Source organism: Psychrobacter proteolyticus, from assembly GCF_039762275.1.
Taxonomy (GTDB): Bacteria; Pseudomonadota; Gammaproteobacteria; order Pseudomonadales; family Moraxellaceae; genus Psychrobacter; species Psychrobacter proteolyticus_C.
The window spans coordinates 115344-157137 of record NZ_JBDLOB010000008.1 but is presented as its reverse complement, the minus strand read 5'-3'; the positions used below and the strand labels follow the sequence as shown (position 1 = coordinate 157137).

Here is a 41794-nt window from a genome sequence, read left to right as displayed (position 1 = left end):
CAGCGTCAGCATCAGCGTCAGCATCAGCGTCAGCGTCAGCATCGGCATCGGCGTCGGCATCGGCATCGGCGTCAGCATCGGCATCAGCATCAGCATCAGCATCAGCATCAGCATCGGCGTCTGCATCAGCATCGGCATCAGCATCGGCATCGGCGTCTGCATCGGCGTCTGCATCAGCATCGGCATCGGCGTCGGCGTCGGCATCGGCGTCAGCATCGGCATCGGCATCAGCGTCTGCATCGGCATCAGCGTCTGCATCAGCGTCTGCATCAGCGTCTGCATCAGCATCGGCATCAGCATCAGCGTCTGCATCGGCGTCTGCATCGGCATCAGCATCGGCATCAGCATCGGCATCAGCATCGGCATCAGCATCGGCATCAGCATCGGCATCAGCATCGGCATCAGCGTCTGCATCGGCATCGGCATCAGCGTCAGCGTCAGCGTCAGCGTCAGCGTCAGCGTCAGCGTCAGCGTCAGCGTCAGCATCGGCATCGGCATCGGCATCGGCGTCAGCATCGGCATCAGCGTCTGCATCAGCGTCTGCATCGGCATCGGCATCAGCATCAGCGTCAGCGTCAGCATCAGCGTCAGCATCAGCGTCAGCGTCAGCATCAGCGTCAGCATCAGCGTCAGCGTCAGCATCGGCATCGGCGTCGGCATCGGCATCGGCGTCAGCATCGGCATCAGCATCAGCATCAGCATCAGCATCAGCATCGGCGTCTGCATCGGCGTCTGCATCGGCATCGGCATCGGCATCGGCATCGGCATCAGCATCGGCGTCTGCATCAGCATCGGCATCGGCATCGGCGTCGGCATCGGCATCGGCGTCAGCATCGGCATCAGCATCGGCATCAGCATCGGCATCAGCATCGGCATCAGCATCGGCATCAGCATCGGCATCGGCGTCTGCATCGGCGTCGGCATCAGCATCGGCATCGGCGTCGGCGTCTGCATCGGCGTCACTATCATCACCACTGCTTGAGAAAGCAGCACCTGCAATACCAGCACCTGCTAGACCCAACAACCATGGTAGAGCTGCAAAACCTTCAGCTTCTGTGGCCCCAACCCACCAAGGACTTATTTGTGGATCTCCGCCTAATGATTGACTTTGTGCCTCACCTATTTGTAGTTCAGTGACATAGTCTGTCACTTCGCCTGTATCAGGAAGATAGTAGTAATAGTTACCATCTTCAGCAATACCTATTAATGCATTATCTGCATTATCATAAAACCCCTCAATAATAAGGTCTGGGCCCTGTCCGTCATTTTCAAAAGAAATATGAAGGCTGTTATCTACTCTTTTAGTAATAACATTATTTGGTGCACGATTAACAGTTGTATCAAGCAGCTCGTAATTAGTCCTATTAACAGCTTTAATTACTGTAGGCGTTTCATTTTTCAAGACCACTGTATGCTCAGCGATTGTCTCAACTTTATTATTGATTTTCACAATTATAGTATTCATAAGACCGTCCTTGATTGACTAATTTTGACTAAATATAAACACAGCTGTTCGATAAGATATTAATATTCCATAAGGCGATAATGAAAATACCTCTAAATCATTTTTCCAAAGAACTTTGGATAACTACACTTATAAAGATATAATTATATGTAAAATTAACTAAATCCTGACTAAACCGCTAGCTTTCTAACAGTACTCTAAAAACCTTTTGTTAAAAAAACTTTACTATATATTTCATTGTTTAAATTAACTTAACAAACTATTTATATCTAACAAAACGAATATAAAAATAAAATATTTTTTTAACTTATGATAGTGACGTAAGAGAAATATCAATCTTTCTTAGCGATGCATTCTATCAACAAATATCCAATTTACAAACAATTTAGAGAACTTTTGTTACTTATTATTAAACTTTGTAAATATTCATTTTTCATTAGAAAATACTTGTATGCGTTTCATAGCAAGCTTCGAATATATTTTGTGCTATTACTTTTATAATAATACGCTAGGTTTATAGGTCAACACAGTTTCTTTATTTAATTGTAAACAATATTCTATTTTACAAATATAATCTTATTTTTACAGAGTACATAATTCTTGAATCAACCTGTATAGGTACGTTTCAGTAGTTAAGGTCATAGATAACGAGTAGGTTCGATAAAGAGAAAATAACCATAATAAATTTTTTATAGATGAATATTTTTTAAGGATTAGATAGTAAACCAATCAATAATAATCACTCTCATTTCTTATAAAAATAAATAGAATTTTTGATGGTAAAAAGACAAGATTAGCCAAAAGCGCTTTTTAGAAGCATTCTGTTTAATTGCTTAGGCTAACTTTCTAGAAGAAACTACTTGGAAGGTTGTTATTTTTTAGAGGTAGATGAAAAAAGATGATACTTGGTATCTTTTTTTGATGAAGTTCACATAAAAATGAGTATTATTTATAATAACATTAAGGTTATGAAGAGATAATTTGGTACGTCATAATTAAGAATTAGAAGTACCAAATTATTTTTATATTTTGTCTATACAACTAATAAATATTATTTAAGTTTCCTCAATGTCTAAACCGATGACATGATTAAGATGGCCAGTTTTTAAGTATATGATTGCACCCTCCATCCCTGCTTTTATTTGTACGCTTTCATCTACCGGTAGGCGTATCCAACTATTTTGCTGATATACCTGTCCACCCTCTATTAGCTCGCCTGCTACAACTAATATTTCTGCACCGCCATGGACTGTCTCAGTGAATAGCAACTCGCCTGCATCGATACGCTGTAGACTAACGTGCTCTACCCCATTGAAAAAAAGCGGGCAGACAGTACGGTTGGCTTGTTGCTGCCAATTAGCATCATTATAAGTGTCGATAGCCACATGCTGCGTTTCGTCAGACGACATTTGCCGTAACTTGACGAGAATAACAGCACCTTCGTCACTATAAGGCCGATGACCTGAAGACGGTGGATTACGCAGATACCAACCTGCTGGATAATGAGTGTCATCTGCAGAAAAAGTACCTGATAGTACTAAAATCTCTTCGCCGCCTGGATGCAGATGATGCGGAAAGTAAGAGTTTGGCGCGTAACGTACAAGACTGGTAGCACGAGCCTTCTCTGCGCCTACACGATCAAGCATGACACGCTCCACACCATTTTGTGGTGACTTAATCCATTGATGTGCTTTAGAGGTCAGTGAAGCACGTTGTGAAAAATCTGCATTAATTAGCATAGAGTATTCCAAAGGTATTAAATGATTAGGGCGTACCCACAATATAAAACCGAGGACACGCCCTAGACGATAAACACAAATATATGACGTTATTACCGCACTAGAATGACCGGCGATAACGTGCTAGCGATAATTTCTGTCGTTGTACTTCCGAGAAACAGTTGCTGCCATTTCGAATGTCCGTACGCACCCACCACCATAATGTCGACATTGTTCTCTACCTGAAACTTTAACAATCCATCTACCGCATCAGAAGCAGATAAGTGATGTGCCTCAACGACAAACCCAGCATCTTCTAACTGTGCGGCGGCCGCGCTCATACTTTGCTTGGCGGCGTCGTTATGATTGCCCACCATCACGATGTGACCTTTTAAACCTTTTAATAGTGGACTTTTTGACACCATTCGTGCCGCTTTAATAGAAGTTTTGCTACCATCGAAGGCAATCATATAGGAGCTTGGCTCTTCAAATTTCTCTGAGCAAATCAATATAGGTATATCTGACCCACGAGCGACCGTCTCAATCTGACTACCAATATTGATCCGACTGTTCTTATGATCTTCTCCGCGGCGGCCCATCACAATCGCACGATTTTCTTCTTTAAAATGCTCAATACTAGGAAGCAACTTGCCGTGGCGTTGATAAACGCGAACATTGACATCAGTGAAACTGCTTTGAATATGGCTTTTTGCATCTTGTACCAGTGCATTACTATAGCTGTTGACGACTTTTGCTCTTTGCTCATCCAATTGGGACAACTCTTCTAATAAAAACTGGCGGCTATTTATGCCTATAGCACCTGATAAATCTCGTCTGGTCGATGCTGGTATGTCACTGACATGCAATAATCCAACAGGTACGTTTAATTTACTGGCATACCACGCTGCATAGTCACAAACCGATTCAGTCACTGCCGAGCCGTCAATACAGGCCAAAATGTGCTGTGATGTTGTCATAATCTGTCCTCAAATTTAATTATTTAATCCTATACAGCTTATTAGTTCTGAACAAGCTATGCTCTTTGGCTTATGTTCTCTGACTTATAATCTTTAGCTTATGCTCTCTGGCTTATGTACTCTGACTGGGGTATGTTTCATTTACTTCATAATAGTTATCTTTCAAAAATTATCTTATCAAGTAAATTTACCCCTTCATTTGATAATAACCAATTTAAACGGCTTCATCCAGCGATGTGTGCGACCCTTTTGCAATAATTGCAATTTGTTACTGACAGCATCGTGCATGGCTCACCGCAGACTGATATCTAGCTATATATAAAGTCTTATCATTGTCTGACCACATGCGCTAGCAAAGTTTGCTACAATGTATTTTTTAGCATTTATGATTTCGGTAACGTTATTTAGGTGATTGGATTATGGCAAAAAATGCCCTACAGGCTCAATTATTAAAGGCTGGCTTGGTTGATAGCAAAAAGGCCAAGAAGATCAGCAAACAAACGCAACATGCCAAGCGTACTGGTGACTCAGAAAGCGTCGAAGCAAAAAAAGCGTTAGCAGAGGCGCAAGCTCAAAAGCTAGAAAAGGATCAAAAGCTTAATCAAGAAAAACAGCGCGTATTGGAAGAAAAAGCATTAAAGGCCAATATCGTCCAAATGATTAAGCAGCATCAGATTACTGAGACAGAAGGTGAGGTCAGCTATCAGTTTGTCGATGAGTCCAAAGTAAAGAAAATCGCTATCACTCAGAAACTGTACGATCAAATCGTGGCTGGTCACGTAGTCATCGCACGCTTGGAAGAAGGCTACGCGCTATTGCCTCGTCCATTGGCGGATCGTATCGATTCAAAAATGGAAGGCTTTATGGTTGTGTCCAACGACACTGCCGAAGAAGCATTGGCAGAAGATGATCCGTATGCCGCTTATGTGATTCCAGATGATTTGATGTGGTAAGGCATTATTCTACTGCTGTTGGCTTTACTATAGTGTTATAAGCATCCCCTCAAAAGCCCTTTATAGAATTTACATTCTATAAAGGGCTTTTTGCATTTATACAGGTTAGGCAAATCTTTATAACGCAAGATAAACATTAAATGTGTCGATAGACTCAATCAAAGGTACACAAATCGGGCTTCTTTAACCTAACATTGCTGGTTTGGTTAAAGAAAGTAACCCAACCCTATAATTGCTAGAATATGGATATAATCAACTTGAACAGTTATTCAATAACTACTACAATGCGTTTTTAGTACATTTTGTGGTAATACTTTGTTTATTTTTGAGTAATCGCTCAACATTGTTCATATTTTACCTATGTTTGTTACCTGATAGTTCGGTGCCATCGTGCCCATTTTATTTGCTTAATTTGTTCCAATTCACTTTTACTTTTTCTCAAAAAGAGATAATTCATGCCAAAACATTTGCCACTCTCACTATTGTTTCTTCGCCTTGGTGTTTTCATCGTATTCTTCTTTTGGACACTCGACAAATTTGTAAATCCTGAGCATGCCGCCAATGTATTTGCTAAATTCTACGCTTTAGAAAACTTGGGCATCACTATTGTTTATCTGATTGGTAGCTTACAAATCATTCTTATTTTCTCGTTTGTCATGGGTCTATTCAAAAAGTGGACATACGGCATCATTTTATTACTACATGCCGCTTCTACTTTTGCATCTTTTGGTCTTTACCTAACACCTTTTGATAACTTGCTGTTCTTTGCTGCATGGCCAATGTTAGCGGCTTGTATAGCGCTGTTCTTAATGAGAGACTATGACACCCTAACATTGGGTAAAAATACGTCTCCAGTATAAATGTCAGCGGCAGTGCTTATTGCTTAAGTAGTATAAATATCAGACAGCAAGACATAATTTATATACTATTAAGACTGCCGACTTAAATTTTTTATCGTAGTTAGGCGATTTAGATGATTCGATTTGATCGCCACGTTACTCAACTATAGTTACTTAGGTATTGTTACTTAAGTTTAGTTATTCAGATGATGAGTATTCTACTGCTTGAGTAACAACTACGATTTTAGCCTTCGCTCCCTTATTTGGCCGGATTTTCCATGATTAAAAGAATATTTTTAATACTATTAATATTGATATTAGCGGCAAGCTTTTTTTATTTTGACCTAAATCAATTATTGACGCTTGATGGCTTAAAAGGGTCGATGGCACAATTTAATGAATACAAAGCGCAGTCACCGCTATTGATTATCGGTGGGTTTTTCTTACTATATGTCGTCGTCACTGCCCTCTCCTTACCAGGCGCTGCGATTTTGACGCTCGCCGCTGGTGCGCTATTTGGTTTGGTTCAGGGCTTACTCGTTGCCTCATTTGCATCGAGTATTGGTGCTACCATTGCCTTCTTGGCATCGCGTTATTTACTGCGTGACACCATCAAACAGCGCTTTCCTGAGCGGTTGGCAGCTATTGATGCAGGCGTCGAAAAAGAAGGTGGGTTTTATTTATTTACCTTACGTCTGGTACCTATATTTCCATTCTTTTTGATTAACCTATTGATGGGTGTAACGTCTATTAAAACATGGACTTACTACTGGGTCAGTCAAATCGGTATGTTGGCTGGGACGTTTGTCTTCGTCAATGCAGGGACACAGCTAGCACAGATAGACAGCTTATCGGGTATTTTATCTTTCAACTTAATTGTCTCGTTTGCATTATTAGGTTTCTTCCCATTAATAGCAAAAGGAGTGTTGAACATGTTTAAAAAACGCCGTGTTTATAAAAACCACACCAAACCTAAAAAGTTCGATCGCAATATGATTGTGATTGGCGCAGGCGCTGGCGGATTGGTCACAAGCTACATCGCTGCTGCCGTCAAAGCAAAAGTCACACTGATTGAAGCAGGTGAGATGGGCGGTGATTGTCTCAATTATGGCTGTGTACCTAGTAAAGCCATCATTAAGAGCGCAAAAATCGCTGACCAAATTCGTCATGGGGAAAACTACGGTCTAGAGAACACCGTACCGCAGTTTTCGTTCAAAAAAGTGATGGCACGCGTGCAGCAAGTAGTGGCTGATATCGCACCACACGATAGCGTTGAGCGTTATACCAATCTGGGCGTCGATGTGGTCAAAGGCTATGCTAAATTAGTTGACCCGTGGACAGTAGAGATTCAACTGAATGACGGCGGCATGCAGACCCTAACGGCGCGGACCATCGTTATCGCCACTGGCGCTCGCCCATTTGTACCGCCTCTGCCAGGTATAGAAGAAACAGGCTATGTAACCAGTGACACGCTATGGACCAAGTTTGCTGAGCTAGAAGAAGCCCCGAAAAAGCTAGTAGTACTAGGCGGTGGTCCAATCGGTAGCGAGCTTGCGCAAAGCTTTGCTCGACTGGGTTCTAATGTGACGCAAATTGAAATGAGCGATCGCATTATGGGTAAAGAAGACCTTGAAGTGTCTACTTTTGCTCACCAGTCGCTTACTGAAAGTGGCGTCAATATTTTGACCTCACATCAAGCGATGCGCTGCGAGATGTGTGATGGCAAAAAATACATTATCGTCAAACACAATGAAACAGAAATCGATATCGAGTATGATGAGCTACTTTGTGCCGTTGGTCGTAGCGCACGCCTTGAAGGTTATGGTTTAGAAGCGCTAGGTATCGAAACCAATCGTACGATTGTGACCAATGAATATTTAGAGACGTTATATCCTAATATTTTTGCTGCCGGTGATATTGTCGGTCCATACCAGTTTACTCATGTCGCCGCTCATCAGGGTTGGTACGCCGCAGTGAATGGTTTATTTGGTAATCTGAAGAAGTTTAAAGTAGATTATCGTGTGATTCCGTGGGTTACGTTTATCGACCCAGAAGTCGCTCGTGTCGGTATCAACGAGCAAGAAGCTATTGATAAGGGCATCGATTACGAAATCACTCGTTTTGAATTTGAAGAGCTAGATCGCGCTATCACAGATGGTGCGGCTAAAGGCTTTATCAAAGTCATCACGCCAAAAGGTAAAGACAAAATATTAGGTGTGACGGTAGTGTCTGAACATGCAGGCGACCTAATCGCTGAGTTTGTACTGGCAATGAAACATAGTCTGGGTCTCAATAAAATATTGGGCACCATTCACAGCTACCCTACTTGGGCTGAAGGCAACAAATACGCCGCTGGCGAGTGGAAACGTGCACACGCCCCTGAGACTGTATTAAGCTGGTTAGAGAAATACCATACTTGGCGTCGCGGTTAATTAATGACAGTTTGCTGATCAGCGTTATCAAATAACGCAAGCAGCAAAGTTCTAAAAGACTCCAATAAAGCTGGTTTAGATGTCGTAGTATCTGTTTGGTTTGACATGGCAGACTATGAAATCTTTACCAGCTTTACTAACATTTAAATCATAACGGAAACTTGAATGCGCGTTATTACCGCTTTACCGATGCTCAAACGTCTTACGCGATATAGCACCTACGCTATGGTGATGAGCATTTGTATTGGTATATCAGCAAGCACAGCATCGCCAACTACTGCCAATATTAACCAAGTCTTATCACCTTGGCAGCAGATAGAAGCCCAAGGTAGCAATCAGGACATTTACTTTTATGCATGGGGCGGTGACCCACAGATTAACGCCTATCTACAATGGGTCGCCGATCAAGTCGATGATAAATATAATATCAACTTAGTCCATGTCAAATTAAGTGACACCAGTGAAGCAGTCAGTCGGGTACTCGCAGAAAAATCTGCCCATAATGACGATCAAGGCAGTGTTGATTTGGTTTGGATTAATGGTGCTAACTTTGCCACCATGAGTGAGAACTCATTGCTACTTAAGCAATGGGCAAACAAACTGCCCAATTTTGCGTTGACTGATCCGGACAATAATCCAACCGTAAATTTCGACTTTGGTGTGCCGACCAACGGTATGGAAGCACCGTGGGGACAAGCCTCTCTGACGTTTTATTATGACAGCTTATCAACCAGTAAACCGCCAACAACGCTAACTGAACTGACTACTTGGACAGCACAAAACCCTGGCCGTTTTAGCTACCCAAAGCCACCTGATTTTTTGGGTATGAGTTTCTTAAAATACGTCTTAGTCATGCTGCATGAACAACAAGACGCTCAAACGGGTGAAAACATTAGCGCACAGCTCAACTTGCCTGCCACTGAAGAAAACACCGCGCTCGTATTAGATCCGCTATGGGCATTTTTGGATGACTTTCATCCAACCTTATGGCGTAATGGCGAGCAGTTCGTGCAGACAGGTGCGCAGATGCGGCGCTTGGTCGATGATACTGAGCTGAGTCTCGCGTTTACCTTTTCAGCACCAGAAGTTCCTGCAGCCGTACAGCGTTATGACTTACCCCAGAGCATTCGCAGCTATGCGATGAATGACGGCAGCTTAAGCAATACTCATTTTGTCGCTATCCCTTATAACGCTAGCCACCCTCAGGCCGCGCAATTAGTAGCCAACTTTTTGATGAGTCCAGCAGCACAAGCAAAAAAACAAACCCCTTCGGTATGGGGTGATAAAACCGTACTGGTCCAATCTACACTTAGCCCTGCACAACAAGCATTATTCAAAGCCAAGCAGCCTCATCCAAGCGCCCTGCCCTTTGACAGTGTCAAACGCACGGTAAGCGAGCCGCATCCAAGTTGGGTAGAGGCCATCCAGCAAGGCTGGCAAGCACGTTATGGGGTGAATCCATGAGCCAAGGTTTTGATAAAATAACGAAAAAAGGTGATAGCCCTAGACCTATTACGCTTGAGAAAAAAGACCTGTTTACGCGTATCGTGTCTTTTAGTCCCAAACTCTTAATTCTCATATTAATATTACCCGTACTCTGTGGTCTCATCTGTGTTCTGTTGCCTGCTCTGAGCTGGGTTCCTGCCCTAGAAAAAACAACCTTGAATCTGCAAGGGTTTATAGACCTGTGGCAAACGCCTGGCATCACGCAGATGGCTGCGTTAAGTCTCGCTACAGGACTTATCAGCACCTTACTTGCTTTTGTCATTGCCCTGATGATATTGGCCGCATTTTTTAACAGTGTTTGGTTGCAGCGTATTGAGCACTTACTAAGCCCTATCTTGGTCATTCCTCATGCAGCTGCAGCCATTGCCGTTGGGTTTTTGATTGCGCCGTCAGGCATGTTTGCACGGCTCATCTCTCCTTGGCTAACTGGTTGGGAGATGGCACCCGATGGTATGTTTCCACATGATCCATACGGTATCAGTATCATCTTGGGTTTAACCTTAAAAGAGCTGCCGTTTTTATTATTAATGGCACTGGGCGCACTTGCTCAGCCCGAGCTTGGCAAAAAATTGCGTCAACAATATACCGTTGCGCTCAATTTAGGTTATTACCCAATTACTGCTTTTTTTAAGGCGGTCTTGCCACTGTTATATCCTTTTCTACGTTTACCGATTTTGGCCGTATTGGCGTATGCTAGCGCGAGTGTCGAGATGCCATTGATATTGGGTCCTAACACACCGCCGACGCTTGCTGTCTCTATCATACAATGGTTCAACGATGTTGACCTGACATTGCGTATCAAGGCATCAGCAGGCGCATTATTACAACTCGTACTGACAGCTGGTTTAGTCGTCTTTTGGCTGGGCGGCGAAAAAACTATCAAAGCCATGTTTAATGTTTCGTCAGTTAATGGCAAACGTCATTATACAGATACTATTTGGCAAAAAGTCACCGCTATACTTACCGTAGGCGTGATTGGTTTTATGCTACTGTCACTTGCCGGCCTTGTATTATGGGCATTTGCAGGGTTTTGGCGGTTTCCGGCGATGCTACCAGAACAATTTGTGCTATTACATTTTCAAAGTGCCTTTACCCAAATGAGCACACCATTGGTCAATACGCTTAGCATTGGGGCCGTTAGTACTGCCTTTGCTGTTTTTCTGACTTTGCTATGCTTGGAAGCTGAGCAATTGAGTGCTAAACCACTGTCACACTTCACCAGTTTTATTATTTACTTACCGCTCTTGGTGCCAAGTATTGCGTTTCTATTCGGCTTAGTATGGTTACAGCAGTTGGCCAATCATCAATCAGAATTTTTTAACGTGGCATTCGCCCATCTTTTATTCGTGCTACCGTACGTGTTTTTATCATTGGCCAGTAGCTATCGGCGCTTAGATCCTCGTTTCGCTCATGTGGCCGCCAGCCTTGGTGCTGCACCAATTAAAGTATTTTTCCAGATAAAACTGCCGCAGCTATTTGCCCCTATTTTGATTGCCATTGCGCTCGGTCTAGCGATCAGCTTTGGTCAGTATTTGCCAACTCTATTGGCGGGTGGCGGACGTATTGCCACTATCACGACAGAAGCGGTGACACTGGCAAATGGTGCCAGTCGGCGTACCAGTGCTGTTTATGCGATTATGCAAATGGCGCTACCGCTTATCGGTTTTATATTAGCTTGGATGCTACCCAAGTACTTTTTTAGAAGTGGTGCTCGGTAGCAGGCTGACAACGAATAAGAACAATTATGAAAAGCATCAGCTATCGAAAACAGCTGTTATGAAAAAACTAGCCACTAAAAATACTCAATATTAAAATAATTAGTCGTGAAAAATGTAAATAAAGGGTTCCTGATGCCATCATCTCTACAGATAAAAGACTTACAACTATTTCGTCAAAACGAGCAGTTATTGAGTATCAATGAGCACATCGCTGGTGGCGATATCCTAACCGTGATGGGCCCTTCTGGTAGTGGCAAGTCCAGCTTACTAAACTGGCTAACAGGCACTTTGGCGAGCGATTTTACTGCGTCTGGTACGGTTTGGTTAAACGATGAAAACGTGACGCACCTGCCTGCGCATTTGCGACGTATTGGTGTGCTGTATCAAGATGCACTGCTGTTTTCGCATCTATCAGTCGCGGGTAATATTGCTTTTGCCATGCCAAAAGGAAACAAAAAACAGCGTGTTGAAAAAATAGCGCAATCTTTAGCGCAAGTGGGTTTAGAAGGGACGGGGGATCGTCATCCTGATAACCTATCAGGTGGTCAACAAGCACGTGTCGCCTTATTACGCACGCTACTGAGTGAGCCCAAAGCGATACTACTTGATGAGCCATTTAGCAAACTTGATACTCAGTTGAGAATGGATACGCAGCAATTGGTATTCGATCAGATTCGTACTCATAAGTTGCCTGCTATTATGGTCACGCACGACCAAAGTGACGCTGAAGCAGCCAATAGCAAAGTTATTTATGTAGGACGATAATTTTAGATATCAGAGTCAAATATCAACGCTAAATACCCAGTCAAAGTATCAAAATAAGCAGAATATAAAAGGCAGCTCGCATGTTAGACAAGTTCATTACGCCCGTCATCAAGCCGCTGCTAACCCCGATAGTAGCGACATTGCATAAGCTCGGCATCACGGCTGATCAGCTTACGGTAGCTGGATTCTTGGTTGGTATGTTGGCACTACCACTACTTGCATTTGAGCTATGGTATGGCGCGCTGGCAGTGATAATATTGAATCGTATCTTTGATGGACTTGATGGCGCAATGGCACGCTACGCAAAGCAAAGCTCAAGCGCTGGTGGCTACTTAGATATCACGCTCGATTTTTTGTTTTATGCCGCTGTGCCACTTGGGTTTATTTTGGCCAACCCTGCGCAAAACGCTATTACAGGTGCCTTGTTGTTAGCGACATTTATTGGGACAGGTTCGAGCTTTTTGGCCTTTGCGATTTCTGCAGAAAAGTTTCAATTAGACAAGCCGCAGTTTAAATATAAGAGCTTTTATTACCTCAACGGTCTTACAGAAGGCACCGAGACCATTGCTCTTTTTATCGCTCTCTGTATTTGGCCTCAGCATTTTGTGCTACTTGCTGGTATCTTTGCTACTGCCTGCGCTGTTACTATTTTCACTCGTATACATGGTGGGTATCATACCCTCAAGCAGCTCGAATCTACCAAGTAAGCGTCTAGAGATATACGTCATATTGAAACCTAGCAACGAACCTCTAAGCATTTACTGAATCATCGAGTCGCAGTGCTTCTATAGATAAAGCCATATCTTCAGCAAGGGCGTGTACCGTCGAGCTCTCTATGTCACGCTGGGCAAAGGCACGTAGCCCCATAACTTCTGCCTGTAGACGGCGTCCAAGCCTAACCGGATCAAGCTCACTATCCATCTCACCGACATTCTGCGCTTCCTTAAAGCATTCTATAAAACGTGTCTCCATACCTGCCAGCAGCATTTCCACCTTGGTTAACGCTGTCTGCTCACGCGCGCCCAGCTCTAGTAAGCTTTTGACCAACATACAGGCTCGGCTCGGTAATGCCTTATCACGGATCCCGCCAAGCTGACGTATATAAGCGGCCAGTCCTAATAAAGGCGTTTCATGATGGTTCAATACTCGCTCAAGCTCAGTCAATCCTAGATGCGCATAGTATTCTAGCGCCTCTTGAAACAGGCCTTCTTTATTACCGAAAGCAGCATAGATACTACCTGGGCGCATATCGAGCGCTTGCTCTATGTCTTTTAGAGACGTGGCATGAAATCCCTTTTGCCAAAAGAGCTGTAGCGCACGCTCCAAGGCGTCATGACGGTTGTAAAGTGCGGTGCGTGACATAATGTGCCCCATTTAAAAAGCCGTGACCTCATATAAAAATGGGCACGGCTATAAAACTTGAATGATTGCTCAATTTTATCCTGAATGGGTGCGACAGTAAAGTTAATATAAGAAACGGTCTGGTAAATAAACGTAATGCTAGGGCGCGACTTAGCTATCAACAATCACTCTACAATAATTCAACAGTCATGCTGATAGCTAGTAAATGGTCTCTACAGTGGCTAGTGATAATCTAATTAAAAGTCCAGTTAATCGGTCAGTAATACATGTTTGCTCTTCTGATAAGCGGACAAGCCATCACCGCCCAACTCACGGCCAATACCGCTTTGCTTAAATCCGCCCCAGCCTGCTTCTGGTAATACGATTTGTTGCTCGTTAATCCAAATATGTCCGGCTTTGATTTGTAGCGCCATCTCAAGTGCTTTAGTCTCATCGGCGCTCACGATAGTTGCTGCTAGAGCAAACTTGCTATCATTGGCTAGGCGAATAGCCTCTGCGTCGTCAGTAAAGGCTGTACAGACTAATACAGGCCCAAACACTTCCTCCATCCATAACTGGCTGGTCGTTGGCACACTCGTATAGACAGTTGGCGTTGCAAAATAGCCAGATGCTTCTAACAACTGACCGCCGGTTAAGCAATTTAGATTTTCAGCTGTCGCAATATCAAAGAATTTTTTAACTTGATTCAGCTGCTGCTCGCTCACCAATGGACCCATTTGCGTCTCTGTCGCAAAACCATCACCAATTTGCAAACTTTCCGTTTTAACTTTTAACGTCTCAAACAGCTGCTCAGCAATATCTTGATGTACAATCAGACGCGACGTGGCCGAGCATATCTGACCTGCATTGGTAAATATACCGCCAATGATTAAACCACAAGCGTAATCAATATCAGCATCTGCACAGACCACAATAGCAGACTTACCACCCAACTCTAGGCTAATGTCTTTGATGCCTTTTGCTGCTTGAACCATGACCTTTTCGCCGACTACATTACTACCAGTAAACGATACTTTGTCAATCAGCGGATGGCTGGTCATAGCAGTGCCCACTTCAGCAGCACCCGGTAAGATATTAACCACCCCTTTTGGCAAGTCAATCTCAGACAAGATATTGCCTAGCATAAGCTCTGGTAATAGTGTCACTTCAGACGGTTTCAATAGCACGGTACATCCTGCCGCTAGCGCAGGAGCCAACTTCCAAGAGGTCGTCACCATTGGGAAATTCCAAGGGGTAATCAGCGCACAAACACCCACTGGCGAGTATGTCTTTAACAAACGAATGCCTGACTCAAGCGTTGAGACCTTAGACCACGTTGCCTGCTCTGTGATGAGATTGGCATAATAACGGTAGCAAGCAATGGCGTCCCCTACGTCTATCTTTGCTTCTTCAATTGGCTTACCGTTGTTTAATACAGACAGCCCAACCAACTTATCGAATTGCTGCTCCATAGACTCTGCAATTGCATTTAGATAGCGGGCGCGCTCACTTACACTAGTCTGTGACCAGCTAGCAAACGCTTCATCAGCTGCTTCAACTGCCTGCTCTACATGGGCACTGGTGCACAGACGTGTCGTTGCAATCACCTCGCCTGAATTTGGATCATACAACGCATGGTTATTTGAATGATTAGAATCGGTCACAGGTGCTGCAATCGTAACCCAATCACCATTGATATAAGCGGCATTTAATACAACTTCGTTTTGAGCCGTTTGTATGGCAGTTTCTCTGGTTAAATCTGTAGAGTTCAGCATTTCCATAATGGTCAATCGCCTTATATTTTTGATCAAATTGTCTTTATGTGCGTAACGTCCGTAACGTGATTGGCTAAATGGTCGGTTTAACTGCCTACAGAAAAACCGACCATTTGCATATTATCGTCAGGCTAGACGCCTTGTGAATACTAGACGCGCCACTAATACAGTAGATGCGCCACTGATGTAATGACTACTAGGCTGATAAGCGTGCGAAGGATAAAGATTAAAAATAGCTCTAACACGTTTAGCTTGATATTTGACTTCAAAATCAGCGCACCAACTTCAGACATATAGATAATCTGAGTAATTGAGGCAGCACCAACGATAAATCGTGTCATCTCACTTTCAATGCTTTTGCCAACTAGCGCTGGCAGATACATATCTGCAAAGCCCATAATCATGGCAGGAGCTGCTTTTGCCGCCTCTGGAATCTGTAACCACTCAAGTAGTGGTACAAGTGGTGTCGCAAGCCAATTAAAGACTGGCGTGTATTCTGCTAAGCCAAGACCGATGGTACCAATCGCAAAGATAACAGGAATCAGTCCAAAATAGATATCAAACAGATTGTGTACGCTGCGTTTGAACACTTTACCTAAGCTTGGCATAGAATGCGCGCGAGTAACCGCACGATTAACTGCCCATTGATACGTTGTATATTCAGCAGGAATGCCTTCATCTAGCATGCTTTTGCCAGAGTGATACGTATCAGGCTTGAGTGACAATGGCGGTATACGCGGCATGATAATCGCAGCGATAAAACCAGTTAGCGCAATGGTCAGATAAAAGAAAACGAAGTTATTGTCTACGCCTATGGTTTTGGCAACTACGTAGGTAAAGGCGATAGAAGTGACGGAAAATGTGGTCGCAATAATGGCGGCTTCACGCTGACTATAGAAGCTTTTGTCATACTCTTGCATGGTGACTAGCAAGCCGATAGATGCTGCACCAAACCAAGAAGACATTGCATCGACAGCAGAACGACCAGGTAGTTTAAAGAGTTTGATAAATACTTTACTGGCTAACGTACCCAAAAACTCCATCAAACCAAAATCAGTCAAAAATGGCAGCGATAAAATGGCGAAGAAAAACAACGGAATCAGAATAGGAATCAAATCTTCGAAAATGACGCCGCCCGTATTACGATTGATAATAAACTCGGGGCCGACTTGTAGGAAAATCATCCAAACAAACAACATACCTAAAAAACGCGTGGACAGCCAAAACCAGTCAACATCAAAAAGCTTTTTTACCAGTGAATCTTCATGCAAATTGGGCTTTAATGCTTTGACTGCTAGCGCACCAAGAGCGGAGATAGTCACTATCGCCATCGCAATATAGGCCACAAATCCACCTAACACGGACTGTAGCGTATCAGTCAACACACCTAATAAAATTGTGACTTTACCATCCCACTCAAACGGTATGATAAACAGCGCGATACCCAGTGCTGAAAATAATAAAAATTTCCACATAGCTGCACGCCATTGAGCGGCTTTTGGGGTCTCTGGATCGACAGTATTGTTTCCTAAAATCGGCTGCTGCGATTTATCAATAGTATTCGTCATTTAACTTCTCCTTGATGGGCGATGATTGCCAGTTTTTCCATTTCTCTGTCTGACCAATACCTGGGTTAAGCGAATTGGTTGGATCCAGTTTTTTATAAAAATAATGTAGTGCCGTTTTTGCAGGATATACGTGCCCCACGTTGTGCTCAGCAGGGTACTCAATATGACGCTTATCATAAAATGCCAGCAGGTCTTCCTTGAACTGCTTGGCATTGGTCTTAGGTTTTAATAAATAGTCTTGGTGCATGACATGACAGAAAAAATGCCCCAGATAAAAGGTTTTACTGACTTGTTCTTGCAAGTGTTCAGGTAGAGTCTCGTCCCAATCTACGGCATTTCTAGGTAAAGCAATATCGGTCGATAGCAGCTCGCCAAATTTATCTTGATTTAAATTATGATAACGGAACATAGCAGCGGTCGCGGCACTGCGAAATACCAATAACGATTGCGATTCAAGCTCTGTACACACATGCAGCGCACCTTGATACTGCTGTAGATAGTTTTGCAAAAAATCCTGCGCAGCGGCGATATTTTCGCCATCAGTTTTATTAGAATCTTTATCTGAATTTTTATTAATGCCATTATCAAAGTCGTTAACAAAACCATCTGCGACTTTTATAATCAAATGGTAGTTATATGAGAGTGCCTGCGTGGTCAAAGTGGCTGGTAACGACGGCGGCATAAACCTAGATGTCATCTGTAATATCCGATCTGGCAGCGTCTTTGGGAGATGCCACTTATCCAGATAGTAGCCAATCTTTGCTTGCAGTCGATACAGCGACCCTATCTTACTAGCAGGAAGCTTACGCATACTCAGACAAGTGTCTCGACCATAGTACATCGTGATGTCGTTATAGTTTTTATGCATATACTCAGCCAACACGGGCAATTTCAACTCGCTCTTTAACCATTGTTTTCTGAGTGTGGTCAAGGTGTCAGCGTCGTTGGTCGAGATATAAAATGTTTTCTCTTGCTTGGGCTTGGCAAAGGTCGCTACCCTTACCGCAAATACAATGACCTTGCCAGCTGAACCAGACGCTTCATACAGGCCGTTAGGATCGTTGTTAAATCTAGCAGGTGTCTCTGCCTCACAATCACGGACTTTATGTTGATAATGATGGTTGGTGCAGGCGTTACTGTTGCTCGTACTGTTTGAGACCTTATTAAACGTGCCAGCTTGCAGGTTCTCTAGCATTTCCTCTGGCTGATCACCCAAATCCAGTCCTAAGTGATTGATTAACTCAAACTGACCTAAGCTGTTACGTCTGGCAAATATCGCCATCTCAGTATAGGCAGGTCCACGCTGCACCAACATGCCGCCTGAGCTGTTACAGATGCCGCCTATCACCGATGCACCAACACAACTAGAGCCCAGTACTGAATGCGGCTCACGCCCTAATGGCGTAAGGATAGACTCTAATTGCTGCAAAGTAGCGGCTGGCAAAGCAATCAGTTCTGCTGCATCATTAAGTAAATGCACACCGCCCAACAACTGCATAGAGATTACGACTAGTGGTCTGTCATAATCTCCATTCGGTGTTGAGCCACCTGTCAGACCTGTATTGGCCGCTTGAGCAATGATAATCACATCAAAAGTGGCACAGATATTAATGACGCGCCATAGTGCCACAAGAGAGTGCGGTATCACAACTGCGATGGTCGCGTCTGTGATAGCCTTAATTGCACCTTGTACATAAGACTGCTGTTGGCTAGGTTTTATCAATACATTGGTCGTACCAACGACAACAGCAAGCGCCGTCAACAAACGCGGTATTTGCTCATGTCTACTTTCCGACATTTCTCTAGCATTGGGCGTCATGAACGTGCTTCCTTGCGTAACCAGCGTTTGTCATTTTTTTGTCGTTTTTTAGACCTGTGACTATCGGTCTCGTTATTATCCGTAGCATTAAAGACCGTATTACTGTTAATTAAAATAAGTCACTGTCTCAGCCATTTCTTTTAGAAAGTCATCTGCTTCATCAATCTCATAAATGATTGGTTGTTTACCCTTAGTGTCTGTCTTCAATGCCTCTAGCAGTTGCTGCTTATCGGTTATTCTACGATAGCCAGCGCCAAATCCTGCTGCTAATGGCTCAAAGTTTGGTGTTTTGATATTGACACCAATCAGTGGTAAACCGCCCTCTTCCATGTAACGACGAATCTCACCGTAGCCTTGGTTGTTCCATAGCAAAACGATCAATGGTAGCTCAAGCTCGGCTGCGCAGATAAGCTCAGCAATCGTAAACTGAATACCGCCATCACCCATTAGACTGACGACGGGTAGATTTGAGCCAACCATGGCCCCAATAGCAGCAGGCAGACCATAGCCTAATGTGCCGAAACCTGTCGATGAATTAAACCATTTACGCGTCGCCAAGGCTTCAAGACCAAGGTTACCGCTATAGACAGGCTGCGTTGAATCACCAACGAAAATGACGTCTTCTACTTCATCTCTAATCAGCTTTAGTAATGCATTTTGACCTGCAAAGTCTGTCGTTACATCCTTCAAGATGGCTTGTTTGGCTTCACTGACACGTGACAGTGCTTGGTGATCAAATGTCTGCCCTTCTAAGCGTTCACATAAACCACTAATCGCCATTTGTGCGTCAGAAAGTACCGCGATATCCGCTCTAAATGGACGCTGCAATTGCTGGGCATCACAGTCGATACGGACCAGCGTGCCGTTGATTTTAAACTCACCATTAAAGAACACATCATAGTCAGTCTCCCCAAGCTCAGTCCCAATCGCTAATACCCAATCCGCCTCGGTAATCACGGCGCGGCCTGCGTCTAATGACTGGTTACTACCCAAACTTAATGGATGACCAGGTGGCAGCAACCCTTTGGCATTAATCGTTAAAAACGTTGGTGCATCTATCAGCTCTGCCAATCGCTGTGCATTAAGATCGACATCGACACAGCCGCCTCCATAAAGTATTACAGGATTTTTCGCGGTTTGTAATGACTGTATAATTAGGTCTAATTGCGTAGGATTCGGCAATGGTCTTGTGACCTGCGGTAGGCTCAAGCTATTTGTACCAACTTCGCTATTTGCTACAGCATTTAACTTAGGCGGCTTGGCAACATGACGGGCATCAGCAGTGATGACATCGATAGGCAGCTGAATATGCACAGGGCCAGGACGTGCACCGTTAAATAAAGCAAAAGCTTCTGCAATGACTTTCGGTAGCGACTCAGGTTGCCAAATGGTCTTACTCGTCAATGCTACTTTACTAATCATGCCTTGCTGATCGTGAAGCTCATGTAAATGCCCTTCGCCACTACCTGTGTCTTTGACTTTATTGACACTAGAGATTACTAGCATCGGTATCGAATCAGCCAGTGCTTGCGCCATCGCTGTCATAATGTTAGTCATACCAGGGCCAGTGATGATAAAGCATACGCCGATTTTTCCAGAAGCACGGTAGTAGCCATCTGCCATAAACCCAGCACCTTGTTCATGACGCGGTGTCACATGACGGATATTGGTATTTGGAAGGCCGCGATACAGCTCTACCGTGTGTACACCAGGGATACCAAAAACGGTCTCTACACCATAATATTCTAGCCACTGCACCAATAGCTCACCACAGGTCAGTGACGATGTGTCAGACAAAGAAGAAGGCGTTTGCGTCAATTGGGTCATGGGTCAGTCATCCTAAAAAATTTCGCTGAATATTCAGATAGTTATCAATACCTCAAAACAACCTTTGTATTTTTTCTTTCATACCGATTATTAGTCACTAATTACTGGCTGCAAAGGTTGCTCATTATAAAGGTAATCATTGATGGTGATTAGTAAACTGCCTTAACCTTGTCGTCATAGCGTACGCCTGGCAGGATACATAGCATCTCAAACAATAGATTCGCCGCCAATACCGAGGTGTTACCGAATGGATCATAAGGTGGTGATACTTCGACTAAATCTCCACCCACCACATCTAGACCACGCATACCGCGAATGATTTCGATACCTTGAGTAGAGGTCAAGCCGCCGATTTCAGCAGTACCCGTACCTGGGGCAAATGCAGGATCAATACCGTCGATATCAAAGCTCAAATAGACAGGACCATCACCTAGCTTTTCACGTACTTCAGCCATGAGCGGTGTTAGCGACTTATACCAGCACTCCTCAGCAGGTACCACGCGGAATCCTTGCTCAGTTGACCAGTCAAACTCTTCAGCGCTATAGCCTGTACCACGTAGACCAATTTGCACCACACGATTACCATCGATGAGGTTTTCTTCAACAGCACGGCGGAACGGCGTACCGTGCGCGATTTTTTCGCCAAACATATCATCATTGATATCAGCATGAGCATCGATATGTACCATACCAACAGGGCCATGTTTTTTGGCAAGTGCGCGCAGGATAGGCAATGCGATAGTATGATCACCGCCTAGTGTTAGAGGAATCGCACCATGTTTGACGATTTTATCGGTATAGAATTTTTCGATGATATCAACGCTTTTTAGGAGATTGAATGTATTGATAGGCACATCGCCGATGTCAGCGACTTGTAATGACTCAAAAGGCGCAGCGCGAGTGGCCACATTATAGGGACGAATCATTCTTGACTCATCACGAATCTGTCTAGGACCCAATCTTGCACCGCTACGGTTGGATGCACCAATATCTAAAGGTACGCCAACGAACGCCACATCTAACCCTTCAGCATCGGCTTGAGTTGGCAGACGCATCATAGAAGCGAAACCGCCAAATCTTGGCATATCGTTGCCGCTTAATGGTTGATTGAATGTCATAAGTTACTTCCTTGTTCTATTTGGTTTAAGTACACAATTTGCTACATGCCATTGACAATACATAAATATAAGAGAAGGAACCATGGTAAAATTTAGAAGTAAACTTCTATTTTTTCGTAGTAAAGTGCGCTTATAGGTCACTATCAGAAGTTTATGAGAGGCAGTATCGATTAAAAAAAGATAATATTGATTTAATAAATGAGGAGCCGCTTTTGATATTGGATGAACTGATAAAGATAGACATCAAAACACTACGCAGCTTTATGGCTATCGTAGAGTGCCAAGGCGTGACGGCCGCTCAGTCGCGTTTGAATGTTACTACTTCTGTCATCAGTGGACACTTAACCCACTTAGAAGACCGCTTAGGCATGACGCTATGTCATCGTGGTCGAGCAGGATTCAAACTCACGGAGGACGGTGCGGCGGTGTATGAGGCATGTTTAGGCTTTACCGAATCAGTCGCCAGCTTTCAACATCAGCTGCATTATATTAAACAATTAGACTCAGTTCACGGCGGGCACATCAGGCTTTGCTTGATTGATCAAATGCCCAAGTTTTTTTATGATGCACTTAGACAACGTCTAGCCAACAGCTACCGTAATAACCCGTTAATACACTTTTCTATCGACGTACAAAGCCCTGAGAGCATGTTAGAAAAGCTCTTAAGTAACGAGAGTGACATTGGCGTAGGTTATTTTGGCAGCTTTCCACCTTTACTGACCTTTAAGCCAGCATTTGTTGAAAAACAAGTGGTCTGCTGTGGACGCGAACATAGATTGTTTTACAACTCAGACGGATTAACTTTTGATGATTTAGAACAGAACTATCCGTGGATAAAAAGAGGCTATGTGGTAGAGCATCATATCAATCATATTCGCCCCAAGACATTAAGCGCGACTACTTATCATATGGAGGCAACAGCACAGCTTATCCTTGCAGGTCACCATGTTGGCTACTTGCCGCGTGATTTAGCGAAGCGTTATGAGGGTATGGGACTGATGAAAATACTGCTGCCTGATGAGGCAAGCTATGATGTCGAGCACCATTGGGCATATCGAGAAAATCAGCCTAAACAAGCAGCTGACTTTTTGAATAAGATGATGAACTTATTATAAGATACCACTAGGTTTATTACACTATTGCAGACGGTTGTTGGTACTTTAGACCAATGGTTCTTAGCTTCCCTTTGTCATCGACATCTTTAATAACCAATGACCACTCGTCACTCACCACAACGGTATCGCCCGACACTGGCGCGGTACCTAAATGTGATTTTACGTACTCGGCCACCGTCTGCTCCCACATGTTTTTTGCGCTGTCTTCATCGGACGTTTTAAGTGTTTTTACCAGTGTCTCAGACGCCATAATTCCTGTAAAAAATGGCAAGTCTCCAAGCTTAACACTCGGTGATAGCAACCAATCGCCATAGAAGTCATCGATAGCTTTGCGATCTAATGTTGTGTCATTAAAAATCTTGGCGATTTTGCTCGCGTGATTACCTCTCATCGCATACCAGACACTGTCACCAAATTTTAGCTTTGTGTCGTCATCGACTACTACGATTTGCTGATTACGGACTAGCGCAAAGACACTTATTTCATCTGGGTTAATACCTTTGGAGATACCCATAGGATGACGCCCAATGGCAAATGCGCCCGACTTTGCCTCAAACTCATACAGCGTGATACTGGCCTTATCGGATACCCAAACCTCGTGTTCTTCTTTGGGGTCTTTGTTGGTTGGAATACGTACTTTAAATAGATTCGCCATCGTAGGAATGGTTGTGCCTTGCAAAATCAACGACAGAACCACGACACCAAAGGCAATATCAAACAGCATAAAAGCATTATCTATACCAGCCATGACGGGTAAAATCGCTAAGGTAATAGGCACTGCACCGCGCAAACCAACCCAAGAGATAAACCCAATCTCTCTGTCTTTAAATTTGAATGGTTTGACACTGGTATAGACGGCAATAGGACGCGCCACAAAGATCATAAAGAGCGCGATTGCAACCGAATAATGCCAGACATTGAGGACGTTTGACGGAGTGACCAGCAGTCCTAATACTACGAAAAGCACCGCCTGCGACAACCAAGCAAAGCTGTCCATCACTCGCATGACATGCTCTGTCGAGCGCACCTTATGGTTGCCGATTAGCACACCAGTGAGGTATACCGCCAAAAATCCACTGCCGCCAATAAGATTGGTCGCAGCGAACACAGCCAAGCCAGCGGAGAGGATTAAGATCGCGTACATGCCTTCTGCTAAATGCACTTTAGGCAATAATCGGGATAAAAAATAACCGAACAGTAAGCCCATGCCTAATCCAAAGCTCAGCTGCTGTAGCAATAAAACTAAAAAGCCAAATACTGTCTGACCAGCAGGATCAACATTTAGGGCAATCAAACCAGTAACTAATAAAATAGCCAAGGGATCGTTGGCACCAGACTCAAGTTCAAGCGTTGCTTGTACACGATCGTTAAGCTTGACACCGCCATTACGTAATAGAGAAAATACCGCTGCTGCATCGGTTGAGCCAACAATCGCTGCCATCAGTAAGCCAAAGCGCCAATCGACATCAAGTAGCCAAGTAACAAATACCCCTAGCACCATGACCGTGACCAACACGCCCCACGTGGCCAGCGTAATCGCAGGTTTTAGCCCTACTCGAAACGATTTAAAGGATGTGCGTAAACCACCATCTAGCAAGATACAGGCTAAGGCTGCCTGCCCAACGAAATTGGCTAGCGCATATTGAGAGAACTCAATACCCAAGATACCCTGCTCGCCTGCCAACATACCCACTATCAAAAACAGCAACAACAATGGTACGCCTAAGCGCGCCGACAATGTACTCGCCATGATACTGGCGAAAATTAGTACTGCGCCTACGAGATACAGGATATTTAAGGTATCCATTTTTTTTGAGCCCTATTTTTTATTATTAAGAATAGTAATTGATTGCGATGGGGTTTTCGTTATCTTGCTGTCAGTAGATATTACACCAGTGAGCCTATCATAAGCGGCCATTATTCAAAATATGAATGACAATTATTTATAATGATATTAGAACCACTATCAGAACTAGCAGCCAATACTAAATCAATAAAAATACTTCAATAAAAAAAGTTCAAATATTAAAGTGAAGCCCACAAAATGCCATTGCTAGGCTAAAAGAGTTTACGTCTTAATATCACTTAACCCTGAATGTATTGCCATGTCAGTACCAGAATCGCAGCCGCAACCGTCCAAGCGACCACCCCTAATAGCAGTGCCTTGTATAAACTCATATAACTGATGCTAAAAAACACCACAAAGGTATAAATCAAATGCGGTATGACACCAAGCATACTAAATATCAACGCGACCTTTAAATCAGCAGGACTGCGCTCAGTACCAACGATAAAGTGACTGATTAACGTAAAGGTGGGGAATAGTGGCGCAAGTGCCGCCAAATAAAAAAATCGGGTTTGGGCGAACATTTGAATCGCCAGTACCATCAAGGCGCCGATAAGCATTTTTAACCAAATCACGACGTGTCTATCTCCTGTTGACTATAAAGGCTGAACGTAGCCCAATCCGCCATGATACTAAAGTCTGTAAACTGACATAAGAGCAATCACTGATTAATTAATCCGTATGATAAAAAAATGCAAAAAACCCCATCTAGCTATTTCGCTAAATGGGGCTGTTACTTTTATTCAGTAAGCTTTTACGAATGACTTAATCTTTTTTTGGTTTCAGTGCCGCACTGATGTCTGCTAGCAATGGCGGTATATCATGCTTGTCTGCGATCACCTCAATCATTATAAGCTTATCGGTAGTCGCAGCAGCTTTGTCGAAAGCAGATTTTAGCTCGCCTGCTGTCTCTGCTTTTAGTAATACGCTATTCGCTTCTGTCGCGCCAAACGCGCGCGGCATGATTTGCCAATCGCATTTAGGGATATCATTATAGTATTGGTTTTCACCATGAATCGCGCGCTCTACCGTATAGCCGTCGTTATTGATTAAGACGATCACAGGATTGATGCGTTCTTGAATCATGACCGCCAACTCTTGGATCGTTAGCAATGCTGAACCGTCCCCAATTAATAACACACTGCGCTTATCTGGTGATGCAATCGCCGCGCCCAAGCTGGCTGGCAACGTGTAGCCAATTGACCCCCACATCGGCTGCCCATATGATGTCACCCCTTCTGGCAGACGCACATCACTGATACCAAAATAGGCAGTCCCTTGTTCAGAAAACACTAAGTTATTGTGGTCTAAACGGTCAGCGATAATATGCCATAAATCATCTTGGCGGATAGCCTCACTGTCTTTACCTTTTTGTTCGTGCGGTTTAACTTCTTCACAGAAAGGTTTTGGCACGATATTAATGCCAGAAGTCATTACTTCATGTAGGGCTTGCAACGCATCTTTTAGCGCAATCGGTGCAAAGTTCTTACCACTGATAGAAGCACGCTCATAGTGCAAGTCTACGACCACATCTTCATTGATATCTTGGCTAAACCCTGCGGTAGTAGTGTCAGTATATTGCACCCCTACTTTGATAAGGCATTCGCAGTTTTCTACCGCATCTTTCACAATTGGACGCGAAGCAACACCCGCATAAGTACCTGCCCAACGATCGCTATTTTCATCAAGCAGCGTCTTGCCCCAAGATAGCGTGGTATAAGGAATATCGGTATCAGCGATCAATGCTTTGAGCTGTGATTGTAACCCCAAACGATGCACCATCAAATCTGCCATTAATGTCGTGGTCTTATTTGGCAAAAACTCGGTTAGTGCTTGCTTAAAATCTGATAATGCCGCTTGGCTAGTAATATCTTCTTGACTATCGATCAGCTTAGTCGTCGGTGGATAGATAGGCTGACGCGCAACGTCTGGTGATAATAGTAAGTAACCTGGGCGATGCTTTTTAAGTATTAAGCGAATCACTCGATCAATTTCTGAGGCAGCGTTCTCAGGAGTAAGCTGCGCTCGTGCTACTGTTACTGGCTCGACCATCTTAATAAAATGATTGAATACACCATCACCAAGCGAATGATGAATACGGCGCTTTGAGTCTTGTAGCGCTGTGCTTGGTGCACCGACGATATGCAATACAGGCGCGTACTCAGCAAAAGAGCCTGCCGTCGCATTAATCGCTGACAACTCCCCTACACCAAAAGTCGTCACCATGGCGGCAAACCCACGCTCACGTGCGTATCCATCCGCAGCATAGCCAGCATTTAGCTCATTGGTGTTGCCTACCCAGCGTAGCTTGTCAGAAGCAAGAACGTTATCCAAAAAAGTTAAGTTAAAATCACCAGGTACGCCAAATATCTCAGATGCGCCCGCTTCTGCGACACGATCAAACAAATAATCAGCGATGGTATATTGTTGACTCATTTTTTATCCTTATGACTTATCTTTGTAAGTATTGATAATTGTGAATGTGATTGATGTTAAATTATAAAGTGCGTCCCAGCTTATTTATGTACTACAAAGCTTTTGGAATACATATTATAATAAACCGTTATAACATATATCTATGGCCAGAAGACACGCCTATTTTAATAACTTTAATTTTTTTCGTCCTAGGTGTTGACACCTAAAAAAAACTGCGTATAATACGCCTTCATCAACTGACGATAGTTAATTGATAATTAGCGGGAATAGCTCAGTGGTAGAGCATAACCTTGCCAAGGTTGGGGTCGAGAGTTCGAATCTCTTTTCCCGCTCCAAATATGGCTTGAAAGAGCACTAAAATCCTCACTTCTTAAATAAGAAGTGAGGATTTTTTTTGTTTGTTTTTCAAGGTCTGTAGCGTTTTTCAGTATTAGCTATTCAGTCTAATTGCTAAGTTTAACTAATATATTAAAAGCTCAAAAATCAGCACCGTGACCAAAACGTGACCATTTTCTAAAACTGAAATTTCTTTTCAACTATTAAAGTTATAGTACTATTGGAATGGACTATCACCACAGTGCATTCTAATCAATGACATAGGTTGCGCAATATTTATAGCGTTAGTATCATTTCAGTTTTGAAACGACTCAATTATAACTAGGAAAATATTATGGCAAAATTAGAATCAAATATTGAGCTAGAAGCCGCGGCATTTCGTCGCTTACTAGCTCATTTAGACGAACGTAAAGATGTACAGAATATCGAACTGATGAACCTTGCCGACTTTTGTCGTAACTGCTTATCTAAGTGGTATAAAGCGGCTGGTGAAGAGCGTGGTATTGAGATTGAATACGAGGATGCGCGCGAGCTTGTTTATGGTATGCCTTATACTGAGTGGAAAGAGAAGTATCAACAGAAGGCAACGCCTGAGCAGCTAGCGCGTTTTAACGAGATTGAAGCTGCTAAGAATAAAATGGATTAAAACTGATAGTGATGGCTCAAATAAAATAAGCCATCACCAGAGAGTGATATCAAAAAATCCAACATTGCCGCTAGACTAGCGGCTTTCTATAGATTTGAGTATGCTACTAAACCCTATAGTTCCTTGTTTCTGCATTTGACGGTCAAATAAACGACCGATTAATGGCAATGGTACAATCAATCGACCCTCAGACACCCAAGTCACATGTGTGGTGCCATCGCCCAAGTCTTTTAAGTCAATGATGCCTTTATCATGCTGCATTTTGATGGGTTTAGATTTTTCGATTTGGTATTGCATATGAGTAGGACGCTCAAACGCTGTAATCCGTTCCCAGAACTTAACGGGTCCCGTTTGAATGCTACGTAAAGCCCCGACGCCATTGCGCTCTTCGTTACCTTCGGCTACTAACTTAGCAACACCCACCGCTTTAAATGAGCCATAACTGGCATGGTCACTCAGTGCTTCAAATACCTTATCAATCGGTTTTTTGACAATGCGCTCTACTTTTATTTTAAACATAATATTATCTCATTAAGACTAAATTTATTTAGCTTACGGCTATTTTAGAAATAAATATAGCAGTCACATTGTGAAAAATTATTACCGTGAAGAGCCTCTACCTTTCGAAGGACGCCTGCCATTGGTAGCAGGTTTTCCATTGCCCCCTGACGGCTTACCACGACCAGTAGGACGTCCATCCCTACCTTTAGAACCTGCTGGTTTTCTAGCATCATCCTTGGCATATTTGTTACGCCCCTTTGCTGCCCCTGCCGATTTTGTAGATGGTTTTGACTTTGACGAAGCATCAGCACGAGGTTTCTTTCGTGGCGTATTGCGAGATTTCTTGTTTGAGTGATTGTCTTGCGAAGAAGAGTCTTCTACAGATTTAAGTAACACAGACAGCTCTTTTGGCGTTAAGTCTCGCCAGTCACCAACGGGAAGCCCCTTAAGACTTACATTCATAATCCGCGTACGTTCAAGCTTGACGACTTCGTAGCCAAAGTGTTCACACATACGGCGAATTTGACGGTTCAAACCTTGTACGAGCGTGATATTAAAGACATTAGGAGCTACTTTAGTCACTGGGCATTTTTTGGTCATCTTGCCGAGCATCGGCACACCGCCCGCTAAACCTTCGATAACACTATCAGTTAACGGCTTGTTTACTGTAACTAGATACTCTTTCTCATGATTATTACCAGCACGTAGTACCTTATTGACCAAATCACCGTTATTAGTCAAAAAGATCAAACCTTGAGAATCTTTGTCCAAACGACCAATCGGAAAAATACGCAAACTATGTCGCACAAAATCGACAATATTATTTTTCTCAGAGCTTTCCGTGGTGCTCACAATGCCCACTGGCTTATTTAATGCAATAAAAATAAAATCATCAGGCTCTCGCGGCTCAATAAGCTGCCCGTTGACTTTTACCGCATCTCCAGCAACCACTTGATCGCCTACCGACGCACGTTTGCCATTAATGTATACATTACCTTGTTCAATGAAGCGGTCAGCGTCTCGCCTAGAGCAAATACCACTTTCGCTGATGTATTTATTTAAACGAGTCGAGGAAGCGTTGAACATAAAGCACCGTTTTACCTGATAAGAAGCGTTTTTTGCTAAGAAAAAAGCCTAAATTGAATGGATCAATAACAACGAAATAGCTCACATTATATAGGAAATCGATTAGACCTTTTAGGTTGAATTGAGATGTGTATGAACTGAAACTTATAGAACGATGGTTCACTCTACAGAACCTTAACCATTTAGCATTAGTCGTTTATTCATGCTTAAACAGCGCTTTGAATCGAATGATTTTTGAGATTTTTTCGGTTGAGCTTGGCAGTATGGTTAATCATTCATATGAGCTAAAAAGTAGAAATCATGTATAAAATCATAATAAAAAAGCCGTCTATCACTGATAAACGGCTTTTTTACTACAAGGTACTGTAAAGTCATTAGACGCTGTCAGATACAGTCATCTGAGTAAATACAGTATTGATTGCCTGAATGGTTTGCTCGATCTCAATAGCAGTCAATGTAGGATGGACTAAAAACATGAGACTAGTTTCCCCCAATTGCTTCGCTACCGGTAGCGGCGACTCTGGGCGCAACCCAGTATTATCAAACGCCTTTTCTAAATACACCTCAGAAGCGGACCCCGAAAAACACGGTACATTTAATGCATTGATCTCATTAATAATTCGATCGCGTGACCATCCTTGTGGCAGAGTCTCTGGCTGCACGTATACATAAAACTTATAGTAAGCGTGGGTACAGTCAGCAAACGCGGATGTCGCCTCTAACCTAGGTACTGATAAATAGCCTTGTGCCTCCCAACCAGCGCATGCATCTAATATTGCATGGGCATTGGTAGTACGCTTAGCAGTCCAGTCGTTCATACGCTGTAACTGAATACGACCGATCACTGCTTGCATCTCAGTCATACGCCAGTTGGTGCCAAAGCTCTCATGTAACCAGCGATAGCCTGGTGGATGCTCGGTCTCATAGACCGCTGCATAGCTCTTGCCATGGTCCTTATACGCCCACATTTTTCGCCATAGCTGCTCATCATTAGTAGTGACCATACCACCTTCACCACCCGTGGTCATGATCTTATCCTGACAAAAGCTCCATGCCCCAATATGACCAATACTACCAACGCTACGGCCTTTGTATTTACTACCATGTGCTTGCGCGCAGTCTTCTATGACATATAGATTATGCTGCTCTGCTAGCGCCATAATACCGTCCATATCACATGGCCAGCCAGCCAGATGCACACAGACGATGGCTTTGGTTCGCTCAGTCAATACTGCGGCAATTGTCTCAGGGGTGATATTGCCTGTCTCGGCATCGACATCAGCGAATATCGGAGTCGCACCTGCATTGACCACGGATGAGATACTGGCGATAAAGGTACGCGAGGTAACGATAACCTCGTCACCTACACCCACCTCTAGTGCTTGCAAGGCAACATCTAAAGCTAGTGTGCCATTACCCATGGCGATAGCGTAGCGACTATTTGCCCAGTCAGCAAACTCACGCTCAAACTGACGACCCTCGGTTCCAGTCCAATAGTTGACTTTATTAGATAATAAGACTTGGCTGACAGCATCAGCCTCAACTTGTGTAAAACTAGGCCAAGGTGAAAAGGCAGTATTTAGCATAAGAATCTCACTGTATGTGTATTGTATTTGGTGGAGGCTTAACGTCGACTTGCTTATTCAAGACTCTAGCCGGATTACCCACGACCACCGCTCCAGCTGGCACATCTCTGGTTACGACTGCACCCATACCGACAATAGCACCTTTACCAATGATTAAAGGTTTATTGGGTGTTCCTTGTTTAAGGATGGCTCCTGCGCCTATATACGCATGGTCATGAATATGCACATTGCCATTACAGCTTACTCTAGGGGCAAAGGTAACATAGTCACCAATCACACAATCATGCTCTACATAACTATATAAATTGGCATGAAAACATTTACCAATAGTCACATTTGACGCTATCGTCACAAACGGGCTAATCGCTGCTCCTATTCCAATAACTACTTTTTCCATGATTAGTGTAGTCCGATCTTGAACGGACCATAGCGATATGCCATCGTTCAATAGTCTGTTAGCGATTTTTTGACGAATATTACTGTCTGCAATAGCAATCAATACATGTTTATTCGCACAGTCTAGACCTTTAAACTGTTCATAATTCATAGCTATACGGTCGTTAATAGTACTTTGTAGATCTAATGAATCATCAATAAACATCGCTTGATTAGGATTACTCAGTTGTTTTAGTTGAGCCGCAGCCACGGGCATTAGACTACGACCACAACCCGCTGCCCCATATACAGCAAATGCTTCATTCATTATCTTACTATTCATGATTTTATTTTTAACTTATTATCTATAGAACCTTTGAACTTACTCATAGTGGCTTCGCCATCAGCACTAATACCATCTTTAATAAGTACTTTTTTGACAGTTTTGAATAGTATCTTGACATCTAACCATAACGATTGGTTGTCTACATACCATGTATCTAATTCAAACCTCTCTTCCCAAGTAATAGCATTACGGCCATTGATCTGCGCCCAGCCTGTAAGACCCGGAAGCATTTCATGGCGCCGTTTTTGTTCATCAGTGTACAGAGTCAAATACTCTTTTAAAAATGGTCGTGGACCGACTAGACTCATATCACCTTTTAATATATTTACAAGGCTAGGTAACTCATCAATACTTAGCTTTCTAAATATATTACCAATTCTAGTGATGCGATATTTGTCTTCAAGTAAATCGCCGTTCTCATCTCTTTCATCTGTCATTGTTTTTAGTTTAAAAATATTAATAACTCTACCGTCTTTCCCACCTCTTTCTTGAGTGAAAAACGGAGATTTTTTTAAATCAAGCCACACAATAAATGAAGAAACTAGCAAAACACATGACCAAATAGGCAAAGTTCCTAATACTATTATCAGATCAAATATTCTTTTGAGCATTTAAGTAACCTTTAATTTCGTTGAGTTGATAAACAGAAGATATAGACAGAATCGTACTTTTGATAGCAGGCTCTAAGAAGTTATACTCTAATAGTTTAATAACACCTTCAGACTCAATTAATGCTTTATCAGCAGAAAATGGACGTATACTAACCACAGTACCATCGTCGCAATCTGTTAATATCCGATCATACTCTAGCTCTTGAGGGTTTCTATAAACACAGAAACCATCAAATATATTAGACTGTAACGCCTTTTCCATAAACTCTACTGAATAAGGAAAACATAAAGCACTACCTACCAAACCGCTTTGCTTCAAATCTTTTATATCATGTCGCATTTGTTCCTGCTGCTTAATAAAACCATCTATTCTTTGTGTATCAGACAAACTACTACGCCACATCCACTGCATGGCTTCTAGTTCATCTATCTCAAATATACTGAGATAGTTTCTTACTTTTTCCTTTAATCTATTACTAGAGTATCTATGGTCAGAAAAATGTGGTTCAGCCAATTTGACAATATGTTTAAAAACTATAGTGCTATCTATCAAAGATACTTCTTTTAAAACCTTTTGTAATAGAGAAAAAGAGTCATATTCTGAAGATGAATGTATGGTATCGATTCCAGCATAGTATGCTTGGCACAATAGCTTGGCCCAATAATGCTCATCTCCTTTGTCTTCACTCATTCTCATTGAGCCAAAAATAAGTGGGCTCATAAAAAATTACCCACATCGAAAGCACACTTCCAAATAAATCGTTCACCTTCCATAGTGGCTGAAAATGAGTTTCTACCGTGAATTACTTCGTTGTCTTTCCATAAAATGGCCTGTCCAGGCTGTAACTTGACCTCAAGTAAATTTTTATGTATCGAAGGACTATTTTTTAGGAACATGTGGAAAGTTTCTGCAATTTTGCTAATTTCTTGGTCTGCACTTTTCTCCACACAATAATAATTCCAGTTAATTTTCCATATACCATCACTCTTACTAATAACTTTATCATGTCTACTATCACCTGAACGGGCATGAGTGACTACATTAGCGGTCAAATAAGAAAGTAGTTTCGGTGCCTCTGTTTCTAATGCATTAACGACATCACTAGCATTTATAAAAACCGTCTCACCACCATCACCGGCATTTGTCACACAACATAATAAACTTGAATTTGGGAAGTCTGGTATATAACTGCCATCAGTATGTAAAGGTTGTGCTTCTGAGGAATGACGATAAGCATTTTCTATTTTCGGATCATATCTAATTTCCATCCATGCTTCACCAGTACGTTGTGAGCTCCTATCTTTAATAGTGGCATCTTCAGCAAAAGGAGCAACTTTTCCTAATTGTGGAAAAAGTGAATCATAAAATTCTTTCACATCAGCCACTTTTGAAGTAGGATCTAAAACTACCACTTTGATGGCATCATCGTCCCATGCTGAAAGCAGATCATGACAGCCTTGACTTGGATTATTTGGGTCAATAGGTATATTTTTAAACATAGTGTTCTCTCTTACTGTAAGAATCGATATAAATTAAAGCTTAATACTGAAATTATAGAATCCTTAATAATTTCATTAATATTTAATCAACCTTCATAAAATTACTTTATGTAGAAATAACTTTAGATATTCACTGTGCAGTATACTTGATGTTATTAGTCTTCAAGAATTGATTTATAGTAATCAACTAAAAGTCCAGAAGATAATTCGTCAGAAAAATTTTCCTTTGCTCTTTTCATTCCATATTCAGATGCTTGCTGTAATATTTCGGGATTTTCAATACCGTAAAACATTTTATCTGCTAAACTATCAATACTGCCAACTGGGAATAGATAACCACTTTTCCCGTCTACTATGGCATCGCTTAATCCATATATTCTAGAGCCAATGGTTGGTGTTCCACAAGCGGCAGCTTCAATAACAACGGTTCCAAAACCTTCTCGATAAGAAGGTAAGCACAGCATGTCAGCCATAGCCATAAAGTCTTGAGGCCTTGGTGTAGCTGAGTGATAAAAAACACTTTCCCCATAAAGCTTATGAGCTTCAATAAAGGGTATTATATTTTCCTCATCTGATCCTACAATCAGTAATGCAGTGTTAGGATATTTAGCCTGCACAAGCTCAAAGCTTTTTATTAAATCAAAAATACCTTTATCTTTATTCAGGCGTCCTATAAATAAGAAAACAAAACTTTTATCCATCAAACCAAGTTTTATTTTTAAATCATCAGTGTTTTTTGGAGAAAATTTTTCAAGGTCAACACCAGAAATTGAGCCCTCACCTAGAACTTTTATTTTATAGTCAACAGGGATAGATTCGCTGATCAAAAAGTCTACCTGACTTTTACTGTCTGCTAGTAGGTGAGTCGCTAGAGAGGCGATAGCAACATCTACTTTTTTCAAAGCTTGACGTTTAATACCAGACTGACTAGCCCAAACCTGACCCGTAAATATATGGAGACGAAACTTAGTACCTGTTATAAAACCTGCAATTTGTGTAATAAATCCAGCTTTGGGAGTGGTTGAATGTATCAAAACAAATTTTTCTTTTCTGAAGATAGCAATCATTTTTCTTAGCGTCTTTAGATCACTAAATATTGAAGGCTTTCTCTCCAAATTGATAGAAATTTGTTTTACGCCGTCAAATACTGGTGCTTCTTGATCAAAGTTTGCTATTAGAGTCACATCATACTTCTCTTGTAGCGCTTTTATATGATTTTGATAAAAAGCATCAAATGTGACTGGTACAGATACAATTAAAGCTATTTTCTTTTTCATTTTCCTTTCTCACTATTTATCAATGTTATCTCTCGTATAAGCATTGGTTCAAATACATCTAGGCTTTGGACCTGAACTCTTCTTTTATACAAAAAATCATCTAGATTTGTTAAAAAAAGCGCCCTAACAATAAGTTTTTTAGATTTTATTTTAGTCAAATACTTAACACGATCAAAAAACGAAATATCTTTACTTGAGACACTTTTTATAATATTTACTTGTGTGTTATAGGCCTTTAATAACTTTTCAATTGTAATATTCTGTTCTTCTCGATAGTAATAAAGTGGCTCTTCTATAAACCCTACTTTCAAATCATTTTTAAGAAAGGCATTCAACCATAACTCGTAATCTTCTGCTAGACTATTATTTTCATTGTAGCGATTTCTATTAAACCATGATTTTTTAGCTATTATTGATGCATGTATAATACCTGTTGTTCCTACAATGGCATCAGCTTTAGTAATAATTTTTTGAGAAGATGTACAACGATACCCCACCAAAGTTAAATCATTTTTTAAAGACAAGATTCCGGTACTTACCAAGTCAATAGTAGGATTTTTATATAAATAGTTAAACTGCGTTTCAATTCTGGTTGAACTAATAAGATCGTCAGCATCCATTCTAGCAATATAGCCATGCTGAGATTCATCTATAATCTGATTTAACCTGTAAGGTAGTTTTTTATTCAATCCATCAGATATAACTCTAATTCTGCTATCTTTTTTTTCAAATTCTCTGGCTATCTCTAATGAACCATCAGTTGAGCCATCATCAATCAAGATAAGTTCCCAATAATTATGAGTTTGAGCCAATATTGAGCATATAGCATCTTCTAAATACTTTTCAGCATTATAAAAAGGAATGCCAATAGATATATATTTTTCATTATTCATTAAAACACCATAAACATAGGATTAATAATATACGGACTCAGATTGCTAAACTTAGAGGTTGTTAAGATGAAATAAATAATAAAAGCAAATACACTTATACTAGAAATATAAATATTATTTATTTTTTTAAAAACTATAGGCAATATTAAAACAAGTGTCCAAGTAAAATAGTTAAGTAGTCTCTGCGGGCCTGACGGATTTGTACCCAACATCGCCAAAGGTATGATAAAAAATACACCTGATGTATAAAAAACTATTAATTTCTGAAAGTTTATATCTTTAATCTTATAAATATAGCCAATAAAAATAGTTCCTATCATAATTATTACGTAAAACCCTAACGTTAAATACCCACCTGCCTCTTCAGATACTTTTGTATAGCCTTCATACCTGTCATTGGTAGAGGCAATATAAGATACCAACAGCCTACTCAATAATAGCGATCCAAAAAATGTCATAATAATTTTATATATAGGCTTTATTTTTAAATTTACAATAAAATAAAATGGAACCACAAATAAAGCGGTAATATGGAATAACGATGCAATAGCACATATTAGCAGATATGGAATAAATCGCTTTTCTAGTAAATATGGAATGGATAATATAAATATAGCCATTGCCAAGCCCTGGCGCAACCCATTGAAAAAGAAAGTATACGTGCCTAATGTTATAAACAAAAAAACTGAAAACCAATAATTTACACTATACCTTTTAATGATTTTAAGATAACAATAGACAATTACCAAACTAGTAATTATCAGCAACCAAAAATAGTTTTTTGTTAAACTTAATATTATATATTCTAATGTTTGATATCCAAACTCAATATCTTCGCTGAATCTGAAATTTTTAATACTTAGTTGGTTATTAAAGTTTCTCGTGTAATTCCATGTATCTGTACCAACACGATAACTACGACCGCCTGCAAATAAAGTGAGTACAATTAAAGGCAACCAGAAAGACGTACGATTAAGAGATTTTTTCTCCAGTACTATCCAAAAAACGACAAGACTAAGAACTAGCAAATACGGAAGCATTTAAATCTCTGTGAATTATGTGAATATGAAATAGAGTAACAATCACATACTTAAATAGATTTCTGTTAATTTTTTAGCATTCGTTTCCGCGCTAAAACCATTTTTATTTAAAGAGTCTGTTATACTTTCCTCGTTTCGCATACGTGGTTTAGACAAAATCAAACGGTCAGCCCATTCGCTCGCAGACTCAATAGATAAAAAATCAACTAAATTCAATCCTAAGTCCACCTCAATGGAGACTCGATCAGAGACCAAGGCTGGTAGACCAACCGTTTGGCTTTCTACTAATACGACAGGAAATCCTTCATGTAAAGATGGCATTATCATATAGTCTGCACTGGCCATCAATTCGGTAATATGTGTACACATACCTAAAAACTTTACGCTATCAACTAATAATTTATCTTTCACTTGTTGCTTTAATATCTCATCCAGTGGACCTTGACCAATAATATACAAGGCAAAGTCTATCCTGCGTCTTTTCAACTCTTCTGCAATCTGTAAAGAGAATTGATGATTTTTGACATTACTCAACCGACCAACTTGGATAATTTTTATACCTTTACTGCCAAACTCTTGACTGAGATAATCTCTCGCTTGATTCGCATCTGCCATCATTTTCTTTATATCAACAGCATTTGGTAACAACCATACATTTCTTGTAGAACCAAATAAATAATTAGCTGCCTGCTCACCACATCCAATTCTATAAGTTGCTACTTTACGATTGGTTATTAGCGCCCACTGTTCATATATTTTTTGAATAGTCCTAGACTTACCATTACTTGTACTATGAGAGTGTGAGATACGGTGAGGTATACCAGCATGCTTAGCTGCAAGCAAGTGGAAAGCATTACTGAGTAATGTATGAGCATGTACAATTTTATACTCAGGATGATTTTGCAAAAACTGCTTAAGCTTTACCATGCGTTTAATTGGATTACTAGCTATGATAGGAATAATTTTACCGCCAAGGTTTGTAATCTCTGCATCATAGTCACCAACCTCGTTCGTAAAAGTTATAAAATCAAACTGAATCTGGCTATGATCTATATGTCGATACAGATTCATAAGCATTGTTTCTGCTCCAGCACGGTCCATTTTGCCTACAATGTGTAAAACTCTTTTTACATTTTTCATTTACTTTCCTACAAATACATACAATATTATATCCAATACGGTAAATTTTTAATTTTGTTTAGCTTTAAATACTGCTTTTACTTTTAGTGCTGCGCGGAGTATCTTTAAAGCAGTTAAATCAATACTATTAGGTAAATTTACTATAGTGGTAATAATATTATTACGTAAATTTGGGGTGCTTTCATATTTGTATAACTTCATTAGCTTTTCTGAATTTTTAGCTTCTGCTAATGCAGCGCTTAGATATTGAGCATCTATACGAGTAAGAATACTCCAGTGACTCTGTATAATTTTATTTGCGAGTATTTTTGTGACCTCATCTGCCTGATAATACTGCACTAGACTCATTACCTTTGAATGAATCACAAAGAGATCTAATAATTTTTCACCAGTTGATCCAGTGATAGATGTGCCACGCTGTCTATATAAATAAAAATAATTAGGCAACTCATATCTAACTTTAGTAGACAGTCCTAGATGCCAATGGAAAGGCCAGTCTTCATAGTACAAGCCCACGGGAAAATGTAATGATGCAGACTTTACAACACTAGATCGAATAAATTTAAGCCATGCAAAATGAGGCAAGTCAAAATATGCATGATTTTCTTGTCCAGATTCTATTACTAGGTTTTCAGCTAGATATGGTAGTTCTGTGTCTTCTAGTCCATCTTCAAATGGTGTAAACCCATAGGTTATTACCTCTGCATTTGTTTTGATTGCACATTCCACGCAAGCTGCGACCAGACGACTATCTACAATATCATCCGAATCGACAAACATCATATACTCGCCTATAGCAGACTCGATACCTGTATTACGCGCAGCAGAAAGACCACTGTTTTTCTCATGTTGGACAAGTTTTATTCTATCGTCTTTAAGATGTGGCTGAAGTACTTGTCTAGAGTTATCCGTCGAGCAGTCTTCAACTACAACAATTTCAATATTTTTATAGGTCTGATGTTTGATAGAATTTAAACAAGCATCAATATATAAATCGACATTGTATACTGGAACAATAATACTGACTAAAGGCTCTTTTATAGTAGTCATATTTTAGTCAGCGCCTCTTTTAGATCATTATATTTATTTATATCAACTAAAGAATCATTCATCATGCCGTGAGGCATGGCCAACAGTTCATCAATAAATTTTGGGATTTCGTTAATATCCTTTAATTCTAAAAAAACAAGTCTCGTATGATCACTCAACCAATCTATATGAGTTTGTCTGATTTTATGGTTAGAGTTTGGCAGTACCAAACATGGCGTACCTGATATTAAGCATAATATCATACCGTGTAGACGGTCAGTAATTACTAGCTTGGCTGCGCGGAATTGACTCAATTTATCAGCTAGTAACTTTTCACATTGCTTATCATCTAATCGCGAGCCACCAGCATGAGTATCGGTCTTCGTAATTTCATGACCTGTATCAGCTAAAGCCTTGTCAACTATAGCGTGCTGTGTAGTCGATAGAGCAACCTCTTTATCATTTCGTAGGCACTTTAGAATACCTGAGGCTTCTAAACTATCTGTAGCACCAAGCGACTCTGCCGACGCACTCATTACAATATCTGGCACTAAACCAATATTGACATTATTATATTTATTAAAGAGCTCGATGAGCTTGTTATGTGTAATAGATTCTCTTGCAAAAATGTGTATATCTGGATGCCTAGCATATTTCTTTACGATAGTTTTTAACGCACGCTTAGATTTAGCTGAACCATCCCAATCCAGCGTCTGTGGAAAACAGACAATACGATTATAAGGAAAAAACTTAATAACTAACTGTCGTAACTCTTCGATATCAGGATAAATGCCACCCATATTACCACCACCAATGATGGTAACGATATCGTCATTTTTTATTTGCTTCTTGATCGAACTGAGTACAAATCTTGTCTGACTAATAGGTATACTAATGACCTCATATCCAGTGAGCACGTTTTCAAGATACTGTTTTTGAGCGCGAGAAATGGCGATATCGCCAATATTGCCATAGTCTGCAGCAAGGAAAATGAAGCAACGCTTACAACTTGGTAGAGAGAGATCTCGCGAACCAATGTAGGCAGATACATGTTTTTTTACTACAAGTGGAACTAGCTGCTTGATAACGGTAATACTCATTCAAAATATCCTTAGCTATTTTTTGCTAATATTTTTTTAACTAGCCTACGACGTTTAGAACCTATGGGCAAAATTGTACTAAATTTAGGAGACGATTTACGCTTGAGCACCTGCTCTACTTTAGGCAACCACTCTACTCCTTGCCCTGTTTCTATCATTTCACTACGAATTAGTTTCCACTCGCTACGAGCAGCTTCGCTGCGCAATACTACAGAGTTGAAATCTGATTGCTTTAAAGAGGAAGTGAAACAGGCTGGGTCAGTCACACCTGAAATTAGAAAGTTCAAACGCGTTCTAACGCATTTCTCGCAATAACCACAATTACGTTCATGGTTGCCACCAGCCCAGCAAACACGTAAATTCTTTATCCCTAACGGCCATTCTGAAATAGCTTTAATTTTTTCTGATCGATTAAAACCAGCACCATCATGTATAACTTTAAAAGTGCTAGAACTTAATAATGGATCAGTTATTGGGTGTGAGCCCCAAGGCGTAACTAATTCATCATACGACTCGCCACTACCTAGTAAACCAACACCTACATATTTATTAAAACCACATAAAGTAGAAGCTAATGCTGTACCACAGTAGAGTTCCCAATTCATATTCCAAACTTCTCGAATATTCGTTTTAACTGTAAATAAAGTCAAGTCGATACTTTCAAGTACTTCGGCAGCCATTTTAGCCGCTCCTAAAAACCCTTGTGTATCAGCTAAAGGTATATCGAAACCATGGACAAACACTCCTGCTCTGATATCTTGAGTAGAATATCCAGCGATGCCTTTAGTATGACGATAAGCAGCAAATTGAGCATCTGCACCTCCAGAAAAAGCTACAATAGCTCCTTTCTGTCGCTCTTCGCTATCACGAATACTATCAACTTTTATATCAACTAAAAAAAACTCTTCTGGACACCACTTGTGCCAGACATATTGCAGCTCTGTCAGATTGGATAATAATTCCTGAGATACGCTTCCGTGTACGATAATGTCAGCTTTCATCTGCATTGCTGGCAGCAATATGGCCAATAAGTAGGAGTCGCAATCGCTATTATCTGGCATTGGTAATTCGTTTGGATACAAGAACCATAATTCTTTCTTTGCAGTATCT

Annotated in this window: 35 protein-coding genes and 1 tRNA gene (1 of these 36 running past the window's edge); 10 read left to right on the top strand and 26 right to left on the bottom strand. The window is 41.4% G+C overall.

Going from position 1 to position 41794, the window contains the following annotated elements; all coding sequences use genetic code 11:
• The 3 genes from ABFV72_RS11875 to ABFV72_RS11865 all read right to left on the bottom strand — a co-directional run.
• Positions 1 to 1008 (bottom strand): hypothetical protein (locus ABFV72_RS11875; protein WP_347163895.1); only part of this gene is annotated, 1008 nt, incomplete at its 3' end.
• A gap of 1512 nt (positions 1009 to 2520) precedes the next feature.
• Positions 2521 to 3204, bottom strand: a complete 684-nt coding sequence (locus ABFV72_RS11870; RefSeq protein WP_347163894.1) for a cupin domain-containing protein — start codon at positions 3202 to 3204, stop codon at positions 2521 to 2523.
• A gap of 92 nt (positions 3205 to 3296) precedes the next feature.
• Positions 3297 to 4160: a universal stress protein gene (locus tag ABFV72_RS11865; RefSeq protein WP_347163892.1), complete on the bottom strand. Its 864-nt coding sequence runs from the start codon at positions 4158 to 4160 to the stop codon at positions 3297 to 3299.
• Positions 4161 to 4579: 419 nt separating this feature from the next.
• Here ABFV72_RS11865 and ABFV72_RS11860 point away from each other — a divergent pair, with 419 nt between their 5' ends.
• The 7 genes from ABFV72_RS11860 to ABFV72_RS11830 all read left to right on the top strand — a co-directional run bounded on the left by ABFV72_RS11860 (position 4580) and on the right by ABFV72_RS11830 (position 13080).
• Positions 4580 to 5113, top strand: coding sequence for a DUF2058 domain-containing protein (locus ABFV72_RS11860; protein ID WP_290176714.1), 534 nt, complete (start codon positions 4580 to 4582; stop codon positions 5111 to 5113).
• Between the two features lie 455 nt (positions 5114 to 5568).
• Positions 5569 to 5973, top strand: a complete 405-nt coding sequence (locus ABFV72_RS11855; protein WP_347163890.1) for a hypothetical protein — start codon at positions 5569 to 5571, stop codon at positions 5971 to 5973.
• A 362-nt stretch (positions 5974 to 6335) separates the two neighbouring features.
• Complete coding sequence (locus ABFV72_RS11850) at positions 6336 to 8384, top strand: FAD-dependent oxidoreductase (RefSeq protein WP_347163888.1); 2049 nt, start codon at positions 6336 to 6338, stop codon at positions 8382 to 8384.
• Positions 8385 to 8549: 165 nt separating this feature from the next.
• Positions 8550 to 9848 (top strand): ABC transporter substrate-binding protein, encoded by a 1299-nt coding sequence (locus tag ABFV72_RS11845; protein WP_347163887.1) that lies wholly within the window; start codon positions 8550 to 8552, stop codon positions 9846 to 9848.
• On the top strand, positions 9845 to 11608 hold the full coding sequence (locus tag ABFV72_RS11840) for an ABC transporter permease (RefSeq protein ID WP_347163886.1): 1764 nt from the start codon (positions 9845 to 9847) through the stop codon (positions 11606 to 11608). The genes ABFV72_RS11845 and ABFV72_RS11840 overlap by 4 nt, the downstream gene beginning before the upstream one ends.
• Positions 11609 to 11740: 132 nt before the next feature.
• Entirely contained in the window at positions 11741 to 12373 is a 633-nt protein-coding gene (locus ABFV72_RS11835; RefSeq protein ID WP_347163884.1) for an ATP-binding cassette domain-containing protein, read from the top strand.
• 80 nt (positions 12374 to 12453) lie between these two features.
• The gene (locus ABFV72_RS11830; protein ID WP_347163882.1) at positions 12454 to 13080 is read left to right on the top strand and encodes a CDP-alcohol phosphatidyltransferase family protein; all 627 of its coding nucleotides are present in this window, start codon (positions 12454 to 12456) and stop codon (positions 13078 to 13080) included.
• A gap of 43 nt (positions 13081 to 13123) precedes the next feature.
• Here the strand turns inward: ABFV72_RS11830 and ABFV72_RS11825 are convergent, their stop codons facing one another.
• The 6 genes from ABFV72_RS11825 to speB form a co-directional block, all read right to left on the bottom strand.
• Positions 13124 to 13735: a TetR/AcrR family transcriptional regulator gene (locus ABFV72_RS11825; protein WP_347163881.1), complete on the bottom strand. Its 612-nt coding sequence runs from the start codon at positions 13733 to 13735 to the stop codon at positions 13124 to 13126.
• Positions 13736 to 13983: 248 nt separating this feature from the next.
• Positions 13984 to 15495, bottom strand: coding sequence for an aldehyde dehydrogenase family protein (locus ABFV72_RS11820; protein WP_347163880.1), 1512 nt, complete (start codon positions 15493 to 15495; stop codon positions 13984 to 13986).
• Positions 15496 to 15650: 155 nt separating this feature from the next.
• Positions 15651 to 17057, bottom strand: coding sequence for a YjiH family protein (locus tag ABFV72_RS11815; RefSeq protein ID WP_347163879.1), 1407 nt, complete (start codon positions 17055 to 17057; stop codon positions 15651 to 15653).
• Entirely contained in the window at positions 17041 to 18876 is a 1836-nt protein-coding gene (dld, locus tag ABFV72_RS11810) for a D-lactate dehydrogenase (protein ID WP_347163877.1), read from the bottom strand. The genes ABFV72_RS11815 and dld overlap by 17 nt, the downstream gene beginning before the upstream one ends.
• A 105-nt stretch (positions 18877 to 18981) precedes the next feature.
• Positions 18982 to 20703 carry a 5-guanidino-2-oxopentanoate decarboxylase gene (locus ABFV72_RS11805; RefSeq protein ID WP_347163876.1) on the bottom strand — a complete coding sequence of 574 codons (1722 nt, stop codon included), beginning with the start codon at positions 20701 to 20703 and terminating at the stop codon, positions 18982 to 18984.
• Positions 20704 to 20852: 149 nt separating this feature from the next.
• Positions 20853 to 21821 (bottom strand): agmatinase, encoded by a 969-nt coding sequence (speB, locus tag ABFV72_RS11800; protein ID WP_057760617.1) that lies wholly within the window; start codon positions 21819 to 21821, stop codon positions 20853 to 20855.
• A 212-nt stretch (positions 21822 to 22033) separates the two neighbouring features.
• Between speB and ABFV72_RS11795 the strand changes: the two genes are divergently transcribed.
• Complete coding sequence (locus ABFV72_RS11795) at positions 22034 to 22936, top strand: LysR family transcriptional regulator (RefSeq protein ID WP_227522927.1); 903 nt, start codon at positions 22034 to 22036, stop codon at positions 22934 to 22936.
• Positions 22937 to 22952: 16 nt separating this feature from the next.
• Here ABFV72_RS11795 and ABFV72_RS11790 read toward each other — a convergent pair whose 3' ends face one another.
• From ABFV72_RS11790 to ABFV72_RS11780, 3 genes are all read right to left on the bottom strand, one after another.
• A complete protein-coding gene (locus ABFV72_RS11790; RefSeq protein ID WP_347163874.1) occupies positions 22953 to 24743 on the bottom strand; it encodes a potassium/proton antiporter in 1791 nt (596 codons plus the stop codon).
• A gap of 278 nt (positions 24744 to 25021) precedes the next feature.
• Entirely contained in the window at positions 25022 to 25357 is a 336-nt protein-coding gene (locus ABFV72_RS11785) for a GlpM family protein (RefSeq protein ID WP_224737711.1), read from the bottom strand.
• 190 nt (positions 25358 to 25547) lie between these two features.
• Entirely contained in the window at positions 25548 to 27218 is a 1671-nt protein-coding gene (locus tag ABFV72_RS11780) for an alpha-keto acid decarboxylase family protein (RefSeq protein WP_347163872.1), read from the bottom strand.
• A gap of 260 nt (positions 27219 to 27478) precedes the next feature.
• Between ABFV72_RS11780 and ABFV72_RS11775 the strand changes: the two genes are divergently transcribed.
• Both ABFV72_RS11775 and ABFV72_RS11770 read left to right on the top strand, forming a co-directional pair.
• Positions 27479 to 27553 (top strand) — tRNA-Gly (locus ABFV72_RS11775).
• Positions 27554 to 27888: 335 nt separating this feature from the next.
• Positions 27889 to 28200 carry a DUF1244 domain-containing protein gene (locus tag ABFV72_RS11770; protein ID WP_347163871.1) on the top strand — a complete coding sequence of 104 codons (312 nt, stop codon included), beginning with the start codon at positions 27889 to 27891 and terminating at the stop codon, positions 28198 to 28200.
• A 75-nt stretch (positions 28201 to 28275) separates the two neighbouring features.
• On the opposite strand, the gene ABFV72_RS11765 is transcribed toward ABFV72_RS11770, so the two are convergent.
• From ABFV72_RS11765 to ABFV72_RS11700, 14 genes are all read right to left on the bottom strand, one after another.
• Positions 28276 to 28719, bottom strand: coding sequence for an SRPBCC family protein (locus tag ABFV72_RS11765; protein ID WP_347163870.1), 444 nt, complete (start codon positions 28717 to 28719; stop codon positions 28276 to 28278).
• An 81-nt stretch (positions 28720 to 28800) separates the two neighbouring features.
• Positions 28801 to 29787 carry a 23S rRNA pseudouridine(2604) synthase RluF gene (gene rluF / locus ABFV72_RS11760; protein ID WP_347163868.1) on the bottom strand — a complete coding sequence of 329 codons (987 nt, stop codon included), beginning with the start codon at positions 29785 to 29787 and terminating at the stop codon, positions 28801 to 28803.
• Positions 29788 to 30161: 374 nt separating this feature from the next.
• Positions 30162 to 31373 (bottom strand): DegT/DnrJ/EryC1/StrS family aminotransferase, encoded by a 1212-nt coding sequence (locus tag ABFV72_RS11755; protein WP_347163867.1) that lies wholly within the window; start codon positions 31371 to 31373, stop codon positions 30162 to 30164.
• A gap of 7 nt (positions 31374 to 31380) precedes the next feature.
• Positions 31381 to 32091, bottom strand: coding sequence for an acetyltransferase (locus ABFV72_RS11750; RefSeq protein WP_347163865.1), 711 nt, complete (start codon positions 32089 to 32091; stop codon positions 31381 to 31383).
• Entirely contained in the window at positions 32088 to 32705 is a 618-nt protein-coding gene (locus ABFV72_RS11745; RefSeq protein ID WP_347163863.1) for a sugar transferase, read from the bottom strand. Before ABFV72_RS11745 ends, ABFV72_RS11750 begins: the two co-directional genes overlap by 4 nt.
• Positions 32686 to 33426, bottom strand: a complete 741-nt coding sequence (locus tag ABFV72_RS11740) for a hypothetical protein (RefSeq protein ID WP_347163862.1) — start codon at positions 33424 to 33426, stop codon at positions 32686 to 32688. The genes ABFV72_RS11745 and ABFV72_RS11740 overlap by 20 nt, the downstream gene beginning before the upstream one ends.
• Positions 33423 to 34205 (bottom strand): TauD/TfdA family dioxygenase, encoded by a 783-nt coding sequence (locus ABFV72_RS11735; RefSeq protein WP_347163860.1) that lies wholly within the window; start codon positions 34203 to 34205, stop codon positions 33423 to 33425. Before ABFV72_RS11735 ends, ABFV72_RS11740 begins: the two co-directional genes overlap by 4 nt.
• 155 nt (positions 34206 to 34360) lie before the next feature.
• Entirely contained in the window at positions 34361 to 35482 is a 1122-nt protein-coding gene (locus tag ABFV72_RS11730; protein WP_347163859.1) for a glycosyltransferase, read from the bottom strand.
• Positions 35479 to 36375 (bottom strand): glycosyltransferase family 2 protein, encoded by an 897-nt coding sequence (locus ABFV72_RS11725; protein WP_347163858.1) that lies wholly within the window; start codon positions 36373 to 36375, stop codon positions 35479 to 35481. The genes ABFV72_RS11730 and ABFV72_RS11725 overlap by 4 nt, the downstream gene beginning before the upstream one ends.
• The gene (locus ABFV72_RS11720) at positions 36375 to 37415 is read right to left on the bottom strand and encodes an EpsG family protein (RefSeq protein ID WP_347163856.1); all 1041 of its coding nucleotides are present in this window, start codon (positions 37413 to 37415) and stop codon (positions 36375 to 36377) included. The genes ABFV72_RS11725 and ABFV72_RS11720 overlap by 1 nt, the downstream gene beginning before the upstream one ends.
• Positions 37416 to 37457: 42 nt before the next feature.
• The gene (locus ABFV72_RS11715; RefSeq protein ID WP_347163854.1) at positions 37458 to 38555 is read right to left on the bottom strand and encodes a glycosyltransferase; all 1098 of its coding nucleotides are present in this window, start codon (positions 38553 to 38555) and stop codon (positions 37458 to 37460) included.
• Between the two features lie 48 nt (positions 38556 to 38603).
• A complete protein-coding gene (locus ABFV72_RS11710; RefSeq protein WP_347163853.1) occupies positions 38604 to 39605 on the bottom strand; it encodes a glycosyltransferase family 2 protein in 1002 nt (333 codons plus the stop codon).
• Entirely contained in the window at positions 39602 to 40684 is a 1083-nt protein-coding gene (locus tag ABFV72_RS11705; RefSeq protein WP_347163851.1) for a polysaccharide pyruvyl transferase family protein, read from the bottom strand. The genes ABFV72_RS11710 and ABFV72_RS11705 overlap by 4 nt, the downstream gene beginning before the upstream one ends.
• An 11-nt stretch (positions 40685 to 40695) precedes the next feature.
• Positions 40696 to 41794 carry the 3' portion of a hypothetical protein gene (locus ABFV72_RS11700; RefSeq protein ID WP_347163849.1) on the bottom strand. The gene runs 95 nt beyond the window's last position, so only the last 1099 of its 1194 coding nucleotides appear in the window; its start codon lies off the right edge, out of view; it ends in the stop codon at positions 40696 to 40698.

Coding starts and splice junctions, on each gene's coding strand:
- ABFV72_RS11750 (WP_347163865.1), bottom strand. CDS start 32,091: ATGAATAGTAAGATAATGAATGAAGCATTTGCTGTATATGGGGCAGCG.
- ABFV72_RS11765 (WP_347163870.1), bottom strand. CDS start 28,719: ATGTTTAAAATAAAAGTAGAGCGCATTGTCAAAAAACCGATTGATAAG.
- ABFV72_RS11770 (WP_347163871.1), top strand. CDS start 27,889: ATGGCAAAATTAGAATCAAATATTGAGCTAGAAGCCGCGGCATTTCGT.
- ABFV72_RS11735 (WP_347163860.1), bottom strand. CDS start 34,205: ATGTTTAAAAATATACCTATTGACCCAAATAATCCAAGTCAAGGCTGT.
- ABFV72_RS11755 (WP_347163867.1), bottom strand. CDS start 31,373: ATGCTAAATACTGCCTTTTCACCTTGGCCTAGTTTTACACAAGTTGAG.
- ABFV72_RS11820 (WP_347163880.1), bottom strand. CDS start 15,495: ATGGAAATGCTGAACTCTACAGATTTAACCAGAGAAACTGCCATACAA.
- ABFV72_RS11865 (WP_347163892.1), bottom strand. CDS start 4,160: ATGACAACATCACAGCACATTTTGGCCTGTATTGACGGCTCGGCAGTG.
- ABFV72_RS11860 (WP_290176714.1), top strand. CDS start 4,580: ATGGCAAAAAATGCCCTACAGGCTCAATTATTAAAGGCTGGCTTGGTT.
- ABFV72_RS11845 (WP_347163887.1), top strand. CDS start 8,550: ATGCGCGTTATTACCGCTTTACCGATGCTCAAACGTCTTACGCGATAT.
- ABFV72_RS11725 (WP_347163858.1), bottom strand. CDS start 36,375: ATGAATAATGAAAAATATATATCTATTGGCATTCCTTTTTATAATGCT.
- ABFV72_RS11740 (WP_347163862.1), bottom strand. CDS start 33,426: ATGAGCCCACTTATTTTTGGCTCAATGAGAATGAGTGAAGACAAAGGA.
- ABFV72_RS11850 (WP_347163888.1), top strand. CDS start 6,336: ATGGCACAATTTAATGAATACAAAGCGCAGTCACCGCTATTGATTATC.
- dld (WP_347163877.1), bottom strand. CDS start 18,876: ATGACGCCCAATGCTAGAGAAATGTCGGAAAGTAGACATGAGCAAATA.
- ABFV72_RS11805 (WP_347163876.1), bottom strand. CDS start 20,703: ATGACCCAATTGACGCAAACGCCTTCTTCTTTGTCTGACACATCGTCA.
- ABFV72_RS11710 (WP_347163853.1), bottom strand. CDS start 39,605: ATGACTACTATAAAAGAGCCTTTAGTCAGTATTATTGTTCCAGTATAC.
- ABFV72_RS11790 (WP_347163874.1), bottom strand. CDS start 24,743: ATGGATACCTTAAATATCCTGTATCTCGTAGGCGCAGTACTAATTTTC.
- ABFV72_RS11825 (WP_347163881.1), bottom strand. CDS start 13,735: ATGTCACGCACCGCACTTTACAACCGTCATGACGCCTTGGAGCGTGCG.
- ABFV72_RS11715 (WP_347163854.1), bottom strand. CDS start 38,555: ATGAAAAATGTAAAAAGAGTTTTACACATTGTAGGCAAAATGGACCGT.
- ABFV72_RS11705 (WP_347163851.1), bottom strand. CDS start 40,684: ATGAGTATTACCGTTATCAAGCAGCTAGTTCCACTTGTAGTAAAAAAA.
- ABFV72_RS11780 (WP_347163872.1), bottom strand. CDS start 27,218: ATGAGTCAACAATATACCATCGCTGATTATTTGTTTGATCGTGTCGCA.
- ABFV72_RS11835 (WP_347163884.1), top strand. CDS start 11,741: ATGCCATCATCTCTACAGATAAAAGACTTACAACTATTTCGTCAAAAC.
- ABFV72_RS11870 (WP_347163894.1), bottom strand. CDS start 3,204: ATGCTAATTAATGCAGATTTTTCACAACGTGCTTCACTGACCTCTAAA.
- ABFV72_RS11745 (WP_347163863.1), bottom strand. CDS start 32,705: ATGCTCAAAAGAATATTTGATCTGATAATAGTATTAGGAACTTTGCCT.
- rluF (WP_347163868.1), bottom strand. CDS start 29,787: ATGTTCAACGCTTCCTCGACTCGTTTAAATAAATACATCAGCGAAAGT.
- ABFV72_RS11815 (WP_347163879.1), bottom strand. CDS start 17,057: ATGACGAATACTATTGATAAATCGCAGCAGCCGATTTTAGGAAACAAT.
- ABFV72_RS11730 (WP_347163859.1), bottom strand. CDS start 35,482: ATGAAAAAGAAAATAGCTTTAATTGTATCTGTACCAGTCACATTTGAT.
- ABFV72_RS11830 (WP_347163882.1), top strand. CDS start 12,454: ATGTTAGACAAGTTCATTACGCCCGTCATCAAGCCGCTGCTAACCCCG.
- ABFV72_RS11720 (WP_347163856.1), bottom strand. CDS start 37,415: ATGCTTCCGTATTTGCTAGTTCTTAGTCTTGTCGTTTTTTGGATAGTA.
- ABFV72_RS11840 (WP_347163886.1), top strand. CDS start 9,845: ATGAGCCAAGGTTTTGATAAAATAACGAAAAAAGGTGATAGCCCTAGA.
- speB (WP_057760617.1), bottom strand. CDS start 21,821: ATGACATTCAATCAACCATTAAGCGGCAACGATATGCCAAGATTTGGC.
- ABFV72_RS11855 (WP_347163890.1), top strand. CDS start 5,569: ATGCCAAAACATTTGCCACTCTCACTATTGTTTCTTCGCCTTGGTGTT.